This is a genomic window from Pseudomonas sp. 37 R 15 (assembly GCF_900004865.1).
Classification (GTDB): domain Bacteria; phylum Pseudomonadota; class Gammaproteobacteria; order Pseudomonadales; family Pseudomonadaceae; genus Aquipseudomonas; species Aquipseudomonas fluorescens_AM.
In genome coordinates, this window is record NZ_CVTV01000040.1 from 1 (window position 1) to 54,791 (window position 54,791).

At 60.9% G+C, this 54,791-nt stretch carries 54 protein-coding genes; 11 read left to right on the top strand and 43 right to left on the bottom strand.

Features of this window, described 5'->3' with window-relative positions; all coding sequences use genetic code 11:
- From araG to BFQ04_RS12120, 4 genes are all read right to left on the bottom strand, one after another.
- A partial coding sequence (gene araG, locus BFQ04_RS12105; protein WP_065951036.1) for an L-arabinose ABC transporter ATP-binding protein AraG occupies positions 1–1,376 on the bottom strand: 1,376 nt, incomplete at its 3' end.
- Positions 1,373–2,353: a substrate-binding domain-containing protein gene (locus BFQ04_RS12110; RefSeq protein WP_104504402.1), complete on the bottom strand. Its 981-nt coding sequence runs from the start codon at positions 2,351–2,353 to the stop codon at positions 1,373–1,375. The genes araG and BFQ04_RS12110, both read right to left, overlap by 4 nt.
- A 32-nt stretch (positions 2,354–2,385) precedes the next feature.
- On the bottom strand, positions 2,386–3,207 hold the full coding sequence (locus BFQ04_RS12115; protein ID WP_065951037.1) for an SDR family oxidoreductase: 822 nt from the start codon (positions 3,205–3,207) through the stop codon (positions 2,386–2,388).
- Positions 3,208–3,355: 148 nt separating this feature from the next.
- Positions 3,356–3,835: a GNAT family N-acetyltransferase gene (locus tag BFQ04_RS12120; RefSeq protein ID WP_065951038.1), complete on the bottom strand. Its 480-nt coding sequence runs from the start codon at positions 3,833–3,835 to the stop codon at positions 3,356–3,358.
- Positions 3,836–4,026: 191 nt separating this feature from the next.
- Between BFQ04_RS12120 and BFQ04_RS12125 the strand changes: the two genes are divergently transcribed.
- Positions 4,027–4,365 carry a hypothetical protein gene (locus tag BFQ04_RS12125; RefSeq protein WP_065951039.1) on the top strand — a complete coding sequence of 113 codons (339 nt, stop codon included), beginning with the start codon at positions 4,027–4,029 and terminating at the stop codon, positions 4,363–4,365.
- Between the two features lie 51 nt (positions 4,366–4,416).
- Entirely contained in the window at positions 4,417–4,683 is a 267-nt protein-coding gene (locus BFQ04_RS12130; RefSeq protein WP_065951040.1) for a hypothetical protein, read from the top strand.
- Between the two features lie 201 nt (positions 4,684–4,884).
- On the opposite strand, the gene BFQ04_RS12135 is transcribed toward BFQ04_RS12130, so the two are convergent.
- From BFQ04_RS12135 to BFQ04_RS12230, 20 genes are all read right to left on the bottom strand, one after another.
- A complete protein-coding gene (locus tag BFQ04_RS12135; RefSeq protein WP_065951041.1) occupies positions 4,885–5,802 on the bottom strand; it encodes a PfkB family carbohydrate kinase in 918 nt (305 codons plus the stop codon).
- On the bottom strand, positions 5,795–7,261 hold the full coding sequence (locus tag BFQ04_RS12140; protein WP_065951042.1) for a purine-cytosine permease family protein: 1,467 nt from the start codon (positions 7,259–7,261) through the stop codon (positions 5,795–5,797). Before BFQ04_RS12140 ends, BFQ04_RS12135 begins: the two co-directional genes overlap by 8 nt.
- A gap of 67 nt (positions 7,262–7,328) precedes the next feature.
- Positions 7,329–8,330: an ADP-ribosylglycohydrolase family protein gene (locus BFQ04_RS12145; RefSeq protein WP_065951043.1), complete on the bottom strand. Its 1,002-nt coding sequence runs from the start codon at positions 8,328–8,330 to the stop codon at positions 7,329–7,331.
- Entirely contained in the window at positions 8,327–9,040 is a 714-nt protein-coding gene (locus BFQ04_RS12150) for a GntR family transcriptional regulator (protein WP_065951044.1), read from the bottom strand. Before BFQ04_RS12150 ends, BFQ04_RS12145 begins: the two co-directional genes overlap by 4 nt.
- A gap of 69 nt (positions 9,041–9,109) precedes the next feature.
- A complete protein-coding gene (locus BFQ04_RS12155) occupies positions 9,110–9,670 on the bottom strand; it encodes a DUF1285 domain-containing protein (RefSeq protein WP_065951045.1) in 561 nt (186 codons plus the stop codon).
- Between the two features lie 15 nt (positions 9,671–9,685).
- A complete protein-coding gene (locus BFQ04_RS12160) occupies positions 9,686–10,291 on the bottom strand; it encodes a DUF4823 domain-containing protein (RefSeq protein ID WP_065951046.1) in 606 nt (201 codons plus the stop codon).
- A gap of 136 nt (positions 10,292–10,427) precedes the next feature.
- Positions 10,428–11,396 carry a GTP 3',8-cyclase MoaA gene (locus tag BFQ04_RS12165; protein ID WP_065951047.1) on the bottom strand — a complete coding sequence of 323 codons (969 nt, stop codon included), beginning with the start codon at positions 11,394–11,396 and terminating at the stop codon, positions 10,428–10,430.
- 116 nt (positions 11,397–11,512) lie between these two features.
- Positions 11,513–12,166, bottom strand: coding sequence for a TetR/AcrR family transcriptional regulator (locus BFQ04_RS12170; RefSeq protein ID WP_065951048.1), 654 nt, complete (start codon positions 12,164–12,166; stop codon positions 11,513–11,515).
- A gap of 576 nt (positions 12,167–12,742) precedes the next feature.
- Positions 12,743–13,546 (bottom strand): TatD family hydrolase, encoded by an 804-nt coding sequence (locus BFQ04_RS12175; RefSeq protein WP_065951049.1) that lies wholly within the window; start codon positions 13,544–13,546, stop codon positions 12,743–12,745.
- 56 nt (positions 13,547–13,602) lie between these two features.
- Positions 13,603–14,592: a DNA polymerase III subunit delta' gene (locus BFQ04_RS12180; RefSeq protein WP_065883741.1), complete on the bottom strand. Its 990-nt coding sequence runs from the start codon at positions 14,590–14,592 to the stop codon at positions 13,603–13,605.
- A complete protein-coding gene (tmk, locus tag BFQ04_RS12185) occupies positions 14,585–15,217 on the bottom strand; it encodes a dTMP kinase (RefSeq protein ID WP_065951050.1) in 633 nt (210 codons plus the stop codon). Before tmk ends, BFQ04_RS12180 begins: the two co-directional genes overlap by 8 nt.
- Before the next feature lie 19 nt (positions 15,218–15,236).
- Complete coding sequence (mltG, locus tag BFQ04_RS12190; protein WP_065951051.1) at positions 15,237–16,358, bottom strand: endolytic transglycosylase MltG; 1,122 nt, start codon at positions 16,356–16,358, stop codon at positions 15,237–15,239.
- A complete protein-coding gene (gene pabC, locus BFQ04_RS12195) occupies positions 16,359–17,174 on the bottom strand; it encodes an aminodeoxychorismate lyase (RefSeq protein ID WP_065951052.1) in 816 nt (271 codons plus the stop codon).
- Positions 17,174–18,418 carry a beta-ketoacyl-ACP synthase II gene (fabF, locus tag BFQ04_RS12200; protein WP_057721119.1) on the bottom strand — a complete coding sequence of 415 codons (1,245 nt, stop codon included), beginning with the start codon at positions 18,416–18,418 and terminating at the stop codon, positions 17,174–17,176. Before fabF ends, pabC begins: the two co-directional genes overlap by 1 nt.
- Before the next feature lie 128 nt (positions 18,419–18,546).
- Complete coding sequence (acpP, locus tag BFQ04_RS12205; RefSeq protein WP_003175607.1) at positions 18,547–18,783, bottom strand: acyl carrier protein; 237 nt, start codon at positions 18,781–18,783, stop codon at positions 18,547–18,549.
- Between the two features lie 191 nt (positions 18,784–18,974).
- On the bottom strand, positions 18,975–19,718 hold the full coding sequence (gene fabG, locus BFQ04_RS12210) for a 3-oxoacyl-ACP reductase FabG (RefSeq protein ID WP_005790544.1): 744 nt from the start codon (positions 19,716–19,718) through the stop codon (positions 18,975–18,977).
- Between the two features lie 24 nt (positions 19,719–19,742).
- Entirely contained in the window at positions 19,743–20,681 is a 939-nt protein-coding gene (gene fabD, locus BFQ04_RS12215; protein ID WP_065951053.1) for an ACP S-malonyltransferase, read from the bottom strand.
- Between the two features lie 143 nt (positions 20,682–20,824).
- On the bottom strand, positions 20,825–21,835 hold the full coding sequence (plsX, locus tag BFQ04_RS12220) for a phosphate acyltransferase PlsX (RefSeq protein ID WP_083217974.1): 1,011 nt from the start codon (positions 21,833–21,835) through the stop codon (positions 20,825–20,827).
- Positions 21,836–21,839: 4 nt separating this feature from the next.
- Positions 21,840–22,022, bottom strand: coding sequence for a 50S ribosomal protein L32 (gene rpmF / locus BFQ04_RS12225; RefSeq protein ID WP_003179396.1), 183 nt, complete (start codon positions 22,020–22,022; stop codon positions 21,840–21,842).
- A gap of 13 nt (positions 22,023–22,035) precedes the next feature.
- Positions 22,036–22,566 (bottom strand): YceD family protein, encoded by a 531-nt coding sequence (locus BFQ04_RS12230; RefSeq protein ID WP_065951055.1) that lies wholly within the window; start codon positions 22,564–22,566, stop codon positions 22,036–22,038.
- A 105-nt stretch (positions 22,567–22,671) separates the two neighbouring features.
- On the opposite strand from BFQ04_RS12230, the gene BFQ04_RS12235 reads away from it, so the two are divergent.
- Positions 22,672–23,250 carry a Maf family protein gene (locus BFQ04_RS12235; protein WP_065951056.1) on the top strand — a complete coding sequence of 193 codons (579 nt, stop codon included), beginning with the start codon at positions 22,672–22,674 and terminating at the stop codon, positions 23,248–23,250.
- Positions 23,251–23,709: 459 nt separating this feature from the next.
- On the opposite strand, the gene BFQ04_RS12240 is transcribed toward BFQ04_RS12235, so the two are convergent.
- The 3 genes from BFQ04_RS12240 to rluC are packed head-to-tail and all read right to left on the bottom strand — an operon-like array spanning position 23,710 to position 26,323.
- Positions 23,710–24,693 carry a S49 family peptidase gene (locus BFQ04_RS12240; protein ID WP_065951057.1) on the bottom strand — a complete coding sequence of 328 codons (984 nt, stop codon included), beginning with the start codon at positions 24,691–24,693 and terminating at the stop codon, positions 23,710–23,712.
- Positions 24,694–24,714: 21 nt separating this feature from the next.
- Entirely contained in the window at positions 24,715–25,377 is a 663-nt protein-coding gene (locus tag BFQ04_RS12245) for an HAD-IA family hydrolase (RefSeq protein ID WP_065951058.1), read from the bottom strand.
- Entirely contained in the window at positions 25,364–26,323 is a 960-nt protein-coding gene (gene rluC, locus BFQ04_RS12250) for a 23S rRNA pseudouridine(955/2504/2580) synthase RluC (protein ID WP_065951059.1), read from the bottom strand. The genes BFQ04_RS12245 and rluC overlap by 14 nt, the downstream gene beginning before the upstream one ends.
- A 758-nt stretch (positions 26,324–27,081) precedes the next feature.
- Here rluC and rne point away from each other — a divergent pair.
- Positions 27,082–30,240 carry a ribonuclease E gene (gene rne, locus BFQ04_RS12255; RefSeq protein ID WP_218187761.1) on the top strand — a complete coding sequence of 1,053 codons (3,159 nt, stop codon included), beginning with the start codon at positions 27,082–27,084 and terminating at the stop codon, positions 30,238–30,240.
- Positions 30,241–30,392: 152 nt separating this feature from the next.
- Here rne and BFQ04_RS12260 read toward each other — a convergent pair whose 3' ends face one another.
- The 3 genes from BFQ04_RS12260 to BFQ04_RS12270 all read right to left on the bottom strand — a co-directional run bounded on the left by BFQ04_RS12260 (position 30,393) and on the right by BFQ04_RS12270 (position 33,438).
- Positions 30,393–30,983, bottom strand: a complete 591-nt coding sequence (locus tag BFQ04_RS12260; RefSeq protein ID WP_065951061.1) for a nucleotidyltransferase family protein — start codon at positions 30,981–30,983, stop codon at positions 30,393–30,395.
- Positions 30,980–31,966 (bottom strand): XdhC family protein, encoded by a 987-nt coding sequence (locus BFQ04_RS12265; protein ID WP_065951062.1) that lies wholly within the window; start codon positions 31,964–31,966, stop codon positions 30,980–30,982. The genes BFQ04_RS12260 and BFQ04_RS12265 overlap by 4 nt, the downstream gene beginning before the upstream one ends.
- A 140-nt stretch (positions 31,967–32,106) precedes the next feature.
- Positions 32,107–33,438, bottom strand: coding sequence for a dicarboxylate/amino acid:cation symporter (locus tag BFQ04_RS12270; protein WP_065884792.1), 1,332 nt, complete (start codon positions 33,436–33,438; stop codon positions 32,107–32,109).
- A gap of 338 nt (positions 33,439–33,776) precedes the next feature.
- On the opposite strand from BFQ04_RS12270, the gene BFQ04_RS12275 reads away from it, so the two are divergent.
- The gene (locus BFQ04_RS12275) at positions 33,777–34,775 is read left to right on the top strand and encodes an AraC family transcriptional regulator (RefSeq protein ID WP_065951063.1); all 999 of its coding nucleotides are present in this window, start codon (positions 33,777–33,779) and stop codon (positions 34,773–34,775) included.
- 23 nt (positions 34,776–34,798) lie between these two features.
- On the opposite strand, the gene BFQ04_RS12280 is transcribed toward BFQ04_RS12275, so the two are convergent.
- From BFQ04_RS12280 to BFQ04_RS12290, 3 genes are read right to left on the bottom strand one after another with little or no spacing between them, the layout of a single operon-like run.
- On the bottom strand, positions 34,799–36,145 hold the full coding sequence (locus BFQ04_RS12280; RefSeq protein ID WP_065951064.1) for an ATP-binding protein: 1,347 nt from the start codon (positions 36,143–36,145) through the stop codon (positions 34,799–34,801).
- Entirely contained in the window at positions 36,142–36,819 is a 678-nt protein-coding gene (locus tag BFQ04_RS12285) for a response regulator (protein WP_010208358.1), read from the bottom strand. Before BFQ04_RS12285 ends, BFQ04_RS12280 begins: the two co-directional genes overlap by 4 nt.
- A gap of 18 nt (positions 36,820–36,837) precedes the next feature.
- The gene (locus BFQ04_RS12290; protein WP_065951065.1) at positions 36,838–37,143 is read right to left on the bottom strand and encodes a hypothetical protein; all 306 of its coding nucleotides are present in this window, start codon (positions 37,141–37,143) and stop codon (positions 36,838–36,840) included.
- Between the two features lie 152 nt (positions 37,144–37,295).
- On the opposite strand from BFQ04_RS12290, the gene BFQ04_RS12295 reads away from it, so the two are divergent.
- A complete protein-coding gene (locus BFQ04_RS12295; protein ID WP_065951079.1) occupies positions 37,296–38,012 on the top strand; it encodes a 4'-phosphopantetheinyl transferase family protein in 717 nt (238 codons plus the stop codon).
- Between the two features lie 81 nt (positions 38,013–38,093).
- Here the strand turns inward: BFQ04_RS12295 and BFQ04_RS12300 are convergent, their stop codons facing one another.
- Positions 38,094–39,704 carry an ATP-binding protein gene (locus BFQ04_RS12300; protein WP_065951066.1) on the bottom strand — a complete coding sequence of 537 codons (1,611 nt, stop codon included), beginning with the start codon at positions 39,702–39,704 and terminating at the stop codon, positions 38,094–38,096.
- The gene (locus tag BFQ04_RS12305) at positions 39,701–40,426 is read right to left on the bottom strand and encodes a response regulator (protein WP_065951067.1); all 726 of its coding nucleotides are present in this window, start codon (positions 40,424–40,426) and stop codon (positions 39,701–39,703) included. Before BFQ04_RS12305 ends, BFQ04_RS12300 begins: the two co-directional genes overlap by 4 nt.
- Positions 40,427–41,002: 576 nt before the next feature.
- Between BFQ04_RS12305 and BFQ04_RS12310 the strand changes: the two genes are divergently transcribed.
- Positions 41,003–43,894 carry a ribonucleoside-diphosphate reductase subunit alpha gene (locus BFQ04_RS12310; protein ID WP_065951068.1) on the top strand — a complete coding sequence of 964 codons (2,892 nt, stop codon included), beginning with the start codon at positions 41,003–41,005 and terminating at the stop codon, positions 43,892–43,894.
- A 102-nt stretch (positions 43,895–43,996) separates the two neighbouring features.
- Here the strand turns inward: BFQ04_RS12310 and BFQ04_RS12315 are convergent, their stop codons facing one another.
- The 7 genes from BFQ04_RS12315 to BFQ04_RS12345 all read right to left on the bottom strand — a co-directional run bounded on the left by BFQ04_RS12315 (position 43,997) and on the right by BFQ04_RS12345 (position 50,268).
- Complete coding sequence (locus BFQ04_RS12315; RefSeq protein ID WP_065951069.1) at positions 43,997–45,046, bottom strand: hypothetical protein; 1,050 nt, start codon at positions 45,044–45,046, stop codon at positions 43,997–43,999.
- Positions 45,047–45,219: 173 nt separating this feature from the next.
- Complete coding sequence (gene flgE / locus BFQ04_RS12320; protein WP_065951070.1) at positions 45,220–46,530, bottom strand: flagellar hook protein FlgE; 1,311 nt, start codon at positions 46,528–46,530, stop codon at positions 45,220–45,222.
- A 31-nt stretch (positions 46,531–46,561) separates the two neighbouring features.
- Positions 46,562–47,281: a flagellar hook assembly protein FlgD gene (gene flgD / locus BFQ04_RS12325; protein WP_065951071.1), complete on the bottom strand. Its 720-nt coding sequence runs from the start codon at positions 47,279–47,281 to the stop codon at positions 46,562–46,564.
- A gap of 16 nt (positions 47,282–47,297) precedes the next feature.
- A complete protein-coding gene (flgC, locus tag BFQ04_RS12330; RefSeq protein WP_024076985.1) occupies positions 47,298–47,741 on the bottom strand; it encodes a flagellar basal body rod protein FlgC in 444 nt (147 codons plus the stop codon).
- Between the two features lie 3 nt (positions 47,742–47,744).
- Positions 47,745–48,152, bottom strand: coding sequence for a flagellar basal body rod protein FlgB (gene flgB / locus BFQ04_RS12335; protein ID WP_065951072.1), 408 nt, complete (start codon positions 48,150–48,152; stop codon positions 47,745–47,747).
- Positions 48,153–48,464: 312 nt separating this feature from the next.
- Entirely contained in the window at positions 48,465–49,292 is an 828-nt protein-coding gene (gene cheR, locus BFQ04_RS12340) for a protein-glutamate O-methyltransferase CheR (RefSeq protein ID WP_057726452.1), read from the bottom strand.
- 43 nt (positions 49,293–49,335) lie between these two features.
- On the bottom strand, positions 49,336–50,268 hold the full coding sequence (locus tag BFQ04_RS12345) for a chemotaxis protein CheV (RefSeq protein ID WP_065951073.1): 933 nt from the start codon (positions 50,266–50,268) through the stop codon (positions 49,336–49,338).
- A 75-nt stretch (positions 50,269–50,343) separates the two neighbouring features.
- On the opposite strand from BFQ04_RS12345, the gene flgA reads away from it, so the two are divergent.
- The 4 genes from flgA to BFQ04_RS12365 all read left to right on the top strand — a co-directional run bounded on the left by flgA (position 50,344) and on the right by BFQ04_RS12365 (position 52,925).
- A complete protein-coding gene (gene flgA, locus BFQ04_RS12350) occupies positions 50,344–51,102 on the top strand; it encodes a flagellar basal body P-ring formation chaperone FlgA (protein WP_065951074.1) in 759 nt (252 codons plus the stop codon).
- Between the two features lie 140 nt (positions 51,103–51,242).
- A complete protein-coding gene (gene flgM / locus BFQ04_RS12355) occupies positions 51,243–51,560 on the top strand; it encodes a flagellar biosynthesis anti-sigma factor FlgM (protein WP_065951075.1) in 318 nt (105 codons plus the stop codon).
- A 48-nt stretch (positions 51,561–51,608) separates the two neighbouring features.
- Positions 51,609–52,079: a flagellar protein FlgN gene (locus BFQ04_RS12360; protein WP_065951076.1), complete on the top strand. Its 471-nt coding sequence runs from the start codon at positions 51,609–51,611 to the stop codon at positions 52,077–52,079.
- A 96-nt stretch (positions 52,080–52,175) separates the two neighbouring features.
- Positions 52,176–52,925, top strand: a complete 750-nt coding sequence (locus BFQ04_RS12365; protein WP_065951077.1) for a flagellar brake protein — start codon at positions 52,176–52,178, stop codon at positions 52,923–52,925.
- A gap of 57 nt (positions 52,926–52,982) precedes the next feature.
- On the opposite strand, the gene BFQ04_RS12370 is transcribed toward BFQ04_RS12365, so the two are convergent.
- Positions 52,983–54,368 carry an MFS transporter gene (locus BFQ04_RS12370; protein WP_065951078.1) on the bottom strand — a complete coding sequence of 462 codons (1,386 nt, stop codon included), beginning with the start codon at positions 54,366–54,368 and terminating at the stop codon, positions 52,983–52,985.
- Between the last annotated feature and the right edge of the window lie 423 nt (positions 54,369–54,791).

Below are 54,791 nucleotides of genomic sequence, written 5' to 3' on the forward strand. Positions count from 1 at the left end.
TCCATCAGGTCGCTGGACACCACGATCACGGCAATGCCCTGCGCCGCGAGGTTGTGGATGATCTGGTAGATCTCGGCCTTGGCGCCGATGTCGATGCCGCGCGTGGGCTCGTCCAGCAGCAGCACTTTCATCGGCATCGACAACCAGCGGCCGAGAATGGCCTTCTGTTGGTTGCCGCCGGACAGGTACATGATCTTCTGCGCCACGTTCGGGGTCTTGACCTTCATGGCCTTGATTTGCCCGTCGGCGTTGCCCTTTTCCCAGCCATCGCGCAACAGCCAGCCGAACGCCGAATGCGCGCCACGGGCACTGATGTTGATGTTTTCGGCGACGCTGGACAGCGGGATGATGCCCTCCTTCTTGCGGTCTTCCGGACACAGCAGCACGCCGGCCGCGATGGCATCGCGCGGTGAGCGTAATTGCAGCGGCTCACCGCACAACTCCAGGCTGCCGGCACTGGCGCGTTCCAGGCCGCTGAGCAGACGGAACAGTTCCGTGCGCCCTGCCCCCACCAAGCCGAACAGGCCGAGAATTTCGCCTTTGCGCACGTTGAAACTGATCGGTTCGCGCAGGCCGGGGCCGAGCAGGCCGTCAACCTTCAGGGCGACGTCGCCATGCTCGCGCGGGCGATAGTCGTAGATGTCCTGGATATCGCGCCCGACCATGCAGGTCACCAACTGATCGTGGCTCAGCGCGCTCATGTCCTCGAAGGTGCGCACGAAGCGGCCGTCCTTGAACACCGTCACCGCATTGCAGATACGGAACACTTCTTCCATGCGATGCGAGACGTAGAGCACCACTTTGCCCTCATCGCGCAGGCGCGTGATGATCGCCATCAAGCGGTCGATCTCCCGCGCCGAGAGGCTGCTGGTCGGTTCATCGAAGGCAATCACATGGGCGCCACGGGACAGCGCCTTGGCGATTTCCACCAATTGGCGCTGACCCAGGGACAGGCGCCCGAGCTTTTCCTCGGGATCGATTTCATCGGCCAGGCCCTTGAGGCACGCCAGCGCCTGCTGGCGCAGCACGCCGCGGTTGACCACGCCAAAGCGCGACGGCAGATGCCCGAGGAACAGGTTTTCGGCGACGGTCATTTCCGGCACCAGGTGCAGCTCCTGATGGATCACCGCCACACCGCTGGCAATGCTGTCGGCGGCGTTCTTGAAGGCCATGGTCTGCTCGCCGATCTGCACCGTGCCGCTGCTGGGAATATAGGCGCCGCCGAGGATCTTCAGCAGCGTCGATTTACCCGCACCGTTCTCGCCCATCAGGGCGTGCACTTGCCCCGGGTGGGCGGTGAAGCTGATGCCATCGAGCGCCTTGACCCCAGGGAAGGTTTTGCCGATACCGTCAAAACGCAGGGCCGCAGCGGTCATTTCCACAGCCCGATCTTGGTCAGTTCTTCCTGGAAGTTGGCGCGGGTGATCAAGGTCACTTCGTCCATGGCGGTGTATTTGGCCGGTTCCTTGCCGGTGGTGACCCACTCGTACATTGCCAGCGCGGTGTTGTAGCCCTCGATATGCGGGCTTGGCAGCATCGAGCCGAAGAAGCCGCTGTCGGCTTTCTTCAATTCGCCGATGGCGTCGGTGCCATTGATGCCGATGCCGATCACGTTGGCGGCCTTGAAGCCGGCGCTTTCGGTAGCACGTACGCCGCCGAGCACGGTGTTGTCGTTCATGCCGCCGATGATCAGGTTTTTCGCGCCGCTGGGCAGCTTGACCAGGGCCGAGTTGGTGGCGTCCATGCTGCCGGGCACGTCGAGGGTTTTAAGCGCGGCGGTGAGGATGTGGTCCTTGGGAATGCCGGCTTCTTCCAGGGATTTGATCGAACCGTCGGTGCGTTTCTTGCCGGTGTCGAGTTCGTTGAAGGTGTTGATCACCGCGTAGGTGTCCTTCCAGTCCCACCCGCGTTTTTTCGCTTCGGCGGCCATGGCGGCGCCCTGCTTCTGGCCCACTTCAAACGCGGCCATGCCCAGGTACGGCACGTCTTCCATGAAGTTGCCCTTGGCGTCGACGAAGCGGTCGTCCACGGCCATCACTTTGAGGCCGTTGACCTTGGCCTTGGCGACGATGGCCGGGCCCAGGGACACATCCGGCGGGCAGATCACAAAGCCCTTGGCGCCGTTGGCGGCCAGGCTGTCGATGGCCGACAGGGTTTTCTCGCCATCCGGCACGGCGATCTTGATCACGGTGAAACCGTGCTCCTTGCCGGCTTTTTCGGCGAAGGCCCATTCGGTCTGGAACCAGGGTTCTTCGGCCTGCTTGACCAGGAAGCCGATCTTCACTTCTTCAGCGGATGCGAACCCACTGAACGCCAACGCAAGCGCCACAGCACCGAGTGTCTTCTTGAACATGGACCACCTCATTGTTGTTATTGGAAAACGGTTTAGTCGTGGTACATCACCGACCGCCCACCATCGATCATCAGGCAGGTGGCATTGATAAAGGGTGCCTCGTCGGTTGCCAGAAACAGCGCGCTCATCGCCACCTCGATGGGCTGCCCGATGCGTTTGGGCGGGTGCAGGTCGAACGCCCGCTGGCGCTCCGCGTGGGGGTCGGGGAACGCGTTCCAGTAGTCGACGTTGAGCTGGGTTTCGATATAGCCGGGGGCGATGGCGTTCACGCGGATGCCCTTGGGCGCGTATTCGATGCCAAGGGCGCGGGTGAGGCCGAGCAGGCCGTGCTTGGCGACAGGGTAGGGAAAGCAGCCGGGAATGATGTGGCTGGAATGGGTGGAAGCAATGTTGATGATGTTGCCGATGCCCTGCTCGATCATGTGCGGCAGCACCGCGCGGCAACCGTACCAGGCGCCGTCAAGGTCAATGGCGAAGCAGCGGCGCCAGTCCTCGTCGGTCATTTGCAGCGGGTCGCGAAACACATTGACCCCGGCGCAGTTGACCAGCACGTCCACGCGGCCGAAGCGCTCGATGGCCACATTGACCAGTGCCTGCCATTGCTCTGTGGAAGTGATATCCACGGCTTGCGCGACAATCTCGGCGCCGCGTGCGCGCCAATGGGCCGCGACTTGCTCGACCTTGTCGCCCTGGATGTCCGCGATCACCAACCGCGCCTGCTGCGCCTGGAAGCACGCCACGATCGCCTCGCTAATGCCTTGCGCAGCGCCGGTGATGATCACCACCTTGTGCTTGAGTCGCTCGCCGTAAGTCGGCTCGGGCACGGCGGGTAAGGACAACGGTTGTGCCTGCATCGCTTCACCTGTTTTATTTTTGGCAGTGAGTGCTGATGCAGGCGACTATAAACCCACAGATTGAAACATCTCAATATATAAATTTACATCCCATAATGTGAGCACACCTATAAAAAACCGGCCGCATCGGGCCGGTTCCGTGCGCCTGTCAGCCCTGGGCGAAATCCCTCAGCGCATTGCCTTCCATGCGGTAGCGCACCCACTCTTCCTGGGGCTGCGCGCCGATGGATTTGTAGAACGCAATCGCCGGCTCGTTCCAGTCCAGCACGCTCCACTCGAAGCGCCCGCAGCCGTTGTCGCAGGCGATCCTGGCCAGGTGGCGCAGCAACTTCTTGCCCGCCCCGCCGCCACGCTGTTCCGGGTTGATATACAGGTCCTCCAGATACAGGCAATTACTGCCCAGCCAGGTGGAATAACTGAAAAAGAACACCGCAAAGCCAATCGGTACGCCGTCGCGTGAACAGATCAGGCCGTGGGCGGTGGCGCCCTCGCTGAACAGACTGCGTTGGATATCCACCACGCTGGCGATCACTTCGTGCCGGGCTTTTTCATACTCGGCCAGTTCAGTGATGAAAGTCAGGATCTGCGCAGCATCGCTGGGTACGGCGGGGCGAATCTCGATGGTCATGGGCGCGCCTTGGGCAAGTTCAAAGCCCACATACTAAGACGCTTTCATGACTGATTGCAGCGCAATTTCCGAATGGCGGGTACACAAAATCTTACAAGCTGCGTAAGACCGTTCGTCGCCATCAAGGCACGAACAGCAAAGTGCGGCTGACCAATCAAGGGTAAGGACATTAATCATATGGAGACACCCTCATGAAAAATTCCAAATTTGCTGCCCTCGCCCTCACCGGCCTGATGTCTGCTGCGTCGTTGAGCGCGTTTGCCGCCACCTCGGCGACCGGCCCGACCGATCCAACGCCTGACGCCACCACCGAATCGCAGAAGTCCATGGGCACTGGTCTGGATACCAATGGCGGCGCGATCATCGACAACACCAACGCCGCCGATCCGCATACCCAGGGCCACGATACCCAGCGCCAGGCACCTGCTGCCGTCGGTAACGGCAAGATGGGCCCATCGGTCAATGAACCGAAGATCAATAAAGGCGACGATTCGAACCTGCCAGGCGCCCCGAAACAACCTGCACCTTGATGCCTGCCTGGCCCGCTCGACACCCGATCATTTCCCAGTGAAGAGGTACACATGAACGTTGACACAAACCTTGAACGAGAAGTCCTCACCCGCCTGCTGCACGCTCATCCGCAAGGCTTGGGCAAGGAGGTACTGGACAACTACCGTGGTGAAAAGGAAGTCGCCAGTGTCTTGGCCTTCCTGCAGGACCGCGGACTGATCAAGGATGGACATGTGACCACCGACGACGCCGGTGAATACTCGTTGAACCTGCCGATCAAGTTGACCGCGTCGGGTGTGGATGAAGCGCGCAAGCTTGAAGGTCAAGACGTGCAGTGATTCCATGTCTGGTCTGGCCCTGCGACCACCCAATGTGGGAGGGGGCTTGCCCTATCTCTATGTAGGAGCGAGCTTGCTCGCGAAAAACGTCAACGATAACGCGTGCGTCCTGAATGAACGCGGTGCCTGTGAGTTTTTCGCGAGCAAGCTCGCTCCTACATAGGGCCAGGGGCAAGCCCCCTGCCACATTCTGATGGGTGTCTATTCGGTGAACAGTGCGTCGACTTCGGCAGTGCCGGGGGACGTCGCCGGCCCCCAGCGCGTGACCGCCAGTGCTGCCGCTGCATTCGCTCGACGCGCTGCCTCGACGGGTTTCAAGGCGTTCGCCAGTCCGGCGATAAACACCCCAGCGTGCGCATCCCCCGCGCCATTGCTGTCCACCGCCTGCACTGTGAAACCCGGCACATGCCTGATGTCGCCCGCCTGCCCTACCCAGCATCCATTCGGCCCGTCGCGCACCACCAGCAGCGTCTCGGCTGGCAGGTGTCGGCCCAGTGCGGGCAATGCGGCGGCAATGTCCATGGCGCCGGTGAATGCCAAGGCCTCCGGGCCATTGCTGGTCCAGATATCGATACGCGGCAACAGTGCTTGCATCAAGGCCGAGTCCGGCGCCTTGACCAGCGGGCCCGGATCGAACATCACCACGACCTCGCGCGGCAGCGCCAGCAACCAGTCGATCAGCGCCTGCGCCTTGCCCTCAAGCAGCAGGCTGTAACCGCTGACATACACATAGTCATCGCTGCGCGGCGCTACCCGGGCCAAGTCTTCGGCACTCAGCTCGCCCTCGGCGCCGAGGTGGGAAATGAACGTGCGCTCGGTGGTGGCTTCGGTCAGGGATACACAGATACCGGTGTCCTGGCCGCTGCTGGCCGGCAGTGCCATTTCAATGCCTTCTGCCTGCATCGCAGCGCGGGCCAGGTCACCAAACCGGCCGCTGCCGTGACGGCCCAGGTAAACCACCGGCAAGCCGTTGCGCCGCGCGGCGGCCATGACGTTAAAGCCACCGCCGGCTTCGAAACTGGCAGACCTGGCCAACACGTCGCCGCCGGTGGCCGGCAAGGTATCGAGGGCCATGACCAGGTCGACGATGACCTGTCCGGTGTGCAGCAATCTAGACATTGGGACGCTCGACTAACGCGGGACGTCGATCGGCAGCGCCGCCCATTACTGCATATACGCCGCCGGCCACCAGGAAGGTGACGATCCAGCCGAGGCCGTTATGGCCGAGCCAGGAATCGGACAATGGCCCGGCAAACCAGATGTTTTCGGCGGTGGTGCCGAGGGTGGTGAAGCTGAAGCCCAGCACGATGGCCAGCGCCCAGGCGCCAAATGCGCGCCACTCCACACCGCCGCGATACCAGTAGGCACTGCTCGGGCTGACATCCAGCAAATCCGTAGGGCTGTAGTAGTGACGGTGGATCAGGTCGACCACGAAAATCCCCACCCAGGCGGTAATCGGCACCGCCAGCAACGAGATGAAGGTGATGAACGGACCGTAGAAACTGTCGGCGATCAGCATGAAGTAAATGGAGCCGGCAAAAATCGCCACGATATCGACGATCACCGCATGCACGCGCTTGACCTTCAAACCCAGGGTCAGGGTGGTAAGGCCGGCCGAATACACCGACAGGTTGTTCGACAGCAGCAGCCCGCCGAACGCGGTGATCAGGTACGGCACCGCCATCCAGGTCGGCAGCATGTCGCGGATCGCAATGATCGGGTCCGTGGCCGAGGCCAGGTCGTTGTTACCCACCGACAGCAGGCCACCGAGGGTGATCAGCAACACCAGCGGTATGCCCGCACCAAACGCGGCGGAGGCCACCAGGCGTACAGCCTTGACGCTGCGATGCTGGTAACGCGACATATCGGCACCGGCATTGGCCCAACCGATACCGGTACCGGCCGCCATGGTGCCGACGCCGATGATCATGGCGCTCAGCGGCGCCGGCGTGGCGTTGAACACTGCGCTCCAGTCGATGGTGGCGCAGAGGAAGCCGCCCACTAGAATATTCAGCGCGCCGAACACGTAGGTCGCCCACTTCTGGATCACCAGCAAGGTGGCATGGCCCAGACCGGAAACGGCCAAGGTCAGCAGCACGAAAACGGCGATGAAGATCAGGGTGAGCCACGGTGCGCTCTTCGCTTCTACCGGGGAACCGAACAGGATCGAGCACAGCGACAGCAACACAAAGGCCGCCGTGGTGGTGTTGACCGTTTCCCAGCCCAGGCGCGACATCAGCGACACCAGGGTCGGTCCGATATTGCCGCGCACGCCGAAGATGGCGCGGGACAAGGTCAGGCTGGGCGCGCGGCCACGGCGACCGGCGATGGAAATGATGCCCACCACCGCGAAGGAACCGGCAGCGCCCAGGATTGCGACGATGATCGCCTGCCAGATGGCCAGGCCGCGAAACGCAACCAGCGTGGCACCCAGCGGCAAGCCGAGGATGCTGATATTGGCCGCGAACCAGACCCAGAACAGTTGCAGCGGATGCCCGTTGCACTCGCCTTCCGGGACCGGCTCGATGCCGCGCGTTTCCAATTGCCCGGCGCCCTGGCCGGAAGAGGTGCTGCTCATGTGGATGCTCCTGGTGCCTGTATTGTTATGGTTGTGGCAAAGCGTCAATGGCCGAAAGCGGTGGTGCTTAGCGCAGTGCGAGCAGGCCTTGAACCAGCGCGTGCACGTCCAGGCTGTTGACCTGCTTGACCTGCTCGATCAACGGCTGGGGCCAGCACTGCATCCCCAGACAGGCCCCGAGCATGGCGCCGAGAATCGCGGCGATGGTGTCGGTGTCGCCCCCCAGGCTCGCGGCCAGGCACAGCGCTTCGAAAGCGTTCATGTCGCCCGACGCCACTTGCTGCGCCAGGGCGAACGACACCACCACCGACTCCTGGGAGGCGACGGAGGTACCAATCAGCTCATAGAGCAAGTCGGTGAACAGGGCGTTGTCGCCGCTGCCGACGCTCAGGGTGCGTGCCCAACTGATGCGGGTCGACATGCGTCCGCCGGCAACCCAGTGCCCGTGGTGTTCGGCCTGTTGCGCAACCTGAGTGCCGATGTTCAGCGCCTCACCCAGGTCCACGCCGTTGATACCGGCCGAGACCACCGCCGCGACCGCCGCCGCGCTGGCAATGCCCAGGCTGGTGTTATGGGTGACCTGGCACGCCTGGATCACCGCCCGGATAAACCGCGTCGGGTCGCTGACATCGGCAGCGATGCCCACCGGCGTGATGCGCATGGCCGCACCATTGGTAGTGCCGTAGCGCCCGGACTCTTCGGGCGTGTGCCCGGCGAGGATCATGTCGATTGCACGCTTGGTGGACGGCCCGAGCAGGTCCTGGGAACCCTTGGCACGCATTGTCGCCTCCCAGTCGATCAGGCGTTGGGCGAGTACGCCGGGGTCGATCGTGCCGCGACCTTCCACGAGCAACTCACCGACCAGGATCGCCTGTTCGGTGTCATCGGTGATGGAACCGGCGGGCATGTTCGGCGCGATGGGTTGGTCGGGGCCGGCATCTTCCAGGGCGGTGATGGCGCCGAAGCGCTGCCGGACTTGCTCACGGCTCAGGGATTGGGTGGGCATGCCCAGCGCATCGCCCAGGGCCAGGCCATAAAAAGCGCCGAGCGCGCGGGTTTCAGCAGTCATTTGGACGTCCCAAATTGCAGGTGCAAACGAAAATGCACGGGGTCGAGCAAGCTTTCAACATGCTCCATGAAACGCTCGCGACGGTCATAGGTGGTGCGCGAGGCCTTGAGAAATACCGTGCCGGCCGCACGGCCGAGTAACTGAGCGTCGTCATCGCTCAGGGCCTCGGCGCCGATCCATTGGTCGCCCGTGGCGCCCACGTAGCCGTAGGCCGCCAGGGTGATGGTCAGGGAATGGTCGATCAGGCCGATGCGGGGCAGGCTTTCCAGGTCACCGGTGGCCGGCATCAGCGAGCGCTCCAGCGACACCGCCGTACCGTCGGCGGTGCGGCGCAGGCGGTCGAGGGCGATAAACTGCTCGCTGCCGAAACGGCTGAACAGGTCCGTGCGTGTCACCGCTTCGAAGCGCAGCACTTCGGTACTGACTTGCGCGCCGGTGTCCGCCAGGGCCTGGGCCCAGCCATGACGCTGGTCGAGCCCCATGCCGTCAAATGTGACGATGGAGCCCACACCGCTTTGGGTGGCGATATAGTTACGCCGCTTGAGCTCAGCCAGCGCTTCGCGCAGCGTGCCACGACTGACCGCAAACTCTTCGGCCAGTTGATGCTCACCCGGCAACAGGAAACCGTCGGCCATCACCCCACCCTCGATACGGCGGATGAGCTCGTCGACGACGCGTTTTTTCTTATCAAATCGAACATGTCTAATCATGTACAAATTGATAACCGAAAGGCGCGGTCTCCAGCAAGCGATTATTTCAGAACACTAAAAAAACCGGCCTCAGGGCTCCAGGCCAATGGGGAAAAACTCCCCGTTGCTCCAGACGCCAAGCCAGTTCTGACCGTTGATCGGACGGCTCACCGCCAGCTCGACCAATTGGTAAAACGCGTTGCGATGCACCAGGGCTTCAAGGTTGCTGCGCACCCGCAGATAAGGCGCCGGTTCCTCGGTGAGCGGATCGATCACCACCCGCAACGGGTGCTCAGGGCCCGCCTCGATCGATTCGTCGACGTTGGTGGTAAAACGCAGCACCTGGCGCTCGACCTGCCCTTGCACCTCAAGCGTGACGGCGACAAAGGGCGCGTCATCGACAGTGATGCCGACCTTTTCCACCGGAGTGACCAGGAAATAATCATCGCCATCGCGGCGAATGATGTTGGAGAACAACTTGACCATGGGTTTGCGCCCGATAGGCGTGCCCTGGTAGAACCAGGTGCCGTCACGGGCGATGCGCATGTCGATATTGCCGCAGAAATCCGGGTTCCACAGATGCACCGGCGCCGGCCCTTTGCCTTTGGGCAGTTGTGCCAACAGATCATTGGCCTTGGCGGTATCGGTCATGGGGGTCTCCTCAACTTACTGATTGCTCATGCCGAGCAAGCCTCGGGCGTACTGGGCCAGGGGCCGGGCAATCAGATCTTGTGGCGTGTTGTCGTGGAACGTCAGTAAACCGCCACGACTGCGAATGCGTGCAGTATCAATCAAATACTGGGTGCTGGTCTCGATCAACATGATCTGGATTACGCCGCTGTCCAGGCCAAGGCGGTCCAGGGCTTGCTGGTCGGTCCACTCGTCGGCATTGCCGATACGGTCATCGGCTGCCGCAAAACGGCAATACAGCAAGTAATGAGCCCCCGCCGCGCGTGCTTCGGCCATGGCCTGTTCGAGGCCTTCGGGCTGACGGGCGCGACGCACCATGGGGAAATATTCGACAAAGCCGTTGAAGGCTTCCTCGGCCACCACGTTGGGGCGCGGATACGCGCTGCCTGGCGGCACGAAAGCGCCCTGGGCGATAAAGATAAAGGAGTCGGGCTGCACACGGATTGAAGCGGTGCGGCGCGTATCACTGTGGTCGAGCAAGCCGGCATCGCTCATCTGATAGCGGGTGCCTTCGGCCATATCGCTGACGGTCATGCAACCACCGAGTGCTAACGACGCCAGCAACAAAACCAGACTACGCATCCTATTCCTCCAGAAGCCGGTGACGGAAAACCGGCGAATGGACGTGAGATGCAGGTTCTGGGCCAGGGGAGCAGCTTCAGGCGTTAGGCGTTAGGCTTCAAGCTTCAAGCTTGAAGCTTGCAGCTTCTAACTGCCCTCAACCGCCAATGATCTTCATCACCGTCGCGCCGCCCGAGAAGGCCACTTCCTGCTTGTCGCCCAAGGCCTTCATCAGCAGCCCTTGCAACGCTGGCAGGGCCTGGTGGCGTGGCTTGTCCAGCAGGTCGCCGACGTAGTGACGATTGCTCGAAGACAGGCAACCATGCAGCCACCCCGTGGACGACAGCCGCAACCGCGAACAGGTGCGGCAGAATGGCACGCTCTCATTGGCGATCACGCCAAAGAAACCCTTGCCCGGCACCTCGTAGCGCACGGCCGTCGCATCGACGGGCGCATTGGCTTGCAGGTATTCATGCTGTTCGCCGATCAGGCTGAGCAACTGCTGCAGGCTGACGAATTGCTGCAGGAAGGCATTGGAGTCTTTCGCCAAGTGGCCCATGCGCATCAATTCGATAAAGCGCAGTTCGTAGCCCCGCTCCAGGCAGTAATCGAGCAACGGCATCACCTGGTCCAGGTTCTGGCCGCGCAAGGGCACCATATTGACCTTGATCTTGATCCCGGCCGCACGGGCCTGGTCCATGCCTTCGAGCACGGTGGCCAGGTCACCACCGCGGGCGATGCTGCGGAAGGCGTCGGCATCCAGGGTGTCGAGGGACACGTTGATGCGCCGGATACCCGCATCCACCAGCAGCGGCAGCTTGCGCGCCAGCAACTGGCCGTTGGTGGTCAGGCTGATATCGCTGAGCCCCATCTGCCCCACGGCGCCCATGAAGGCTTCCAGCTTGGGACTCACCAGCGGCTCACCACCGGTAATCCGCAGGCGATCGATGCCGGCCGCTTCGATCAGGTAAGCCACGCCTCGCGCCATGGCCTGGGCCGAGAGTTCGTCCTGGGCAGCCACCAGCCGCTTGCCGTTGGGCACGCAATAGGTACAGGCATAATTGCAGGCTGAGGTCAGGCTGATCCGCAAATTGCGAAATCGCCTGCCTTGACGATCAACGATCATGAACCACTCCGGCAGAGGATGAATCGGGGCGCGCTAAAAGCTGACTGATAAATCAGCTTTTAGCAAGAGTCCTTGCCTGAGTATATTCCTGGGGTACTGCGCGTGGCAGTAAATCATCAGGTGGACGGCGATTCCATGGACGGTGGCTCGGCACTGTGCTTGCGCTTGTTGCCCATGCGCACGCCAATATCCATCAGGAACTGGAAGAACCCTTCCTGGTCTTCCAGCACATTGCTCCAGAACGGCGAGTGGTACAGCGCCACGGCGCCATGCACCAGGGCCCAGGCGGCGCAGTAGTGAAAGTAGGGAGGCACGTCCTCGAGCTTGCCTTCACTGATACGGCCCTTGATCAGCAAGGTCAGGCGCTCGAAGTTGGAGGCGCGGATCTTGTGCAGTTCCTCGACCATTTCCGGCACTTGGTGGCCCTTGACGACCTTTTCCTCAAGGCGGTCAAACAGGCGGTAGCGCTGCGGATCGCGCATGCGGAACTCGAAATAGGCCCGGGACAGGGCCTCTTTGTCCTTGTCGACATCGGCTGAATGCAGCAGCTCGTTCAAGTCACGCTCGTAGTCGAGCATCAGACGCAGGTAAATCTCGGCCTTGGACTTGAAGTGCTTGTAGATCGTGCCTTTGCCGATGCCCACGGCATCCGCGATCATCTCGACGGTGACGCTGTCTTCGCCTTGTTCAAGGAACAACTTGAGTGCGGTGTCGAGAATTTCCTGCTCACGGCGGCGAAACTCACGGACCTTACGGGGTTCTTTATGCATGAGGAAGAGGTCTGCAAAGGTCGGAATAGGAAGGGTTGCGCAGGCCACGGATACGTGGCGATACGATTTACCCGATGCGAGGGATTATCCCGACTGAACGGTCGTTGGGCAACGCCTATGTGAACCCGTTATGCACTTTACTTTCAGTACGCCAACGATTTGCACGATATCAGTCAGAAACAATACGCGATATTCAGACCTGAGCATCCGCTCAATGAGAACTCAAGAGAAGCGCACGTATTCCAAATCTGTTTAAAAATCGATCAATCGAGACTGGACTGAATCCGAGAGTGATCAATACTTCAAGTGTCGACGCGACATCTCCCCCAAGTGAAGCGTCGACCTGGGTACCGACGGACTGCGTACCCTTGTTTTACTCCTAATGGTCTTAGCCCGGATTCACCCCCCCAGAACCCGGGTTTTTTTTGCCTGCGATTTTCTCCTGTAGGAGCGAGCTTGCTCGCGAAGAACTCATAGACACCGCGTTCATCCAGGATGCACGCGTTATCGTTGACGTTTTTCGCGAGCAAGCTCGCTCCTACAGTGCAAGGCAAGCCGCTTTGATGGGCGACAGCGCTACGTCGCAGAAGTAGTAGCGCCGGCCACATGGGCCAATGGAAACAGACGCTTGAAGTTCTCGGTCGTCTGCTCGGCGAAGCGCTCGTAGGACTCACCGCGCAGCATCGCCAGATAATCCGCCACGTCACGCACATATTCCGGCAGGTTCGGCTTGCCCCGGTGGGGGATCGGCGCCAGGTACGGCGAATCGGTTTCCACCAGCAGCCGGTCGGCAGGCACCTGTCGGGCCACATCACGCAACGCGTCGGCATTGCGGAAGGTAACGATACCCGACAAGGAAATATAGAACCCCAGGTCCAGGGCCGCCTTGGCCATCGCCCAGTCTTCTGTAAAGCAATGCAGCACACCGGCCTGCGGCAGCGCGGCTTCGCGCAAGAGCGCCAGGGTATCGGCGCGAGCCCCACGGGTGTGGACGATCACCGGTTTGCCGGTGTGTTGCGCAGCGTGCAGGTGCAGGCGGAACGAGGCCTGCTGCAGGTCGGCGGCTTCGGGTTCGTAGTGGTAATCCAGGCCGGTCTCGCCAATGGCGACGACGCGCGGGTGGTCGAGTTCGGCCAACAGCCAGTCCAGGGCCGGTGCTTCGCCGGGTTTGAGGTCCAGCGGGTGGATACCCACTGAACAATCCACATCGGCGTAGCGATCAGCCAGGGCTTTGACGTCGGCGGCGTTTTCGGCACTGACGCCGATGCACAGGAAGTGCCCGACCCCGCGCTGGCGCGCAGCATCAAGGGCGGCGTCCAGGGAGCCGTTGTGCTGGGCGAGGTCAAGACGGTCGAGATGGCAATGGGAATCTACGAGCATGGGCAATGACAACTTGAGTAGTGTCTGGCCGACGATACACCCGTCGGCCAAGAAAATTAACGCCGGCCGAGCAAACCGACCCATTGGACCAGCAGTGCTTCAAGCAACAGCACGCGGTTGAGGTTGGCCTTGCCGAGCACTTTCTGGCGCTGGGCGAGGATCCAGTCCTGAATACTCAGCACCTTGTCCTGCGCACTTTTCTGCGCAAGGTACTGCACCACCTTGCGCATGTCCGGCAAACCCAGGCCGTTTTCGTCCTGGGTCAACTGGTAGCGCAGGATCAGACTGGACCAATCGCAGAACCAGTCGAACAGCAGCAACAGGGGGATGTCCTTCCACGCACTTTCGGCCAATTGCGTGGCGGACAGTTCCTGTTTGATCAGCTTCTTCACACCGTCTACGACCAGTGCACGTTGCTCTCGCACGCCTTGGGCGTGCAGCTTCACCGCAGCCAGGGGGGAGCCCGCGGCCAGGGTCAGCAATTCGATTCGTTCTTGCTCAGCGCAATCCGGCAGCGCCTGCGCCAGCCATTGCAGGCTCATGGCCTCGCTCGGCAAAGGGCACGCCTGCTGCACGCAACGGCTGCGAATGGTCGGCAACAACCGGCTGGATTGATGGCTCACCAGCAACAGCACGGTGTCGCCGGACGGCTCTTCCAGACTCTTGAGCAACGCGTTGGCGGCGTTGATGTTCATGGCCTCCACCGGCTCGATCAGCACCACCTTGCGCCCGCCCATCTGCGCGGTTTGCACCACGAAGCTGACGAGGTCACGCACCTGGTCGACCTTGATCGCTTTGTCCGCTTCCTCAGGTTCCAGCACATAGTTATCGGGGTGGCTGCCGGCCTTCAATAGCAGGCAGGACTTGCATTCACCGCAGGCGTGCAGGTCAACGGGGCGCTGGCACAACAGGCTGGCCATCAAGCGCTCGGCCAGCGCACGCTTGCCGATCCCTGTCGGGCCGTGCAGCAAATAGGCGTGGGCGTGTTGCGCACGACCGGCCAATTGCTGCCAGAGACCATCCTGCCACGGGTAGGCTTCAGCCACGGGCGCGCTCCAGCAAGGTGGGCAGCAGCGCATCGAGGGCTTGCTGCACCTGAGCCAGCGGTTGCGCTGCGTCAAGCAAGTGATACCGTGCAGGCTCCGCCCTGGCACGCTCGAGGAACGCCGTGCGCACGGCGTCGAAAAATGCCCGACCTTCCAGCTCGAAACGATCCAGGCGACCGCGCGCGCTGGCGCGGGCCATGCCCACCTCCACCGGCAGGTCGAACAGCAGGGTCAGGTCGGGGCGCAGGTCTGCCTGTACGAACGTTTCCAGGGCAGCGATACGCTCCAGGCACAACCCTCGACCACCGCCCTGATAGGCGTAGGTGGAGTCGGTGAAACGGTCGCAGATCACCACGGCACCGCGGGCCAGAGCCGGTCGGATCACCTCGGCCAGATGCTGGGCACGGGCGGCGAACACCAGCAGCAGCTCGGTGTCCGCATTCATCGGCTCCTCACCCGGCGTCAGCAATACCTCACGGATGCGCTCGGCCAGCGGCGTACCGCCGGGCTCACGGGTCAACACCACTTCGATGCCTGCGGCGCGCAGGCGCTCGGCCAGGTAATCGCGGTTGGTGCTTTTGCCGGCGCCTTCCGGGCCTTCGAGGGTCATAAACAAGCCAGTCACAGGCAGTCCTTAGTCAGAATCATTGCGGGCTTTGCGCGGCGCTGGTGTCCGGCGCGGGCTCTACCGGTACGTCAACGGGCGGCACCGTGTCTTCCAGCGGCTTGACCTGCGGTGCCGGGCTGGAACGGTAATCGGCGCGGCGCTTGAGTTGAAACTCGCGTACGGCGGCATTATGCGCATCCAGGTCATCCGAGAAAACATGGCTGCCGTCGCCACGGGCGACGAAATACAGGCTGCTGCCCGGCACCGGGTTCAGCGCGGCATGAATCGCCTCGCGGCCCACCATGGCGATGGGTGTCGGCGGCAGGCCGGCGATCATGTAAGTGTTGTAAGGGTTGGCCTCCTTGAGGTGGGCACGGGTCAATTTGCCGTTGTAGCGCTCACCCAGGCCATAGATCACCGTGGGGTCGGTCTGCAACATCATGCCCAGCTTCAGGCGACGCACGAACACACCGGCAATCTGGCCACGCTCTTCGGGCACACCGGTCTCCTTTTCCACCAGGGAGGCCATGATCAGCGCTTGATAAGGTTCGGTGTAAGGCGCATCAGCGGCGCGCCTGCTCCATTCCTGGGCCAGCACATCGTCCAGACGGTTGTAGGCTTTCTTCAGGAATTCGACGTCCGTCATGCCACGCACGAAACGGTAGGTGTCGGGAAAGAAGCGTCCTTCAGGGAATACGCCAGGATGGCCGAGCTTATCCATCACTTCGCTGTCACTGAGGCCCGCGAGGGTCTGCACGATCTTTTCGTGCTTGGCCAGCGCCGAGCGTACCTGGCGAAAGTTCCACCCCTCCACCAGGGTCAGGCTGTACTGCACCACTTCCCCGCGCTGCCACAGGCCGATCAGGCCTTCGGCGGTGAGACCCGGGGTCATGCGGTATTCGCCGCTGTGCAGCGGCTGGCCCTCAAGGTTCAAGCGCCAGTAAAGACGCAGCCAGAATGCACCGTCGAGCACGCCATCGGCTTCCAGACGATTGAAGGTGCCGGTGGGCGTCGCCCCTGCCGGTACATCGAGCAATTGCTCCTGGGTCAGATGCAACGGCTGTTTCAAGGCAGCGTTGTATTTCCAGGCGCACAAGCCCGACAGCAAAGCCGCCGAGAACAGACCGATCAGCAGCAGTACAACCAGTTTTCGTATCACTCAAATATCCAATAGCGCGCGAACAATGCCCTGCAGTTTACGGGTGAGCGGCCCAACCGACCAGCGCATCCCAGCGCACTCGCGTACCGGCCAGATGCCATAAATGCTGTTGCACACGAAGACTTCGTCGGCCTGTTGCAACTGCTCCACGCTGATGTCGGCCACGGCCACCGGGACGCTCAGCGCTTGCGCCTGGGCCAGGATCTCGGCGCGCATCACTCCGGCAATGCCACAACGCTTCAGATCAGCGGTAAGTAACACGCCGTTGCGTACCAGAAACAGATTGCTGAACACGCCTTCGATGACACGCCCGGACATATCCAGCATCAAGCCTTCGGCATGCTCGGCATCCTGCCATTCGGCGCGGGCGATTACCTGCTCAAGGCGGTTCAGGTGTTTGAGCCCGGCCAGCAGCGGTTGTTCGGCCAAGCGGGTGGCGCACGGAAACAGGCGGATGCCGTCGGTCCCGTGGGTTTCGGGATAAGTGGCGGGCGGACCGCCCTGCAAGATACGGCGTACAGCGGCATCGGGATTGATGCCGTAACCCCGCTGGCTATCGCCACGGGTCAGGATCAACTTGAGCACGCCATCGCCAAGGGCTGCGGCATAGGCCAGCACTTCGCTGCGGACCAGAGCGTGATCCACCCCCAATGCGAAGCGCCTGCAGCCCTCATCGAGGCGCTGCAGGTGACGGTCAAGCAGCACCGGCTGCCCGGCCTTGACCGCGATGGTTTCAAACACACCATCACCATACGCCAGGCCGCGATCTTTCAGGGGCACGCTGTCCGCTGGCTGACCGTCGACCCAGCTGTGCATTACTCGGCGAACCGGCGGAACACCAGCGAGCCGTTGGTGCCACCAAACCCGAACGAGTTGGAGATCACCACGTCGATCGGCATCGGTTGCGCTTCGTGAGGCACGAAGTTCAGGTCGCAGCCTTCGTCCGGCTCATCAAGGTTGATGGTCGGCGGAGCGACCTGGTCCTTGATGGCCATCACACTGAAGATCGCCTCGACCGCACCCGCCGCGCCCAACAGATGGCCGGTCATGGATTTGGTGGAGCTGACCGCCAGCTTATAGGCGTGCTCGCCGAACACCGACTTGATGGCTTCGGCTTCCGCCAGGTCGCCGGTAGGCGTCGAAGTGCCATGAGCATTGATGTACTGCACCTGGTCGGCATTGACCTTCGCATCGCGCAGGGCATTGGTGATGCAGCGTGCGGCACCGGCACCGTCGGACGGTGGCGAGGTCATGTGGTAGGCGTCGCCGCTCATGCCAAAACCGATCAGCTCGGCATAGATGGTCGCACCGCGTGCCTTGGCATGCTCCAACTCTTCCAGTACCAGGGCACCGGCACCGTCGGACAGCACAAAACCGTCACGGCCCTTGTCCCACGGACGGCTGGCACGGGTCGGCTCATCGTTGCGGGTCGACAGCGCTCGAGATGCGCCGAAGCCGCCCATGCCCAGGCCGCAGGCGGCCATCTCGGCGCCACCGGCAATCATCACGTCAGCTTCATCGTAGGCGATGTTGCGCGCCGCCATGCCGATGCAGTGAGTGCCCGTGGTGCACGCCGTTGCGATGGCGTAGTTAGGCCCCTGTGCCCCCAAATGGATGGACAGGAAACCGGAAATCATATTGATGATCGAGCCCGGCACGAAGAACGGTGAAATTCGACGGGGGCCGGAATCGTGCAACGTGCGGCTGGTTTCTTCGATATTGGTCAGCCCGCCAATCCCCGAACCCATGGCCACGCCGATGCGCTCACGGTTGGCGTCGGTGACTTCCAGGCCGGCGTTACGCACTGCCTGAAAACCGGCTGCCAGGCCGTATTGAATGAACAGGTCGAGCTTGCGCGATTCCTTGAGCGAGAGGTATTGCTCGACATTGAAACCCTTTACCGAGCCGCCAAAACGGGTGGAATAGGCAGAAAGGTCCGTGTGTTCGATCAGACCGATACCACTGTGGCCAGCCAGAATGCCCTGCCAACTGCTTGGCACATCCGTGCCCAGTGGCGACAACATACCCATACCGGTGACTACGACGCGTCTACGCGACACAGCACTCTCCTTTTTCTAATGACGACACTTTGCTTCGCAGCGTACTTTTCGTCACCGCTGAAAGAAAAAACCGCACGCCGTTACAGCAGTGCGGTTTTTCCCTGACAGCAGGCGACGACTACAAACTATTACGCCTGGTGGCTAGTAACGTAGTCGATGGCAGCTTGAACAGTAGTGATTTTTTCAGCTTCTTCGTCCGGGATTTCGGTCTCGAATTCCTCTTCCAGAGCCATCACCAGCTCAACGGTGTCAAGGGAATCGGCACCCAGGTCTTCTACGAAGGAAGCAGTGTTGACCACTTCTTCTTCCTTAACGCCCAGTTGCTCGGCGACGATTTTCTTGACGCGCTCTTCGATGGTGCTCATACCTTGTTTAACTCCTAATGGACAAATTCAGGCAGCTGGCCAGTGGGTAAGTGTATAGAAAGCCATTTCGGTTTTTCAACCGAAAGCTTCACCCTGTACCCGCCCTGCCACCTGCCTATAAATTAAGTTGCAGCTTTATAACGGATTTTAGACAGCTCGTATGACATATTTTTGAAGCGATCCGTCACAATTTAACTCATGTACATCCCGCCGTTCACCGGGATTGTAGCCCCAGTTACGTATGCCGCACCGTCGGATGCCAGAAAAGTGACCACATTCGCGATCTCTTGAGCCTGGCCCAGACGGCCCAGCGGAATCTGCGTCAGCAAGGCTTCACGCTGTGCTTCGGGCAGTTCGCGGGTCATATCGGTGTCGATGAACCCTGGAGCCACCGAGTTTACCGTAATCGACCGCGAGCCGACTTCACGCGCCAGTGCACGGCTGAAACCTTCCAGACCGGCCTTGGCCGAGGCATAGTTTACTTGGCCGGCGTTGCCCATGGCACCCACTACAGAGCCAATATTGATAATTCGGCCCCAGCGCGCCTTGGTCATGCCGCGCAAAACGCCCTTGGACAGGCGGAACAGACTGTTCAGGTTGGTATCGACCACGTCGTACCATTCGTCGTCTTTCATGCGCATCATCAGGTTATCGCGGGTGATACCGGCATTGTTCACCAGAATCGCCGGCGCACCGAACTGAGCGGTGATCTCGGCCAGCACGGCCGCCACGGACTCGTCACTGGTCACGTTCAGCTCAAGGCCGGTGCCCTGCACGCCGTTTTCCTTGAGGGTTGCGGCGATACGCTCGGCACCCGAGGCGGACGTGGCGGTGCCGATCACAACGGCGCCTTGACGGCCCAGCTCCAGGGCGATGGCCTGGCCGATGCCACGGCTTGCGCCGGTAACCAGTGCAACTTTACCTTGCAGACTCATGCAGGCTTCTCCTAATTTCGGGGATCAGGCCAGCGCCGCACGAGCGGCAGCGAAGGCATCCGGGGTATTGAGATTGGCAGTCGATACGCCGTCGGCGCAGCGTTTGTTCAGGCCGGCCAGGACTTTGCCCGGACCGCACTCGACCAGTTCGGTGGCGCCATTGGCAGCCAGGGCCTGCACCGACTCAACCCAGCGAACCGGCTTGTAGAGTTGCTCCAGCAGGTCGCGCTTGAGGGTGTCCAGGTCAGGGGCCACCGCCGCGCTGACGTTCTGCACCAGCGGGATCTGCGGCGCCTGCCAGTTGATGGCGGCGATGGACTCGGCAAAACGCTCGGCCGCCGGACGCATCAGCTCGCAGTGTGACGGCACGCTGACCGGCAACGGCAGCGCACGCTTGGCACCACGGGCCTTGCAGCCTTCGATGGCGCGCTCGACCGCTGCCTTGGCACCCGCGATGACCACTTGGCCAGGGGAGTTGAAATTCACGGCACTGACCACCTCGCCCTGCGCCGCTTCGGCGCAGGCTTCGATCACCACCGCATCGTCCAGGCCCAGGATCGCGGCCATGCCGCCCTGCCCGGCCGGAACGGCCTCCTGCATCAATTGACCGCGACGCTCGACCAGCTTGACCGCTTCACCGAGGGTCAGGCTGCCCGCCGCAACCAGGGCGCTGTATTCGCCCAGGCTGTGACCGGCGACGAATGCCGGGCGCGCGCCGCCTTCGGCCAGCCACAAGCGCCACAGCGCGATCGAAGCCGTCAGAATGGCCGGCTGGGTCTTGTCGGTTTGATTGAGTTGCTCTTCCGGCCCCTGCTGGGTCAGTGCCCACAGGTCATAACCCAGGGCGTCGGACGCTTCCTTGAAAGTGTCCAGGACCTGCGGGTATTGCGCGCCCAGCTCGGCCAACATGCCGAGGGACTGCGAACCCTGCCCTGGAAAGACGAATGCGAGGGATGTAGACATGTAACAAGCCCCTAATGATCTGGTCGTCAAAAATGGTCGCTGCCGATCTTGAGGTGAAACCAAGACGGGAGCGCACGAAACTGACAGATTGGATGGTCAATTGAACTGGCCGGTCACATTTAAGCACTCCCGGGCCGATTCGCCTAAGGCAACAAGTCCTCAAGACGGCCGCGCAGGCGCTGCGGCAGGTTGTCCTGAATCTCGATCACGGCCCGCGCAATCGCGCTCTGAAAGCCCTCGACACCTGCCGAGCCATGGCTTTTCACCACTACGCCCTGCAACCCCAGAAAACTCGCGCCGTTATGCCGCGCCGGCGCCAGGTCGGCCTGCAGCCGGCGCATCAACGGCAACGCCAGGGCGCCGACCATGCGCGACGCCAGGTTCTGCTTGAACAAGGCTTCGATACGCGTGGCAATCATGGTTGCCAAGCCCTCGCTGGACTTGAGCAGGATGTTGCCGACAAACCCGTCACACACCACCACGTCGGCTTCGCCACGGTACAAGCCGTCACCTTCGACAAAACCGACGTAGTTCAAACCCCGCGCGCCTTGCAGCAAGGTGGCGGCCAGCTTGACCTGCTGATTGCCCTTGATGTCCTCGGTGCCGATATTCAGCAGGGCCACTCTTGGCCGGACTACGCCCAACGCTTCGGCGGCCACCGAACCCATCACGGCGAACTGCAACAGATGCTCGGCACTGCAATCGACGTTCGCTCCCAGGTCCAGCAACTGACAATAGCCCTTCTGCGTGGGAATCGCCGCCACCATCGCCGGCCGATCGATGCCCGGCAGGGTCTTGAGCACATGCCGCGACAGGGCCATCAGCGCGCCGGTATTGCCGGCACTGACACAAGCGTGCACCTTGCCGTCGCGCAGCAGCTCCAGGGCCACGCGCATGGACGAGTCGGGCTTGCCGCGCAGCGCGGCTGCCGGTTTTTCGTCCATGGTGATGGTTTCGCTGGCCGGCGTAACCGTCAGGCGCGCGCGATCCACCGCCGGATGGCTGGCAATCAGTTCTTCAATAAGGGTAGGTTGACCGACAAGGGTCAGGTGCAGCGAGGGCGTAGCAGACAGGCTGGCAATGCAGGCCTGAACAATGCTGCGGGGACCGAAGTCCCCGCCCATTGCGTCAATCGCGATGACTTGAGCAGACAAGTGATTACTCGTCAGCGCCCTTGTCGATCACTTTACGGCCACGGTATACGCCTTCTGGCGATACGTGGTGACGCAGGTGAACTTCACCGGTGGTCTTTTCCACGGACAGGGTGCTAGCCTCGAGAGCGTCGTGCGAACGGCGCATGTCACGGGCGGAGCGGGATTTTTTGTTCTGCTGAACAGCCATAATTGATTAACTCCTAAACGTTTGGGTCACGCTTTAACTGCGCCAATACACTGAACGGGTTGGACCGCGTTACCTCGTCCTCGCTCGGTTCGGGCTCGTCATCGAGGCCCGCCGGCTGCTGGCATTCTTCCGGATGATGAGCAGGCACAATGGGCAAGGCGAGCAAAAGCTCCTCCTCGATCAGTGCATGCAGATCCAAAGGATCTTCGCCCAGTTCCAGCACGTCATAACCTTTCGGCAACGACTGGGTATTCGCACCCTCCTTCACCACGGCATAACTGCACTCGCTGTGGATCGGCAGGGTGACCAGCTCAAGACAACGCTGGCAAACCATTTTGACTTCGGTGTCGATAATGCTGTGGATCACCACAGATTTACGTTCATCTCGTTCAAAAATGAATTTGGCCTGCACCGTACCGACAGTGTCGGAAAGCGGGTCGCAGAGTCTCTCCAAATCGGCCAGCGGCAATTCACCTTGAAGGGAAGTGCCACGATCAGCCAATTTGCGCGGGTCAACGTGAGGTGGAATCGGGTCATTCAACATAGGCGCAGCATTATAGGGATGCACCCGGCCATGTCAAAGGAAATTCAGCCCTGTGCGTCAGCCGGTCACGCCGCTAGAATCTGCGGCTGTCTTGAGGAGACGTCTATGCTGCCTTTATTACTCGCGTCCAGCTCGGTTTATCGTCGTCAATTACTGAGCCGCCTGCACCTGCCGTTCATCTGCAGCTCGCCGGATATCGATGAAAGCCATCGTGACAACGAATCCGCCGTGGAACTGGTCAAGCGCCTGGCCGAGCAGAAAGCGCGCGCCTTGGCGCTCAGTCATCCAGGTCATCTGATCATCGGCTCAGACCAGGTCGCCGCACTGCAAGGCCGCATTATCGGCAAGCCTCACACCTTCGAGAACGCACGAGAACAGCTATTGGCCGCCAGCGGCAAGCGCGTGAGCTTCCTTACCGGGCTGGCACTGCTCAACAGTGAAACGGGGCGCTGCCAGGTCGACTGCGTACCGTTCACCGTGCAGATGCGTGAACTGGATGCCGAACGCGTCGAGCGCTACCTGCGGATCGAACAGCCTTATGATTGCGCGGGCAGCTTCAAGGCCGAAGGGCTGGGCGTCAGCCTGTTCCAGAGCACCGAAGGGCCTGATGCGACAAGCCTTGTTGGCCTGCCGCTGATCCGACTGGTGGATATGCTACTGACCGAAGGCGTACAAATTCCTTAAGTACACATCGACCCAATGTGGGAGGGGGCTTGCCCCCGATAGCGGTGGATCAGCCAGCTTATCTATAGCTGACACACCGTCATCGGGAGCAAGCCCCCTCCCACATTCGGCCACGCTGGCACCGAGCTTCTTGGAAAACCGGTCAAACGGCGATTCCTCGACCGTGAAATCCACCAGCGCCTGCTCGCCCGACCATTTACGGATCGAGCAACCGCATGACTGTGCGAGGAGCTTCAAGGCCGAGGGACTGGGTGCCACCCGCTTGATAGGACTGCCACTGATTCTACTGGTGGATATGCTACTGACCGAAGGCGTACAAATTCCTTAAGTACACATCGACCCAATGTGGGAGGGGGCTTGCCCCCGATAGCGGTGGATCAGCCAGCTTATCTATAGCTGACACACCGTCATCGGGGGCAAGCCCCGTCCCACATTTTGATCTACAGCTGGCTTGATCTATCAGCGCAATGTCGGGCCTTGGAAGCCCATGTACAACGCCAGCTTCTCGGCCACGCTGGCACCGAGCTTCTTGGAAAACCGGTCAAACGGCGATTCCTCAACCGTGAAATCCACCAGCTCCTTCTCGCCAACCACATCCCGCGCCACCGAACTGGCACTGCCCAGGCCGTCGATCAAGCCCAGCGGCAGCGCCTGCTCGCCCGACCAGACCAGCCCGGAGAACAGCTCCGGATGCTCCTTGTCCTTGAGCCGATCGCCACGCCCTTGCTTGACGCTGGCGATGAACTGGCGATGAGTCGTGTCGAGCACGCCCTGCCAGAACTGGGTCTCATCAGCCTTTTGCGGCTGGAACGGATCGAGGAAGGCCTTGTGCTCGCCCGAGGTGTAGGTGCGACGCTCCACACCCAGCTTCCCCATGGTGCCGACAAAACCGTAACCGGCTGCCGTCACGCCAATGGAGCCCACCAGGCTGGCCTTGTCAGCGTAAATCTGGTCGGCGGCACTGGCGATGTAATAAGCGCCCGAAGCCCCCAGGTCGGAGATCACCGCATAAAGCTTGGTGTCCGGATGCAGCGCGCGCAGGCGACGAATCTCGTCATACACATAGCCCGACTGCACAGGACTGCCGCCGGGGCTGTTGATACGCAGGACCACGCCCTTGACCTTGGGGTCTTCGAACGCCGCGCGCAGGCTGCTGACAATATTGTCGGCACTGGCGGGCTCCTTGTCGGCGATCACCCCGCGCACCTCGATCAAGGCGGTGTAGTGACTGCCCCGGGTGGCGCTTTTCTCCATGTCCATCAACGGGCTGAACAACGCCAGAATGAGCAGCAGGTAAGTGAAGGTCAGCAGCTTGAAGAAGATCCCCCAGCGTCGCGCGCGACGCTGCTCCTGGACGCTGGCCAGGAGGGTTTTCTCCAGCAGTTTCCAGCTCTTGTCATCAGCGTTTTGCGCTTTTTCGGGCGCTTTCCACTCGTCACTCATGCCATCAACCTCAGCAAAGACTTATCGGGCCCGGCTGAGCCAGGCCTGCAATTGAGAAAAATGATCGATCGTAATCCTGGGCTCGTATGGCTGCAGGGCGTCCGCAGACTGGGCGCCATAGCTGACTGCCACGCTGTCCATGCCTGCATTGCGCGCCATCATCAGGTCGAAGGACGCATCACCTACCATCAACGCCTGGCGCGGCGATACACCGCAATGCGCCAGGATCTGCTCCAGCATCAGAGGGTGAGGTTTACTGGCCGTTTCATCCGCCGCACGGGTGATATCGAAATAGTCTTCCCAGCCGTGCGCCTTGAGCACCCGATCCAGCCCGCGACGCGCCTTACCCGTGGCGACGGCCAGGTGATAACCCTCGGCACGAAACGCTTGCAGCGACTGCACCACACCTTCAAACAGCGGCGAAGGCTCGGCCTCCAGCGCAATGTAGTGATCGGCGTAATGCTCGCGGAAAGCGACCAGTTCAGTGTCGGATATCTGCGGATACAGCGTGCGAATCGCCTCAGGCAAGCCCAGGCCGATAATGCCCTTGACCGCCAGGTCGCTGCACAACTCGAAACCCGAGCGGGTCGACGCCATGTGCATCGACTCGACGATGCGGCCAATGGAATTGGCCAGGGTGCCGTCCCAGTCGAAAATCAGCAGCTTGTAATCACGGTGCGACACTCAAACGCTCCACGGTCTTGGCCCACATTTCATCGACCGGCGCCTGCAACTTCAGCTCGCCGCCATCGGGCAGCGGCACGGTCAACATGTAGGCGTGCAGGAACAGGCGTTTGCCGCCCAGGTCGCGAATCTCCCTGGAGAAATCCTCGTCACCATATTTGGTATCACCGGCGATGCAGTGACCGGCATGCAGGGTGTGCACGCGAATCTGGTGGGTACGCCCGGTCACCGGCTTGGCCTCGACCAGGGTGGCGAAGTCGCCGAAGCGGCGCAGCACCTTGAACAGGGTCAGGGCCTCTTTGCCCTCCTCGTCCACTTCCACCATGCGCTCACCGGAGCGCAGGTTGCTCTTCTGCAACGGCGCCCGCACGCTCTTGATCGAACTGGCCCAGTTACCGCGTACCAACGCCATGTAGCGCTTGTCCACGCCGTCGCCGCGCAGGGCAGTGTGCAGGTGGCGCAACATGCTGCGTTTCTTGGCGATCATCAACAGGCCGGAGGTGTCGCGGTCCAGGCGATGGACCAGCTCCAGCTCCTTGGCATCCGGGCGCAACTGCCGGAAGGCTTCGATCACGCCGAACGTCAGGCCGCTGCCGCCGTGAACGGCAATGCCGCAGGGTTTGTTGATCACGATGAGTTTGTTATCTTCGAACACGATCGACGCTTCCAGGCGCTGCAACAGGCCCTGGGCCAGCGGCACCGGCTCGTCGCGCTCAGGCACGCGAACCGGCGGCACACGGACGATATCGCCCGCCTGCAGCTTGTACTCGGGCTTGATCCGGCCCTTGTTCACCCGCACTTCACCTTTACGCAAGATGCGGTAGATCAAGGTCTTGGGCACGCCTTTGAGCCTGGCCAGGAGAAAATTATCGATGCGTTGGCCGGCATATTCCGGCGAGACCTCGAGCAGCTGGACGCTGGGGGTCTGGGGGGCGGTAGTCGTCATGCCGGCGATGATAACAATTTTTTATGGAATTGAAGCACTTAATCATTGCTGCTATAGTCGCGAACGCCGCCAAAAGCGGCCTGGACAGAGGACTTGCGGCAAACTGCCGGCCCTGACCATCGCAATTCATCAGGACGCGAGGCCGTCCTACGGGGCGTTCGCCACCCTGGAAGGCTTGAGATTGTAACAAGCGCAGGTGACATGAGGCCTGAAGCGAGTGCGGTACGCAGAGTGAATACTCGCGTGTTGCGCCGATATTTACGGCCAGTTCACAAAGTGCAGTCAGTCCCGAGCCAGACCATGGCGAATGCTTCGGAAACAACGCCTGTTAAGAGCTGAGTGAGAGCGCAGTCGCCCACACCTAGTCTTGTTTAGCCATGAGCGTGGACTCCCCTTTGGAGAACACGGTAAATGCCAACCCGCTGCGGATTCTGCGCGCGGCAGCACCCGAATTATCAGGGATACGTGTAGGGTGGAGATGCACAACCGTCGGACCGTGTAGCACTAGGCTTATATTTAGACGCTTCATCTCGTCCACAGTCGCCGGTTGATTCCTCCTCCTGACCTTAGCTTTTGTTGAAGTGGTGCCTTTGTCACCACCGCTAACAAGCAGGACGCGTCCGTCGCGATACCCGCCCAATTGGCAGGTTTTGCTGGACACTGGAGTGGCCAACCACTCTTGACGCACCTGACACCGACCGTGAGAAGTCGTGTGTGCCGAACGCCGTTTCCGGCAGCCCGGAAACCGACGGTACAACATGAAAAGAATGCTGATTAACGCAACTCAACCCGAAGAGTTGCGTGTTGCACTGGTAGATGGCCAACGCCTCTACGACCTGGATATCGAATCCGGTGCGCGCGAGCAAAAGAAGGCCAACATCTATAAAGGCCGTATTACTCGCATCGAACCAAGCCTTGAGGCTGCCTTTGTCGATTTCGGCTCCGAGCGCCACGGCTTCCTGCCCCTCAAGGAAATCTCCCGCGAATACTTCAAGAAGGCCCCCGAAGGCCGCGTGAACATCAAGGACGTCCTGAGCGAAGGCCAGGAAGTCATTGTCCAGGTCGAAAAAGAAGAACGTGGCAACAAGGGCGCCGCCCTGACCACCTTCATCAGCCTGGCTGGCCGTTACCTGGTGCTGATGCCGAACAACCCGCGTGCCGGCGGCATCTCCCGTCGCATCGAGGGCGAAGAGCGCAACGAACTGCGTGAAGCGCTGAACGGCCTGATCGCACCCGCCGACATGGGCCTGATCGTGCGCACTGCCGGCCTGGGCCGCAGCAGCGAAGAAATGCAGTGGGACCTCGACTACCTGCTGCAACTGTGGACCGCCATCAAAGAAGCTTCGCTGGATCGTTCCGCGCCGTTCCTGATCTACCAGGAAAGCAACGTGATCATCCGCGCCATCCGCGATTACCTGCGCCAGGACATCGGCGAAGTGCTGATCGACAGCGTTGAAGCCCAGGACGAAGCCCTGACCTTCATCCGCCAGGTGATGCCGCAGTACGCCAGCAAGATCAAGCTGTACGAAGACAGCGTTCCGCTGTTCAACCGTTTCCAGATCGAAAGCCAGATCGAGACCGCTTTCCAGCGCGTGGTCGAACTGCCTTCCGGCGGCTCCATCGTGATCGACCCGACCGAAGCCCTGGTGTCCATCGACATCAACTCGGCGCGCGCCACGAAGGGTAGCGACATCGAAGAGACCGCCCTGCAGACCAACCTGGAAGCGGCTGAAGAAATCGCCCGCCAGCTGCGCCTGCGTGATATCGGCGGCCTGATCGTGATCGACTTCATCGACATGACCCCGGCCAAGAACCAGCGCGCCGTGGAAGAGAAAGTCCGCGAATGCCTGGAAGCCGACCGCGCCCGCGTACAAGTGGGCCGTATCTCGCGCTTCGGCCTGCTGGAAATGTCCCGTCAGCGCCTGCGTCCATCCCTGGGCGAAAGCAGCGGCATCGTCTGCCCGCGTTGCAACGGCACCGGCATCATCCGTGACGTTGAGTCGCTGTCCCTGGCGATCCTGCGCCTGATCGAAGAAGAAGCCCTGAAAGACCGCACCGCCGAAGTTCGCGCACAAGTGCCGATTCCGGTTGCCGCGTTCCTGCTCAACGAAAAACGCAACTCGATCACCAAGATCGAACTGCGCACCCGTGCCCGTATCGTCATCCTGCCAAACGATCACCTCGAGACGCCGCACTTCGAAGTGCAACGCCTGCGCGATGACAGCCCGGAAGCCCACAGCGGCCAGTCCAGCTACGAAATCGCCGCTGCCGCCGCCGAAGTGGAAGAAGTCCAGCCGGCCGCCGCGACCCGCACCCTGGTTCGCCAGGAAGCCGCCGTGAAAACCGCCCCGGCCCGCGCCAATGCACCGGTACCGGCCGAAGCTGCTGCTCCGGTGGCCGCGCCGGCCGCCCTGCCTGAGCCAAGCCTGTTCAAGGGCCTGGTGAAGTCGCTGGTCAGCCTGTTCGCTACCAAGGAAGAGCCCGCTGCCCCGGTTGTGGTTGAAAAAACCGCCACCGAACGCCCGGCGCGTAACGAAGAGCGTCGCAACGGTCGTCAGCAGAGCCGCAACCGCAACGGTCGTCGGGACGAAGAGCGCAAGCCGCGCGAAGAACGTGCCCCGCGTGAAGAGCGCGCGCCACGTGAAGAGCGTGCACCTCGCGAAGCCCGTGAAGAAACCCCGACCGTAGCCCGTGAAGAACGCGCACCGCGCGAAGAACGTGCGCGTACTCCACGCGCCCCGCGTGAAGATCGCAAGCCGCGTGGCGAGCGTGAAGAGCGTGTACGTGAACTGCGCGAGCCGTTGGATGCGGCCCCTGCCGTCGCCGCTGCCGCTGCCGCAGCCACCGAAGAACGCCCGGCTCGCCAGCCGCGTGAAGAGCGCGCGCCACGTGAGGAACGTCAACCACGCGCTCCGCGTGAAGAGCGTCAACCACGTGCCGAACAGGCCGCCGCCGCCAGTGAAGAAGAAGTGCTGACCGGCGAAGAGCAACTGCAGGAAGATGGCCAGGACAACACCGAAGGCGATCGCCCACGCCGCCGCTCCCGTGGTCAGCGTCGTCGCAGCAACCGTCGTGAGCGTCAGCGTGATGCCAACGGCAACGTGATCGAAGGCTCGGAAGAAGCCGGCGAGAACGCAGAAGCGGCCAACCAAGAACCGACGGGCGCCGAACTGGCTGCCGGCCTGGCCGTGACCGCTGCCGTTGCCAGCTCGGTCATCAGCGCCCCTGCTGAAGCCCAGGCCCATGAGCAGGCTGAACGCGCTACCGCTGCTGTCGAAGAGACCGCTGCGCTAGAAGCGCCCGTTGCCGAGACGCCAGTGGTTGAAGCACCGGTGGTGGAAGCCACTACCCCAATCGAAACCCCAGTGGTTCCGGAAGTGGAAGTGGCACCGGTTCGCGACGCTCAACCCGTGACCGAAGTGGTTGCCGTTGAAGTCGCTCCGGTCGTCGAGCCTGAGCCAGTGGCTGACGCCGCTGTTGAAGCACCGGCTGTCGAAGAAGCTGCCCCGGCCGTGCGTGAAGTTCGCGAAGAACAGACCGCCTTCCAATGGCCTGCCGAACCTGCTGCTCCGGTTGAAGCGCCTGCTCCTGCCCCGGTGGTAGAAGAGGCGCCGGCTGCGGTTGCTGATGTCGAAGTGGTGGCCGAGCCGACCCCAGAGGTCGAGACTGCCCCCGTGGTTGAGCCCGCTCCAGTCGTTGAGCCCGCACCCGTGGTTGAAGCGCCGGTAGTGGCCGAAGTTGCTGCTCCGGTGGTTGAAGCTGCACCGGCAAGCGCACTGACTGAAAACGGCCGTGCACCGAACGACCCACGTGAAGTGCGTCGTCGCCGCAAGGAAGCCGAGGCTGCCGCTGCCGCTGCCGCGTCGGTAGAGCACAAGGCCCAGGAAGAAGAGCACGAGCCTAAACCCCTCGTCTGATTCCATCAGCCATTAAAAAGCCCCGCCTGAGTGATCAGGCGGGGCTTTTTATTGCAAAAATGTGGGAGGGGGCTTGCCGCCGATGGCGGTGTATCAGCCACAGATATGTTGACTGAACCACCGCTATCGGGGGGCAAGCCCCCTCCCACACTTTAATGCGCGCTGAAATTCAACCGTTGGGGCAGATCCACATCCCAGAGAACACCGGCGTCATCCAGCGGCACTTCACTCACCGACACGCGCGCGAACAGCAGCTTCGCGCCACGATCGCCTGTCAGCGCCATCAAATCTGCGCCCAACGCTCGGTCAAAGGCCACGGGATGTCCATGCTCGCCCGCATGCACCGGCACGCTGATGCAACCGGCTTGCAGCGCATTGATCACCCGTTCGATGCTAGTGGATCGAATGAACGGCATATCCCCCAATACCACCAGCCAACCGTCCGCCAAACTACTCGCGGCGACTGCGGCAGCAATGCTGTCGCCCATACCAGCCGACTGCAGCAGCAAGACTTTGCAGCCATGCGCCTGCGCCAGCCGAATCACCTCGGTACTGCCCGGCAGCGTGACCACCCAACGTTCCACCACACTGGCCGGCAAATTCACCAGGACCTGCTCGATCACCGGCCGCGTCACGCCGTCCAGCCCTACACAATCGGCGAGCAATTTATCCCGGTCGGCGCCCGCCTCAGCACGAAAGCGACTGCCCTGCCCCGCCGCCAGCACTATCGCCGTCACTGTCACTGGGCAACCGCCGCCAGCGGCTTTTTCTGCACAGGCGCCACGCCGTTCTTGATCGCGACAATTTCCGCCATCAGCGACAGCGCAATTTCCGCCGGTGTATGGCTGCCGATGTGCAAGCCGATGGGCCCATGCAAACGTGCAATCGCTTCTGCCGACAACCCCAACGCCGCCAGGTTTTCCCGTCGCTTCTGCGTGTTGACCCGCGAACCGAGGGCGCCAATATAGAACGCGCTGGAATTCAACGCCGTGAGCAACGCCATGTCATCCAGGCGCGGATCATGGGTGAGACAGACAATCGCCGTGCGTTCGTCGGTCTGGATATTCAGCACCGCTTCATCGGGCATGCCCGGCACGAAGCGACCGTGGTGTTCCTCCCAGCCATAGACAAACTCTTCACGCGGGTCGCAGATCAGCACTTCAAAGTCGAGCAGGCGCGCCATTTCCGCGACATAGCGCGACAGTTGTCCGGCGCCGATCAACAGCAGGCGCCAGCGCGGCCCATAGATGGCGCGCAGGCACTGGTCGTCAAAGGTCACCACATCGGTCTTGCTCGCGGCACTGAGGGTCACGTTGCCAGTGGCCAGGTCCAGCTCCCGCGCAACAATCTGATGATCCTCACAGCGCGCCAGCAATTGCGCGACCCACTCCCAGTCGTCCACCCGCTCTTCGGTCAGGCGCAGGGTGCCGCCGCAGGGCAGGCCAAAGCGCGCCGCCTCATCGCGGGTGACACCGTAGGTGACCAACTGCACGGGCGGGCCATCATCGGGCAAACGGCCATCCTGCAGGCGCGCGATCAAGTCATCCTCGATACAGCCGCCGGACACCGAGCCGATCACCACCCCGTCGCCGCGCAGGGCCAACATCGCCCCCGGTGGGCGCGGCGCGCTGCCCCAGGTCTGCACCACGCTGTACAACACCACGCGTTGCCCGGCGCGGCGCCATTCCAGCACGCTGCGCAAGACGTTCAGATCCACACTGTCCACAAAACCTCCCGCAAGCGTTTCAACCGGTTCATTTACTGTAAAACAAAAGCCACTGCCGTGACGTGCCAGAAACGCAAACGCCCCGAACCAGTCGGGGCGTTTGTGTGTTGCTGTCGGCGTTAGTTCACGCCATCTGCAGCTTACTTGACCACAGGTGCAGGGCCTTCGGCCACGCCCAGGTCGTCGATTTCGCGGGTTTCGGAGATACCGGTACCGCCGGATGCCAGTTCGCTTTGCAGCTTGTCGGTGTCCAGTTCCTTGACCCACTTGGCCACAACGATGGTGGCAACGGCGTTACCCACCAGGTTGGTCAGCGCGCGGGCTTCGGACATGAAGCGATCGATACCCAGGATCAGCGCCAGGCCGGCAACCGGCAGGTGGCCGACAGCCGACAGGGTCGCAGCCAGTACGATGAAACCACTGCCCGTCACACCCGCGGCACCTTTGGAGGACAGCAGCAGCACCAGCAGCAGGGTGATCTGGTGGGTGATGTCCATGTGGGTGTCGGTCGCCTGGGCGATGAACACGGCGGCCATGGTCAGGTAGATCGACGTACCGTCAAGGTTGAACGAGTAACCGGTCGGGATGACCAGGCCAACCACGGATTTCTTCGCGCCCAGACGCTCCATCTTGATCAGCATGCGCGGCAGTGCGGATTCCGAAGACGAAGTCCCCAGCACGATCAGCAGCTCTTCGCGGATATAGCGAATCAGCTTCAACACGCTGAAGCCGTGGGCGCGGCAGATGGCGCCCAGCACCACCACCACGAACAGGACGCAGGTGATGTAGAAGCAGATCATCAACTGGCCCAACTGCACCAGGGAACCTACGCCGTAGGCACCGATGGTGAACGCCATGGCGCCCAGGGCACCGATGGGCGCCAGCTTCATGATCATGTTGATGATGTTGAACATCACGTGGGCGAAACGATCGATGAAGTCCAGCACCGGCTTGCCGTAGGCACCCAGGCGGTGCAGGGCGAAACCGAAGATCACCGAGAACATCAGCACTTGCAGGATGTCGCCGTTGGCGAAGGCGCCGACGATGGTGTTGGGGATGACATTGAGGATAAAGCCGACGATGCTCTGGTCTTTACCGGCGGTCACGTAGGCAGCGACTTTGGAAGCGTCCAGGGTTGCCACGTCGATGTGCATGCCGGCACCCGGCTGCACGACGTTGACCACGATCAGGCCGATCAGCAACGCAATGGTGGAAACGACTTCGAAGTACAGCAGCGCGTAGCCACCGGTTTTACCGACCGATTTCATGCTTTGCATGCCAGCGATGCCGCTGACCACGGTGCAGAAGATGATCGGGGCGATGACCATTTTGATCAGCTTGATAAAGCCGTCACCCAGTGGCTTGAGGGCCACGCCGGTCTGCGGGTAGAAGTGACCGAGCAAAATACCGATAACGATTGCAACGATCACCTGGAAATACAGGGATTTGTAGATTGGCTGACGAGTCGTCATTGCAAAGTTCCTCAATCGCACCGTGTGGCAAATATCCGCCATTGCCCACGACACTTGAATTGCGAACCCTCCTGCACTGGAGGGATTTGTTGTTGGCGAGGACTGTAGGAACAATCCCGCGCTTTGATCCTTATCGCAAACGCCGTGCCACTTTGCTTAAACCCGGTGAAAGCCTCTGGACATCAGGGCTTCAGGCTCGCCAACGCCTGGCGGGCGTGTAACAAGGTGGCGGATTTCCGCCGACCAGCCCCGTCTCGTCCTACAATTTGGCGGATATCCGCCTTGTGACCCCTCCAGGTGATGGCTACCATCGGCCCTTCCATGGACGAGGCCCTGTCATGCGTGAACGCACCATCGCCAGCCACTTCGCCCGCGCGGCCCTGGGCGGCGCACGTCGGGCCGGTTTCGACTACTCGGGCCTGTTGCAGCAGGTGGGTATCACCCCCGAACAGCTGAGCGAACCGCGTGCGCGTATCGCTCCGGAGCAATTTACCCGGTTGCTGCAAATGCTCTGGCTGGCGCTGGATGATGAATACCTGGGTTTCGCCCAGGCGCCGAGCAAGCGCGGCACCTTCGCCATGATGTGTCATGCGCTGATTCATTGCCGCACGCTGGAGAAGGCGCTGGAACGCGGCCTGTTATTTTATAGCCTGTTCCCCCACGGCCCGCGCTGGCAGCTGACACGCGAAGGCGACAGCGCTCGCTTGAGCCTGGACGACTCGCCACTGTGGGACCCGGACCACTTTCTCAGTGAATGCCTGCTGGTGATCTGGCATCGTCTGGGCAGTTGGTTGATCGGCCAGCGTATTCGGCTGCATCAGGTCACCTTCAGTTATGCGATGCCGGCCCACGCCGGTGAATACGACCTGCTGTTTCCTTGCCCGCAGGTATTCGCCGCGCCCAACAGCAGCCTGGTGTTTCCCAGCCGATACCTGAACCTGCCGCTGCTGCAGGATGAACGCACCCTCAAGCACTTTCTACAGCGCTCCCCCGCCGACCTGTTGTCTCGACCCGATGAGGGCGACAGCCTGAGCAGCCAACTGCGCCGCTTGCTGAGCCGCGACCGCACGCCCTGGCCGGACCTGGAAGCGGTCGCCCAGCACTTGCATATCAGCCCGCAGACCCTGCGCCGGCATTTGCGTGAAGAAGGCAGCAGCTTTCAGGCATTGAAGGATGAGTTACGCCGCGATATCGCCATCTACCACTTGGGGCGAGCGGACTTGTCTTTGCAGGAAATTGCAGAACAGTTGGGGTTCTCGGAGCCGTCAGCGTTTCATCGGGCGTTCAAGAAGTGGACCGGGTTGACGCCGGGGGCGTATCGCGCGCAGGAGGGCTGAAGGCGGGTAGCCTGCCTGCCCCCTCACAAGGCGGGAAAGTGAATCCTGAACGCCGCGCCACCCAGCGCCGAATCACCCAGGGTCAACCGCGCGTGATAGCTTTCGATGATGTCCTTGACCACCGCCAACCCGATGCCCTGCCCCGGGTGCTGGCGATCAAGCCGTTCGCCGCGCTGCAGGATCCGTGCGCGCTGGTCCGGTGGCACACCGGGGCCATCGTCTTCGATGCACAGCTCACTGCCGTCCGGGTGTTCCACGAGGCTGATACGTACCTGCTTCACGCATAGGCGGTACGCGTTTTCCAGCAGGTTGCCGAGCATCTCGAGCAGGGCGCCTTTCTCGATGGGTACGTCGCACGCGTCCGGCAGGTCGAGGGACACGGTGACGCGCTTGTCCCGGTAAACCTTGTCCAACGTGTCGCACAGGCTTTGCAGCACCGGTTCCAGGCGTACCTGGTGGCGGACCAGGCCGCTCTTGCGCAGGCTGGCGCGCTGCAATTGATAGCCGATCTGCTGGCTCATGCGCTCGATCTGCGACTGCAGCACCCAGGCCTGGCTGCGTTCCTCGGGGCGCTGGGCCATGTCTTCGCTCACCCCCTGCAATACCGCCAGCGGGGTTTTCAGGCTATGGGCCAAGTCATCCAGGGAGTCGCGGTAGCGCGTGCGCTGCTCACGCTCGCTGTGCAGCAAACGGTTGAGGGAACCGGTGAGGCGCAGCAATTCCCGGGGGTGCTCTTCGCTGAGGCTTTCGCGGGTGCCGCCTTCGATCTGGTCCAGCTCCTGGCTCAGGCGCCGCAGGGCCTGCAGGCCCCAGGTCAGGCCGAGCCAGAGCAGCGTCAACAGCACCAGCAATGCCGCGCCGAACCCCAGGTAGAGATTCTCGCGCAGGCCTTCGAGGGTCAGTTGGTACTCGCGCACCGGTTGCAAGGCGACGATGCTGAAAGCCGCGCTCTTGCCGCCCAGCAGCCGGACCTCGACGTCATAGACGAAGAACTCCTGGCCGTTGGCCTCACGAATGCGCGCGAATTCGTTACCGCGCCCATCGTAGCGCGGCTTGTAATTGATGTTTTCTTCCTGGGTCGCCCGCGAACGCCACACCAGATGGCCTTCACGGTCGTAGATATAGCCGAGCAGGCGACTGTCGGTCAGGTTGAAACGCTCATCGGGCAACTGCGCCGGCATCAACAGCCGGTTATTTTCCACGCGGGCCGCCGAGATCAGGGTGGTGACATCCGACGCCAGGCGCTGCTCGATGGAATCCTGCAGCGCCAGGCTGAAGGCACCTTGCATGGCGGGCAACAAGCCCAGCATGAACAGCACCGCCAGGGTGGCGGCGGCCAGCATCAGGCGCACACGGAGCGAGCGAATCAACGGCAGCGCTCATTGAACAGGTAGCCCAGGCCACGCACGGTGTCGATCGGCTTGAACCCGGCCGGGCCTTCCAACTTGCGGCGCAGCCGGCCAACCAGCACTTCGATGACGTTGGGGTCGCGCTCGTCATCATCGGGATAGAGCTGCTCCATCAAACGGTCCTTGGCCACCACCTGTTGATGATGGCGCATCAGGTATTCAAGGATGCGGTACTCATAGGCGGTCAGCGCCAGCGGTTGTTCGTCCAGCGAGGCTTGCTTGCGATTGAGGTCCAGCAGCAGGGGCCCGGCGACGATGGTGGACTGGGTGAAACCGCTGGAGCGGCGCAGCAAGGCGTTCATCCGCGCCTCCAGCTCTTCGAACTGGAACGGTTTGACCACATAGTCGTCGGCACCGGCAGCCAGGCCTTCGACTTTGTCCTGCCAGTTGCCGCGGGCGGTCAGGATCAGGATCGGAAAGGTCTTGGCCTGGGTGCGCAGCTGCCGGATCAGGTCCAGGCCGCCCATGCCGGGCAGACCCAGGTCGATGATCGCCAGGTCATGGTTGAATTGGCCGGTCTGGTACAGGGCTTCCTCGGCATTGGCCACGGCTTCGACGACGTGGCCGCTGTCGGTCAGGCGGGTAAACAGGTGATGACGCAACAGCGCCTCATCTTCCACCACCAGCAATTTCATAAGGCTCTCCAAGGCAATTCAACAGTCCGAGCGAGGGATATCATAGCGGCCCTGCAGGTCTTGCGGGCGCAGTTTAATGCCATTGTATTGGCCTGACAGAGGCGCGTAACCGGTGCGGTAACCCGGCTGAGGCGCTGTGACCAGCGACTGGCCCCACGGTGCGGCCTGAACGCTCATCTCTTCGAAGCTGACACGATGGATCAGGTTGCCGTCTTTTTTGCTTTTCTCTCGGCCAAAAGCGGCAAACGTGCTATCGCTGGCTTGCACACCGGCGGTGGCACTGAGCATGGTCAACGCCAGCAGCAGTTTCTTGATCGCAGTCATGGTGGTTACCTCTTACGCGTTCAGGCTGTGGTGTCCACACTACGCAAGCGCCCCTGAACTCCCCCTGAACGGGCTCTGAACCCGGCCTGAACCGCAATGAGTCATGCACTACGGACTATGCACTGACGCGCCAACTCGGCAAAATGTCGCGCATGACGCCCCTACCCGCCTGCTGTACCCCACTCGATGCCCATTGGCCGCTGCCTGTTCCCTTGCCGGGCACAGTGTTTTTGAGCACGCGATTCGACCCGGCCTTATTGAACGCCAGCGACTTCCAACGCAGCGCCGTGCCGCCGCCGGCGAGCATCCAGCGCTCGGTGGCCAAGCGCCAGGCGGAATTCCTCGCCGGCCGCCTGTGCGCCCGCGAAGCGCTGCAGCGACTCGATAACCTCGACTGCGTCCCGGCCATTGGCGAAGACCGCGCGCCGATTTGGCCAGGGCATATCAGTGGCTCCATTACCCACAGCACCGGGCACGCCGCGGCGATCGTCGCGCACAAGGCGCAGTGGCGCGGCCTGGGAATGGACCTGGAGAACCTGTTGACGCTGGAACGGGCGGAACGCCTGGCGGGCGAGATTCTTACGCCCGATGAAGTGCAACGAATGGCCAGCCTGCCGCGCGAGCAGGCCGCCCTGCTGGTGACGCTGACGTTTTCGGTCAAGGAGAGTCTGTTCAAGGCGCTCTACCCGCTCGTGCAGCAGCGCTTTTATTTCGAGCATGCCGAGGTGGTGGAGTGGTCGCAGGCTGGGCAGGTGCGGCTGCGGTTGCTCACGGACCTGTCCAGTGAGTGGTGCCATGGCAAGGAATTGGAGGGGCAATTTGGGGTGGAGGGGGAGCAGTTGTTGAGTCTGGTGGCGGTTGGCGCCTGATAGAGTGCCATCGGGGGCAAGCCCCCTCCCACATTTGGACTGCATTCCCCTGTGGGAGGGGGCTTGCTCCCGATAGCGGTGTCAGGGTTTTCCCTGTTCTCTGGGCCAACTCAGGCTGAAACACGCCCCGCCCAGGTTGTTGCTCTTGCTGATCAACGCCCGGCCGCCATGCCAATAGATAATCCGCCGCACGATCGACAAGCCCAGGCCGTGCCCGCCCGAGGCGCGGGTGCGGCTGTCGTCCAGGCGCAGGAACGGGGTGAACACCCGTTCCCAGGCACTTTCCGGTACGCCGGGACCATCGTCTTCCACGTCGATACGGCACCGCACCTGCCCTACCTGATAACTGATCAGTACCTGGCCCCTGGCGTGGCGCATGGCATTACTGACCAGGTTCTGCAGCGCGCGATGCAGGTAGCGGGGTTCGGCATCGACCCAGGCGTCCGCCCGATGCGCCGGTGACGGACAAATCCCCCGGGTGACGCTGACCTGCGGGCGCAGTGGCGACAATTCGCCGATCACCTGGTCGAGCAACGCATCGAGGTCGACGCGCTGGAAGTCCAACGCCGGCGCGCCCTGCTCCAGGCGCGCGTAGGTGAGCATCTCATCGACCAGGCCATCGAGGTCCTGGATATCGCCGTCCATGCCCTCCAGGTATTTGCGCCGGGCCTCGGGGGTGGTGGCGTCGCCCAGCATCTCCAGGCCGAAGCGCAGGCGCGCCACCGGCGTGCGTAGCTCATGGGAGACGGCGCGTACCAGCTCACGCTGAATCGCCAGCAATTGCTGCAAGTGCTCGGCCATGCCGTTGAACGCCGCCGCCAACCGCCCCACCGAATCGACGCCTCGCGCCGGTACGCGAACCTCCAGGTTGCCCTTGGCGATACGCGTGGCCGCTGCCTCCAGCCCCTTGAGTCGGCGCTCGAGCTGGCGCACCAACAGGTAGACGATCAGACCGATCAGGGTCAGGCCGATCAACGTAATCAGGATCAACCATTGCGCCGGGTACGGGTTCATTTGATACAGCGGGCCGATCTCCAGCACCCACGGCGTGCCGACCATGCCGGCAAACACACGGATCGAATCACCGCCTTTGCCCAGGGCCATCACCGTATCGCCTTCGGCCACGCGACGGCGCTGGTCGTCGTCCATATCGGCCTGGTCGAGGGTCATCAGGTGCATCTCGAAACCAAAACCCTTGGCCTGCTTGAGGTCGGCCAAACGTTGCGGCTGCTCGGCCACCGGAAACCGCACCAGTTCGTCGGCCAGCAGGTAAATAGTAGCGCGGGCCAATTGCTCGCTGATCTGCTGCACTTCGCCGGTGAGCACCCATTGCTCCTGTTCACTGACCAGCCGCAATACCCGCGCAGCATGGGGCCCCGTCTGCTCCACCAGGACCTGGCCACGTTGCAGGCGCTTGCGCTGGCGCATGTCCAGTTGTGCGTCAGTGAAGGTGCGCAACTGCAGCGGAATGCCCAGCAATCGCTCCCACACGGCCAATGCGCGCTGGCGCTCGATGGCGCTCATGGGCTGCAGATTGTCGCCCATCAGCGCGAAAGTGCCATGGGCCAGGCGCTCGCGGTATTGGTCGCTGCGCACATCGTTGAGCAAGTGCAGGGCCAGCAAACCCAGCAGCGCGACCAGGATCAGCGCGGCGCACATGCCGCCGTAGATGCGCAGGAAGATCGAGTTCACAGTGGCATGTCGGCAGCAGCTTCGGGCACGAACAGGTAGCCTTTGCTGCGGATGGTCTTGATCAGGCGTGGGTGGATCGGGTCATCGCCGATCTTGGGGCGAATTCGTGAAATGCGCACATCAATCGAACGGTCCTGGCCGTCGTAACCGACGCCGCGCAGGGCGATGAAAATTTCTTCGCGCGAAAGAATGCGCCCGGCATTGGCCACCAACAGCCACAGCAGGTCGAACTCGGCACTGGTCAGTTCGATGCCACCTTGGTGCAGCCAGGCCTCGCGCAGGGCATTGTCCACCACCAGCGGGCCGAATTGCAGGCGCCGCTGGTGCTCCACCGCAACCGCTGGCGCCGGTTCGCTGCGCCGCAGCAGGGCCTGGATACGTGCCAGCAACAGGCGCGGACGCACGGGTTTGCACACGTAGTCATCGGCGCCCATGTCCAGGCCCTGCACCTGGTCCATGTCGTCGGTGCGCGCAGTGAGCATCAGGATGACGCCGTCATAGCGCTGGCGCACCTTGCGACAGATGCTCAGGCCGTCTTCGCCGGGCAGCATCAGGTCGAGGATCACCAGGTCAGGCTGCTCGGCGATAATGCGCGCCGCCGCCACGGCTCCGTCGTTCTCCACCGACACCCGCAGGCCGTTGCTCTCCAGGTATTCGCGGGTCAGCTCGGCCAAGCGTTGGTCATCCTCGACGATCAATATCTGCCAGGGATCCTGTGCCATGGGGTGTCCTCATTGTTATAGGAAATTCTTCTGGCCGATACGGTCCAGGCACAGCCTGTTTGTCATGTGTTGCAGGCATAACGAGGGTCGATTGTAGCCACGGGCCAACCCATAAGCACAAGCCGGGAAATCCATTCGGCCATGGCGTTTTTTTGTGATAGGGTTCGCGCCCTTCGAAAACCGCCACCTTGTTTTGGGCTCGAAACATTTAATGACAAACGGCGCAATCCAGTAGTAATGCGGCCTACACGCCCCTTCAACCTTTCTTACACATTTTACTCACAGTGTTATCCACAGGTTAGTGCGTTGCTAACACCCGTAAAACGCATTATCTTGTACCTCGGCACTTCAAGAGACCCTACATGTAGGGTTTTAGCGAAAAGCGTCCAACCACATAAGCGGCTCGAAATTCAAGCGTTTTATTGCTGGCGCAGCGTGGAACCAACCGATTTTCAGTAGACCAAACCGCTCACGCGGATGGCAGCTGTTTTTCATCCAAAGACATGGAAAACGGTACGGGTGTTGCAGGAAAGCCTGGCACTCGCAATCAAATATAGAACGTGGAGACAACCCCCCATGCAAACCGACACAACTCGCGAGAACCCGCAGGGCTCCGTGCCGCAGGCCGCCGATTCGACTATGGATCTGTCCGCCACCGCACCTGGCCAATTGCGCGTGATCAAGCGTAACGGCACTGTCGTTCCTTACACCGATGACAAAATCACCGTCGCCATCACCAAAGCGTTTCTTGCAGTTGAAGGCGGCACCGCTGCTGCTTCGTCGCGCATCCACGACACCGTTGCCCGCCTGACCGAACAGGTCACCGCGACCTTCAAGCGTCGCATGCCATCGGGCGGCACTATCCACATCGAAGAAATCCAGGACCAGGTCGAACTGGCCCTGATGCGTGCCGGCGAGCAGAAAGTTGCCCGTGACTACGTGATCTACCGCGATTCGCGCGCCAAGGAACGTGCCGTGCACGCGCCATCCGCCGAAGCCGTGCAAGCGCACCCGTCGATCCGCATCACCCTGGCCGATGGCAGCTTTGCGCCACTGGATCTGGGCCGCCTGAACACCATCATCACCGAGGCCTGCGAAGGCCTGGAAGAAGTCGACGGTGACCTGATCCAGCGCGAAACCCTGAAGAACCTGTACGACGGCGTGGCCCTGACCGACGTCAACACCGCCCTGGTGATGACCGCCCGTACCCTGGTTGAACGCGAGCCGAACTACTCGTTCGTCACCGCGCGCCTGCTGATGGACACCCTGCGCGCCGAAGGCCTGGGCTTCCTGGGCGTGGCCGACAGCGCCACCCACCACGAGATGGCCGACCTGTACGCCAAGGCCCTGCCTGCCTACATCGCCAAGGGTATCGAATTCGAATTGCTCAACCCGATCCTGGCCACCTTCGACCTGGAAAAACTCGGCAAGGCGATCAACCACGAGCGCGACCAGCAGTTCACCTACCTGGGCCTGCAAACCCTGTACGACCGTTACTTCATCCACAAGGACGGGATCCGCTTCGAACTGCCGCAAGTGTTCTTCATGCGCGTGGCCATGGGCCTGGCGATCGAAGAGAAGCACAAGGAAGACCGTGCGATCGAGTTCTACAACCTGTTGTCCTCCTTTGACTACATGTCGTCGACCCCGACCCTGTTCAACGCCGGCACCCTGCGTCCACAGTTGTCGAGCTGCTACCTGACCACCGTGCCGGATGACCTGTCGGGCATCTACCACGCGATCCACGACAACGCCATGTTGTCCAAATTCGCCGGCGGCCTGGGCAATGACTGGACGCCGGTGCGTGCACTGGGTTCGTACATCAAGGGCACCAATGGTAAATCCCAGGGCGTCGTGCCGTTCCTGAAAGTGGTGAACGACACCGCCGTTGCCGTGAACCAGGGTGGCAAGCGCAAAGGCGCTGTATGTGCCTACCTGGAAACCTGGCACATGGACATTGAAGAGTTCATCGAGCTGCGCAAGAACACCGGTGACGATCGTCGTCGTACCCACGACATGAACACCGCCAACTGGATCCCTGACCTGTTCATGAAGCGTGTCTTCGATGACGGCCAGTGGACGCTGTTCTCGCCGTCCGAAGTACCGGACCTGCACGACCTGACCGGCAAGGCCTTCGAAGAGCGCTACGAGTACTACGAAGCCCTGGCCCAGTACCCTGGCAAGATCAAGCTGTTCAAGACCATCCAGGCCAAAGACCTGTGGCGCAAAATGCTGTCGATGCTGTTCGAAACCGGCCACCCATGGCTGACCTTCAAGGACCCGTGCAACCTGCGCAGCCCGCAGCAGCACGTAGGCGTGGTCCACAGCTCGAACCTGTGCACCGAGATCACCTTGAACACCAACAAGGACGAGATCGCCGTCTGCAACCTGGGCTCGATCAACCTGCCGAACCACATCGTCAACGGCAAGCTGGACACCGCCAAGCTGGAACGCACTGTCAACACCGCCGTACGCATGCTCGATAACGTCATCGACATCAACTACTACTCGGTGCCACAGGCGCAGAACTCCAACTTCAAGCACCGTCCGGTCGGCCTGGGCATCATGGGCTTCCAGGACGCCTTGTACCTGCAGCACATTCCTTACGGTTCCGATGCTGCCGTCGAGTTCGCCGACAAGTCCATGGAAGCGGTCAGCTACTACGCGATCCAGGCTTCCTGCGACCTGGCCGACGAGCGCGGCGCCTACGAGACGTTCCAGGGTTCGCTGTGGTCCAAGGGCATCCTGCCGCTGGACTCCCAACAGATCCTGATCGAGCAGCGTGGCCAGAAGTACATCGACGTTGACCTGAACGAATCCCTGGACTGGGCGCCGGTACGCGCCCGTGTGCAGAAAGGCATTCGTAACTCCAACATCATGGCCATCGCACCGACCGCGACCATCGCCAACATCACCGGCGTGTCGCAGTCGATCGAACCGACCTACCAGAACCTGTATGTGAAATCGAACCTGTCGGGCGAATTCACCGTGATCAACCCTTACCTGGTCCGCGACCTGAAGGCCCGTGGCCTGTGGGACTCGGTCATGATCAACGACCTGAAGTACTACGACGGTTCCGTGCAACAGATCGAACGCATCCCGCAAGAACTCAAAGAGCTCTACGCGACAGCCTTCGAAGTGGATACCAAGTGGATCGTTGACGCTGCCAGCCGTCGTCAGAAGTGGATCGACCAGGCACAGTCGCTGAACCTCTACATTGCCGGCGCTTCGGGCAAGAAGCTGGACGTGACCTACCGCATGGCCTGGTACCGTGGCCTGAAAACCACTTACTACCTCCGTGCCCTGGCCGCGACCAGCACCGAGAAGTCGACCATCAACACCGGCAAGCTGAACGCTGTATCCAGCGGCAACCATGGTGATGATTCGGTACTCGCCGCGCCAGCCGGACCTGCGCCAGTGCCGAAGGCTTGTGCGATTGACGAGCCGGATTGTGAGGCTTGCCAGTAAGCTGACCCCACGCCTGGGTTTAACCGCCCAAGGCTGAAAAGCCCCCGATACACTCATGGTGTATCGGGGGCTTTTTTTAGTCCAAAACAACGGGTATGGGACTTAGAACAACACGGTCGCGATGCCCGACTGAGGCACACCGCCGCGTTTTCCCCACAATTCAATTCGACCGTTGAGCACGGCCATCGAATGACCGCCGTACTCCACCGTCCCCACCTTGCTGCTTCTCAGATCGGCATCCGTGGCCGGCCTGTAGTGACCTTTCAGACCCAGGCGATCGAGACCTTCACGAGGAGACTCACCGTCATTGAGGCTATCCATCGCAGCCTGGAAACTGCGACCGGCGGTGCCATCATTGTTTTCCATCTGCGCCCGCTTGGCACTCGCAGCGTACATAAAGTTGGCATCTGTCATCATCGCTGGGTCATCGCCCTGGAAACGAGCGTGTGTCGCAGCCTGCATCAACTCATCTTTGGTCAGTGAGAGCTTGAAACCATCTCGCATCGTGACGTTATAGCCCTTGCTCGTCTCCTTGACGTCCTTGAAGACGTCTGTGGGTTTCTGACCGAACTGCATCATTGAGGCCTTTATGGCGGAAACGGTGATGCAGTTTCCATCAGGTCCTTGGCTGAAACCACTCCAGATATTCTCGGGTTTTTTCCCAGGATTGCTCTTGTCAGGCGTGTAGTGAAAATGCTTTGAGCCTTCGGTAATCGGCTTGTTACTCATGGACTCGCTGGGGCCGAACCCGCCCGGACTGACTCCTCCGCCTCCGCCTCCTCTTCCGCCACCACCGCCACCAGGCGGCGTGGGTGATGGCGCGGGCGGCGTTACATCTTCATCGGGATACAACTCCTTCAACAACCGCCGAAGAAACTCGAGATACTTGTCATCAGCGTCGTCAATGAGCCCGTTAAGAACCTCTTTGAATTTTTCATCACCGAGTTGCTCGCGCAGCGCGTTCAATTTATCGCGCGCGTCTTGCACCGCTTGCGTCTTGCCGGTTTGCTGCGCATCGAACATGTCGCTCAGCAACTGCTTGGCCGCGATCACTTCAGCGCCTGGCGTGACCGGGGTCGACTCCCCACGCACCTGCTGCCGCCCAAACCCTGCGTTTGCAACACCGGGCCCGAAAACACCTGAACTCCACATATCCGTCCCCTTGATTGGTGAACCTCTCAGGTTCTGGCCGATCAGTGGTAGAACGGGGATACCGCGTTCCTTTCTCCTGCATTTCAATGAGTAACCTGATACGCATCAGACTGTTTTCTTACACCCAAAAAAAAGCCCCTCTTAAGAGGGGCTTCCTGTCGAACGCCGGCGCATCAGGTCATCTGAATGATGGTCTGCATGATGGTGCTCTGGGTGGAGATGGTCTTCGCGTTGGCCTGGTAGTTGCTCTGGGCCTTGATCAGGTCCACCAACTCATTGGTCAGGTTGACGTTGGAGTTCTCCAGGGAGTTCGCCACGATCGAGCCCAGGGTACCGGCTTGCGGGGTGTCGTAACCCGGTTGGCCCGAAGCGAAGGTCTCTTTCCAGGTGGTGCTGCCGGCAGGTTGCAGGCCTTGTTCGTTGTTGAAGCTGGCCAGCGAGATCTGGCCGATGGCCTTGCTTTGCTGGTTGCTGAAGGTGGCGAACATCACGCCGCTGCCGTCGATCTTCAGGCCGGTGATCTGGCCGGTGGCATAGCCATCGGTCACCGGAGGGTTACGGTAGGTGGCCGAGTTGTACTGGGTAATGTTGGCCATGTTGACCGCAATTCCACCTGGGTTGGCATCCGCACCGTTGGCCTTCCACACCCCACTGGTCACCGTACCCGGGACCCAGCCGGCAACGGTGAGAGTCTTATCGGATACACCACCGGTCACCACGCTGGTGAGCTTGCCCGCGCCATCGAAGGTCAGGGTCGACGCCACAGGTGGCGTCGATGGAGTGCCCGTCGGGGCAGAACCGTCAGGGTTGCGACCGTCGATCAGGGTGTAGGCATTCCACTTGTTGCCGTCGGTTTTCACCAGGTACTGCACCATCGGGTGAGCGTTGCCCTGGGAATCGTACAAGGTGGTGCTGTATTGCGTGGTGAAGGTATCGGTCTTGGTGGGATCGAATGGCTTGGCCGTTTGATCGATCACCGGCTCCGAGGAGTTCAGGTTACTGGTGGAATCCACTTTGGTGGAGGCCTTGGGCGGCAAGTTCGTCAGGTTCAGTTGCAGGTCGGTCAGGCCGCCCTTGATGATTTTTCCGTCATCATCCGCCGCGTAACCTTGCAGGCGCGAGGTACCGGTGTTGTTGGTGATGTAGCCGTCTTTGTCGGCACGGAACGCACCGCTGCGGGTGTATTCCAGCGAACCGTCACTGCCCTTCTGCACGAAGAAGCCGCCACCCTGGATCGCCATGTCCAGAATGCCGCCGCTGCCATTCACGTCACCTTGGGTGAATTGCTGCGACACCGCCGCCAGGTTCACACCATTGCCGATGCTGTTCTGCCCGGTGCCCAGTTTGGACGCCGCGTAGATGTCCGCGAATTCCGCACGGGACGACTTGAAGCCAGTGGTCGCAACGTTGGCGATGTTGTTGCCGGTCACGTCCAGTTGTTTGTTGGCCGCATAGAGGCCGCTAAGGCCGATATTAAAAGACATGTTTCTCTCCCTCTGCCGTCGTTAGCCGGCTCTATGTACCGATAGTCTGAATTTGCGACAGCTTGACGCTGCCCATGCCGCCTGCAAGGTTGAGCAGCATTTCGCCACCGGTCTTGCTCAGCGTCACGCTGGTTACCGTTGCCGGCAGCGAAGTGGCCAGGGCCACCGCGTCACCCTTGTCGTTCTTGGTGGAAGCCGCGAAGGTGTATGTGCCGGCTGGAGCAACTTCACCTTTGTCGTTCTTGCCATCCCAGATAAAGTCCGACGAACCCGCGCTCTGGGCGCCCATATCGAGGGTGCGCACCACGTTGCCGTCCTTGTCGGTGATCTTGATCGAGACATTGCCCGTCGCCGCCGTCACCGCCACCGAACCGGTCATGCTCTTGCTGGTATCGACCAGTGCCTTGTCGGTCTGGGTGATGATCGAACGTCCCACCAGCGACGAAGCCTGCAGCGCCTGCGACGAGCTGAAGTTGCTCGATATGTTGTTTACCGAGTCGTTCAGGGTGTTGATGCCTTCCAGGCTGCTGAACTGCGCCAACTGGGCCACGAACGCACCGTTATCCTGTGGCGACAACGGGTTCTGGTTTTTCAGCTGGGTAACCAGCAGTTGCAGGAATGCATCCTTGCCCAATGCCTGGTTGCCGGTGGCAGCCTTGGAAACATTCGCTACATTGTTTGACGCGTCCTTGACCTTGGAGTTGAACAGGTCCTGGACTGCCGTGTTGTTCGACGTATCAACGATGGCCATTATTCGGCGCCCCTTATCACTGACCCAGGGTCAGGACCTTCTGCATCATGGTTTTGGCGGTGTTCATCATTTCCGCGTTGGTCTGGAACGAACGACTGGCGGAAATCATGTCGGCCATCTCCTCGACCACGTTGACGTTGGGGTAGTAGACATAACCCTTTTCGTTCGCAGCCGGATGGTTCGGCTCGTAACGCGCTTCGAGGTTGCTCTGGTCTTCGACCACACCCAGCACCTGCACGCCTTGCCCGGCGGCATCCTGGTTCTGGAACAGCGAATCACTGCCGCCGCTCTGGCCGCCCTGGAACATGGTGGCGAACACCGGATGACGGGCGCGGTAAGTCTGGTCAATGCTCGAAGACACGGTCTCGGCGTTGGCGATGTTACTGGCGACGGTGTTCAAACGCGTGGTCTGCGCGCTCATGCCACTGCCGGCAATATTGAAAACACTGGACAGGGACATGGCTTATTCTCCACGCAGGGCTGACATCAGCCCTTTGAATTTGCTGTTGAGCAGGGTGAAGCTGGCCTGGAAGTTCACCGAGTTCTCGGCGTAGTTCGATTGTTCCAGTTGAGCATCGACGGTGTTCTGGTCGATCGACGGCTGCATCGGCGTGCGATACCGCAGCGACTCATCACCACTGCTCAAGCCTTGCGCTTCGATATGACGGCTGTTGGTCATGTTCAAGGCGAAGGTGCCGTTTTTGGTTTTATCCTGCTGTGCGGCGAGCACGGCGGAGAAATCCAGATCCCGAGCCTTGTAGTTCGGGGTGTCGGCGTTGGCAATGTTGTTGGCCAGGACTTCGGCACGCTGGGCGCGGAAGCCCAGGGCTTGTTCGTGGATACCGAGCGCTTTATCGAAGCTGATGCTCATGGCGGAAACCTTTTGGCTGACCTGCTGTTCGTTAGCAGGGTTATAGCAAGGTGCATGCCAATGTAACCAAGCCCCGTATATCAAGGGCTCGCAGGGGATTTGCCGGCGGCAATGCCAGAAAAGCGGCAAGTGCTTTCCGCGTGGCGCCAGTAAAGCGGCAATGGAAGGATTGCCGCTACCGTTGAAATTGCCGCGAAACAAATGTGGGAGGGGGCTTGCTCCCGATAGCGGTGTGTCATGTCATGAATAGCTGACTGACCCACCGCCATCGGGGGCAAGCCCCCTCCCACATTTTTTACCGGGTAAACGTTGTTATTTGGCCTGGTAGATGATTCCCGGGCTGCACTGCACCATCTGGTAGTGATCCGGCAAGCCGTTCAAGGCTTCCGAAGCGCCGAGGAATAGATACCCGCCGCGCTTGAGCGTGCCATGGATGCGCAAGAGGATGTCCTTCTTCACTTCGGCCGAGAAGTAAATCAGCACGTTGCGGCAGAACACCATGTCGAACTTGCCCAGGCTGGCGTAGCTGTCGAGCAAGTTGAACGAGCGGAACTCGACGCGGCTCTTGATCGGCGCCTTGATCGCCCAGCGCCCTGCCCCTTTCGGGTCAAAGTAGCGCTGCAAGCGTTCCTGGGACAGGCCTCGGCCCAGGGCCAGGCTGTCGTACTCACCGGTCTTGCAGTTGGTGAGCATACTGCCGGACAGGTCCGTCGCCACAATTTGCGCGCCGGCTTTCAGCTGGCCCATGTTGGTCCGCTCGAACTCGTCGATGGACATGGAGATCGAATAGGGTTCCTGTCCCGAGGAGCATGCCGCCGACCAGATACGCAGGCGCTGACCCGGGCTGGCCTTGATGGCTTCCGGCAGCACTTTGTTCTTGAGCACCTCAAAGGGGTAGGTATCGCGAAACCATAACGTTTCGTTGGTGGTCATGGCATCGACCACCATCTCCTTGAGCCCGCTGCGCGGCTGCCCCTGGATCCGCTGAACCAACTCACCCAGGGATTTTATGCCCTGCTGTTCCATCAGCTTGTTGAGACGGCTGGATACCAGGTACTGCTTGTTTTCACCAAGCAATATGCCACAGGCTTTTTCCAGGAAGACCCGGAACTGTTCGAAATCCAAATTACCCGTAGACAATGGTACCGCCTCTTAAATCGTGTGACCGCCAGGAGAAATGCCCCTAGCCGTGATCTGCTGCCTTGATCCGGTCGACTACCCGGGATGCGAGGTCATCAGGCCGGAATTTGGCCAGAAAGTCATCTGCACCGACCTTCTTGACCATGGCCTGATTGAATACCCCCGACAACGAAGTATGCAGGATGATGTGCAATTTTTGCATGCGTGGATCGTTGCGTATTTCCGCCGTGAGGGTGTATCCGTCCATTTCCGGCATTTCAATGTCGGAAATCATCATCAGGAATTCTTCTTCCGGCTTCTTGCCCTCGTCCACCAACTTGCGCAGGTAATCCAGGGCTTGGCGACCGTCATTGAGGGCTACCACGTCCACGCCGACGGTTTGCAGGCAACGCGTGACCTGCTTGCGCGCGACAGAGGAGTCATCCACGGTCAACACGCGCAGGGATACCGCCTTGTGTGCCGTCTCGGCATCCACTACCCCGACGGAAATCGTTTCCGAGGTGGGCGCGACTTCGGCGAGGATTTTCTCCACGTCGATGATTTCCACCAACTGGTTATCCACCCGCGTCACCGCCGTCAGGTAATGATCGCGCCCGGTGCCCTTGGGCGGCGGATGAATCTCTTCCCAGTTCATATTGACGATACGTTCCACCGAGCGCACCAGAAACCCCTGGGTCTTGGTGTTGTACTCGGTAATGATCACGAACGGGCTCTGGCGGTCCTGCAAACCGGCGGAGCCGGTGGCCATTGCCAAGTCAAGAATGGGGATGGTCGCGCCGCGGATATTGGCCACGCCGCACACCACCGGACTGGACTTGGGCATGATCGTCAGCTTGGGACACTGCAGCACTTCACGCACTTTAAACACGTTGATGCCGTACAGCTGCTTGCCGTCCAGGCGAAAAAGCAACAACTCCAGGCGATTCTGCCCTACCAGCTGCGTGCGCTGGTTTACTGAATCCATTACACCTGCCATGCCCAGACTCCTAAATCCCAGAGGTACGATGCGTACCCAACACTAAACGGCACGAGCTTTGCTATTTGGTTGGCTATGGATATTAAAACGACAGTTTCCCGACGCGCTTGCCGCTCAAAGTATCGCAGATTGCTCTGCGCCGCGATGGCGCTGCTTGTCTGGGGCGTCACGGCCCGCGCCGACAACGTCACCCTGCCTGATCTCCTTATCGGCGTCACCCAGGGCTTTCTTGAATACACTGTAGAAGATTATCTGGAGACCACCCAGACACCGGGCCGCTATGAGATCCAGGTCAACTCGTTGGACCCGCGCCTGCGCATGCCGATGTGTGACAAGGAATTGACAGCCACCCTGGAAAGCCCGGCCCAGCCCATTGGCCGTGTCACCGTAAAAGTACGCTGTGAAGGCGCCTCGCCCTGGACTGTTTTTGTGCCGGCTCAAGTCAAATTGTTCCGCGACGTTGTCGTGGTGGCGCGACCGTTGAAGCGCACCGGCATCATCGGCTATGACGATGTCGCACTGCGTGAACGGGATATCAGCTTGATCAATCAGGGTTACCTGACCTCCCTGGACCAGGCGATCGGGCAGCGGCTCACCCGACCAGTGGTCACCGATCAGGTGATTACCCTGGTGCATCTGGAGCAGGCCGAGGTCATTCGTAAAGGTGACCAGGTAGTGATTTCCGCCAGCAGCGGCGGTTTGAACGTGAGAATGCCTGGGGAAGCGCTGTCCAACGGCGGCATGAGCGAGCAGATTCGCGTCAAGAACCTCAACTCCAACCGCGTGATCAAGGCGCGGGTGACGGCCCCTGGCCAGGTCGAGGTAGCGTTATAGATTACTGGTATGGGGCGCTAGGTTTTCCTACACTGTGCATGGAATGTTCCGTGCGGAGATTTATTGTCATTCGCGCCTAAAGTTTGTCCGGGTATTGCCGAAAACATGGCAAGCGTCCACATACCCAGAGGTTTTTTATCATGGTCATTGATTTCAATCGTTTAAACAGCACCCAGCCCTTGCCGGGCAATACGCGCACCAGCGGTGCCAAGGACAGTGTTGAAGCCAAACCCCTGCCCGCCAAGGCAGAACAGGCGAGCGCGAGCCAGAGTGGGGAATCGGTACACCTGAGCAATGAGGCTCAACAGTTGCAGAAGATCACTGACTCGCTGCGCGATCAGCCGATTGTGAACAAAGCCCGCGTGGCCGAGTTGAAACAAGCCATCGCCGATGGCACTTATACAGTCGACAGCAACCGTGTAGCCAGCAAGCTGCTTAACTTCGAAGCCGAGCGCTAGGCACAGGCCTGCGCTGGGCTTCTGGACGCTTAAAACCCAAGGCCAGCCATGCACCACGACGAACATTTGCTCCAACTGATCCTTGATGATCTGGCGCCGACGCAACAACTGCTCGAGCTGCTTAAAGAAGAGTCCCTGGCCCTGTATGGCCGGGATATGCCCTTGCTCGAAGAAATACTCGCGCGCAAACAGTCGCTGATTGTGCTGCTTGAACAGCACGGCAAGAAGCGCAGCGAGATTCTTATCAGCCTGGGCCTGCCTGCCGATCACGACGGCCTGGCACAGTTGGCAAGTCATTCCTCGGTCGGCGATCAGTTGCTGACGCAAAGCAAAGCGCTCAATCACCTGCTCACCCAGTGCCAGGAAGCCAACCTGCTCAACGGCCAGTCGATTCAGCTTCAGCAAGCCACCACGGCCAATCAGTTACGTATTCTTCACGGCGGTGAGCCCCCGGCCCTGTATAACGCCCAAGGTTCCACTTCACGCCTGGTCAAGCCAAGCACCCGCAGCCAAGCCTGACAACGGTTCCAAAGCGCGGCCTATCCAAGGTGCGCTACATACTGGCAAAATGCCGGTTCTTGCGTGTAGTCGTATTTTCCTGGAGATGGAACAACCGTGTTCAACACCCTTAATGCGGAAGATGCACCGCAGCCACCCAAGGTCCTTACCACACCTTTGGAAATCGCCAGCACGCTGCGGATGCTCCAGGAAAGCCATGATCCACTGATCATCACTTTCCACGAACGCAGCCAACGCTTCCAAAGCTACCTTGTGGACATCGATCGGGACAGCAAGACGCTGGTACTGGACGAAATGATTCCGCGTGACGGTGAACGTCACCTCGAAAATGGCGAACCCTTCCGCATCGAAGGTTTTCATGATGGCGTCCGGGTTGCCTGGGACAGTAACGGCACGCTGAGCATCAGCGAGAAGGACGGTCACCGTATCTACAGTGGCAGCATGCCCAGCGAGGTGGTCTATCATCAGCGTCGTGATGCATTCCGCGCTGCCCTGAAGTTGGCGCAATTGGTCAATATCGAACTGGGTGGCGAAAAGCTCAAGGCGCCGATCAACGGCAAGTTGCTCGACATTTCCGCCACTGGATGCAAATTGCGCTTTGAAGGCGACATCGCCGAACGCCTGCAACTGGGGCAGGTCTACGACCGCTTCATCGCCGCGCTGCCATTCGGCAACATGACGACTGCTGTCGAGTTGCGTTACCTGCATTTCGAAGACAGGATCAACATCACTTTTGCCGGCGTGCGCTTTCATAACATGAGCGGTTTGGTGCAGCGCCAGGTAGAACGCTTTGTGTATCAACTGCAACGCGAAGCTCGGCGCTTCGACAAGGACGACGACTTTTAAGCCTTGACGCTGAAGGAAAAAACGGGCAGCTCCTGACAGGACCTGCCCGTTTTTCGTTCAGGGGCGCGCTCTGCTCAAGTCATGGGGATGGTCTTGCGGGTCTGTCGACTCAGGCGCAATCTCGGCAGCCGGCTCGTCGACGGCTGGTTCGACGGCTGGTTCGGGGTCTGATTCAGGCACAGTGGCCTGCATCTGCTCCTGTACCACCTGTTCATCTACCCGCGGGTCAAGCGCAGCCACCAACGGCGAACTGGACATACTGTCAGGCATCGCCACGTGATGCAGCGGCGCATCGTCTACCTGATGCAAGTTGGTCACCGCCTTCGGCCGTATACGCCATACCAGGATCAACGCACACAGGCTGAAAAACGCGTACAGCATCTGGCTGCCGAACAGCTTCATCACCACACCCGCCAGAAGCGGGCCGATACTGGCACCCACGCCGTAAGTCACCAGCAACATGGCGGTCAGCGATACCCTGCGATCACCTTCTACATGGTCGTTGGAAAAAGCCACAGCCAACGGGTACAGACAAAACTGCACAAGTGAACAAAAAAAGCCCGCCACGAACAGCACTTCCAACGGGACCTGAGTCATGATCGCCAAGGGTAATGCTGCCACCGCCAGGCACAACGCAAAGCAGCGGATCAGCAATGCGCGGTCATAGCGGTCGGACAACCAGCCCAGGGGCCATTGCACGAGCAGTCCAGCAAAAATGCAGGACCCCATGAACAAACCGACTTGCTCGGTCGTCAACCCCTGCTGTGAGGCATACAGCGGTGCGAGACCGTAGAACGAGCCCACGATCAGTCCAGCCCCCAGCACCGTGCTGAGGGACTGTGGCACGCGCTTGATAAAGAAACGCGGCTCCATCGGCGCCGGATGCAGCGGCGCCGGGTGAATACGTCGGGTCATGGCCACCGGCACCAGGCACAGGGAAAAGCACAGCGCGACCAGCATCAGCAGTTCAAGCCCCAGATGGGGATGCATCACCAGTATCAGCTGGCCCAGCACCAGACCGAGGTAGGACGCGATCATATAGCCGCTGAACACTACGCCACGCTGCTTGGCCTCCGCCTGCTCATTGAGCCAGCTTTCAATGACCATGTACTGGCACATCATCCCCAGGCCCACGATCACCCGCAGTACGATCCAGGCAGGCAGCCAATCGATCAAACCGTGGCCCAGCACAGCCGCGCCGACGATCCCGGCGCAGGTAGCGTAGGCGCGTATATGCCCGACACGAGCGATCAGGCGGTGCCCGATCTTGCCGCCCAGCACCAGGCCAAAGTAGTTGGCCGCCATGAGCGCACCCACCCACAGGCTGTCGACATGGTCGGCCGCCAATCGCAAGGCTAAATACGTACTGAGCAGGCCGGAGCCGATCAGCATCATCAAGGAGGCGAAATAAAGGGCTCGAAAAGATTTCCAGATCTGGCGCATCGGCGTTCCGAGCGGCTCCTTGCAGTGAGGGGACAGGGCTATCGCATGATAGTCCGCGGTGGTCGAGTCCGGACAGGCGGCAAGAGCCTTTTCCGGGGATTATTTTGCTTAACCGCTCAGACACTGACCGCGTGGCGGCGAGGTACATAGCGTGGAGATAAATGTACAGCGCACCACCTGTGAACCTGGATCATGCGCAAGGTTCGACTGGTGTTTGGATATCTGCCATAAAAGCGCTGAATAGAGCGATCCATAGGTGAGCCTGCTCGATACGCCGCTCTAGCGTTAGCGATCTATGCAAGCCATCTCGCGCCTGCTGAGCAAATGTGTTTCGAGCGCCCAAAACAAAACCCCAACTGCTTTCGCAATTGGGGTTTCGGAATTTAATCTTGACGATGACCTACTCTCACATGGGGAAACCCC

Bases quoted from the DNA above. Each gene is read 5' to 3' on its own strand.
- acpP (WP_003175607.1), bottom strand. From the start codon at position 18,783: ATGAGCACCATCGAAGAGCGCGTCAAGAAAATCGTCGCCGAGCAACTG.
- BFQ04_RS12135 (WP_065951041.1), bottom strand. From the start codon at position 5,802: ATGTCTAGATTGCTGCACACCGGACAGGTCATCGTCGACCTGGTCATG.
- BFQ04_RS12125 (WP_065951039.1), top strand. From the start codon at position 4,027: ATGAAAAATTCCAAATTTGCTGCCCTCGCCCTCACCGGCCTGATGTCT.
- BFQ04_RS12235 (WP_065951056.1), top strand. From the start codon at position 22,672: ATGCTGCCTTTATTACTCGCGTCCAGCTCGGTTTATCGTCGTCAATTA.
- BFQ04_RS12295 (WP_065951079.1), top strand. From the start codon at position 37,296: ATGACGCCCCTACCCGCCTGCTGTACCCCACTCGATGCCCATTGGCCG.
- BFQ04_RS12315 (WP_065951069.1), bottom strand. From the start codon at position 45,046: ATGTGGAGTTCAGGTGTTTTCGGGCCCGGTGTTGCAAACGCAGGGTTT.
- BFQ04_RS12270 (WP_065884792.1), bottom strand. From the start codon at position 33,438: ATGACGACTCGTCAGCCAATCTACAAATCCCTGTATTTCCAGGTGATC.
- BFQ04_RS12110 (WP_104504402.1), bottom strand. From the start codon at position 2,353: ATGTTCAAGAAGACACTCGGTGCTGTGGCGCTTGCGTTGGCGTTCAGT.
- flgE (WP_065951070.1), bottom strand. From the start codon at position 46,530: ATGTCTTTTAATATCGGCCTTAGCGGCCTCTATGCGGCCAACAAACAA.
- BFQ04_RS12370 (WP_065951078.1), bottom strand. From the start codon at position 54,368: ATGCGCCAGATCTGGAAATCTTTTCGAGCCCTTTATTTCGCCTCCTTG.
- BFQ04_RS12230 (WP_065951055.1), bottom strand. From the start codon at position 22,566: ATGTTGAATGACCCGATTCCACCTCACGTTGACCCGCGCAAATTGGCT.
- BFQ04_RS12140 (WP_065951042.1), bottom strand. From the start codon at position 7,261: ATGAGCAGCACCTCTTCCGGCCAGGGCGCCGGGCAATTGGAAACGCGC.
- flgM (WP_065951075.1), top strand. From the start codon at position 51,243: ATGGTCATTGATTTCAATCGTTTAAACAGCACCCAGCCCTTGCCGGGC.
- flgB (WP_065951072.1), bottom strand. From the start codon at position 48,152: ATGAGCATCAGCTTCGATAAAGCGCTCGGTATCCACGAACAAGCCCTG.
- BFQ04_RS12285 (WP_010208358.1), bottom strand. From the start codon at position 36,819: ATGAAATTGCTGGTGGTGGAAGATGAGGCGCTGTTGCGTCATCACCTG.
- BFQ04_RS12275 (WP_065951063.1), top strand. From the start codon at position 33,777: ATGCGTGAACGCACCATCGCCAGCCACTTCGCCCGCGCGGCCCTGGGC.
- fabG (WP_005790544.1), bottom strand. From the start codon at position 19,718: ATGAGTCTGCAAGGTAAAGTTGCACTGGTTACCGGCGCAAGCCGTGGC.
- BFQ04_RS12120 (WP_065951038.1), bottom strand. From the start codon at position 3,835: ATGACCATCGAGATTCGCCCCGCCGTACCCAGCGATGCTGCGCAGATC.
- BFQ04_RS12145 (WP_065951043.1), bottom strand. From the start codon at position 8,330: ATGACTGCTGAAACCCGCGCGCTCGGCGCTTTTTATGGCCTGGCCCTG.
- BFQ04_RS12360 (WP_065951076.1), top strand. From the start codon at position 51,609: ATGCACCACGACGAACATTTGCTCCAACTGATCCTTGATGATCTGGCG.
- BFQ04_RS12345 (WP_065951073.1), bottom strand. From the start codon at position 50,268: ATGGCAGGTGTAATGGATTCAGTAAACCAGCGCACGCAGCTGGTAGGG.
- rpmF (WP_003179396.1), bottom strand. From the start codon at position 22,022: ATGGCTGTTCAGCAGAACAAAAAATCCCGCTCCGCCCGTGACATGCGC.
- BFQ04_RS12290 (WP_065951065.1), bottom strand. From the start codon at position 37,143: ATGACTGCGATCAAGAAACTGCTGCTGGCGTTGACCATGCTCAGTGCC.
- rne (WP_218187761.1), top strand. From the start codon at position 27,082: ATGAAAAGAATGCTGATTAACGCAACTCAACCCGAAGAGTTGCGTGTT.
- BFQ04_RS12305 (WP_065951067.1), bottom strand. From the start codon at position 40,426: ATGGCACAGGATCCCTGGCAGATATTGATCGTCGAGGATGACCAACGC.
- BFQ04_RS12240 (WP_065951057.1), bottom strand. From the start codon at position 24,693: ATGAGTGACGAGTGGAAAGCGCCCGAAAAAGCGCAAAACGCTGATGAC.
- BFQ04_RS12165 (WP_065951047.1), bottom strand. From the start codon at position 11,396: ATGATCGTTGATCGTCAAGGCAGGCGATTTCGCAATTTGCGGATCAGC.
- BFQ04_RS12130 (WP_065951040.1), top strand. From the start codon at position 4,417: ATGAACGTTGACACAAACCTTGAACGAGAAGTCCTCACCCGCCTGCTG.
- flgD (WP_065951071.1), bottom strand. From the start codon at position 47,281: ATGGCCATCGTTGATACGTCGAACAACACGGCAGTCCAGGACCTGTTC.
- fabD (WP_065951053.1), bottom strand. From the start codon at position 20,681: ATGTCTACATCCCTCGCATTCGTCTTTCCAGGGCAGGGTTCGCAGTCC.
- flgC (WP_024076985.1), bottom strand. From the start codon at position 47,741: ATGTCCCTGTCCAGTGTTTTCAATATTGCCGGCAGTGGCATGAGCGCG.
- rluC (WP_065951059.1), bottom strand. From the start codon at position 26,323: ATGACGACTACCGCCCCCCAGACCCCCAGCGTCCAGCTGCTCGAGGTC.
- BFQ04_RS12160 (WP_065951046.1), bottom strand. From the start codon at position 10,291: ATGCGTAGTCTGGTTTTGTTGCTGGCGTCGTTAGCACTCGGTGGTTGC.
- BFQ04_RS12155 (WP_065951045.1), bottom strand. From the start codon at position 9,670: ATGACCGATACCGCCAAGGCCAATGATCTGTTGGCACAACTGCCCAAA.
- BFQ04_RS12115 (WP_065951037.1), bottom strand. From the start codon at position 3,207: ATGCAGGCACAACCGTTGTCCTTACCCGCCGTGCCCGAGCCGACTTAC.
- BFQ04_RS12175 (WP_065951049.1), bottom strand. From the start codon at position 13,546: ATGCTCGTAGATTCCCATTGCCATCTCGACCGTCTTGACCTCGCCCAG.
- BFQ04_RS12170 (WP_065951048.1), bottom strand. From the start codon at position 12,166: ATGCATAAAGAACCCCGTAAGGTCCGTGAGTTTCGCCGCCGTGAGCAG.
- pabC (WP_065951052.1), bottom strand. From the start codon at position 17,174: ATGCACAGCTGGGTCGACGGTCAGCCAGCGGACAGCGTGCCCCTGAAA.
- BFQ04_RS12310 (WP_065951068.1), top strand. From the start codon at position 41,003: ATGCAAACCGACACAACTCGCGAGAACCCGCAGGGCTCCGTGCCGCAG.
- BFQ04_RS12150 (WP_065951044.1), bottom strand. From the start codon at position 9,040: ATGATTAGACATGTTCGATTTGATAAGAAAAAACGCGTCGTCGACGAG.
- flgA (WP_065951074.1), top strand. From the start codon at position 50,344: ATGGATATTAAAACGACAGTTTCCCGACGCGCTTGCCGCTCAAAGTAT.